Source organism: Vibrio hepatarius (assembly GCF_018860525.1).
Classification (GTDB): Bacteria; Pseudomonadota; Gammaproteobacteria; order Enterobacterales; family Vibrionaceae; genus Vibrio; species Vibrio hepatarius_B.
Genome location: NZ_JAHKPM010000040.1, coordinates 1 through 48,026, shown reverse-complemented (window position 1 = coordinate 48,026; position 48,026 = coordinate 1). Strand labels below are relative to the sequence as shown.

Below are 48,026 nucleotides of genomic sequence, written 5' to 3'. Positions count from 1 at the left end.
CAGTCGAGGCTGATACAAAAGCTGGCAGTAATAGAATGAATATTATTATCAGGCGACTCAAGCGCAAAATCTCCATAAAGTCCTTTTGATCCTTATTTAGGTGCCAATACAATTAGTGACTATAAGCAATAGAATATTGATAATATCAGCAAAAAAACATTACTACACATTGTTAATCGTATTAATTGTCATTTGGGAAAGTACTCAATACCAACACTAAGAAATACCAAATTTTAGTCCATTAATGTTTAAGCTACGAGGAACAGGTTCAATAAAGAAGAACGGCTATATAGTCTCCTGGTTGTATGTTTGTCAGGAGAGCACCAGAGCGTTTGAATAATAGCTCATACTTTGGCTCTCTTTTGGATTAGAATGGCAAGAATTTTACGCAATACTACGCTGAAAAGCGAATATTCATATCGGAGAAAATCATGGCTGAACAAGCCCTTCTTGCACTGCTGTCTTTTAGTAAAAAATACCGTCAGGCGTATTTTGAGCGCTATGGTCACCAACCGACAAACGACCAGTTAGTTGATATGGCCTCTCCTTGTGTGCAAACCAAGAGAGGTGAGGTTGTAGAATGGCAAGCCTGTTCACGAGAACAAGAAGCAAACTTTGCAAACCTTGAACAAGGGATAGAGCTGACTCTACATCAGGATATTAAGGCGTTTTATGGGTCTCAATATAGCGCCGATATGAACGCCATATGGCAGGGTAATGATTTAACTCTTTTGCAAGTCTGGAGCGATGAAGATTTCGTACGTTTGCAGGAAAATATATTAGGTCACTTAGTGACTCAGCGGCGTTTAAAGTTGAAGCCAACGGTCTTTATCGCGGCGACGGATGCTGAACTTGATGTCATCTCAATTTGTAACCTCTCAGGTAATGTTATTCTTGAGCGCCTAGGTACCGATCAGCGTGATGTCTTGGCACAAAATATCTCGGAATTTCTTGAACAGTTGGTGCCAGCGGTATAACTATGTATGTAATTGAACTCCATTTTGAATGTTTTGATAACACCACCATAACGGCTGTTGATAAAGCCATTAACGGTTTAATGGATGCCCTACGCTACAATGGCCAAGTCCTTGGGCGGGAATTCCCTATCATTATGGGGGAGGGTGAGTTTTTTGTTCGTGTTGTGTGTCCTGAACAAGATAGTTTACACCCAAATTATCATTCTGACTTTGTGAAAGTATGTTTAGAGCGATTGTATGAAGCGAGTTTACTCGCACCTAAATTGAGTCTTCTCGGTCGAGATCTTAACTCTGAGCAAGCAGCTGAAAATGATCAGCCTAGTTGGCAAGTATTGTATACGACATATGTTCATACTTGTTCCCCACTAAGAAGTGGATCTACATTATTGCCAATTCCTCTTTATCGCCATTCTCCAACATTAAATGGCGATCATAAAGCGGTGATCAAGTGGCAGACTGAGTGGCAAGCATGCGATGAACTTCAAATGGCTGGAGCCTGTAGAGCTGAGCACGCTGCACTGCATGAAATATGTGATATAGATAGTGTGCTGTTTAAGCGCGGTTGGGATTTACGAGGACGTATAGAATGTATCACCAAGACTCCCACATACTATTACCAATATCGCGTAGGTGGGGACAGCTTAGCTAATGAAAAATTACGCAAATGTCCCAAATGTAGTGGGGATTGGTTACTAGATGAGCCAGAACACGATATTTTCCATTTTAAATGCGATGAATGTCGTATTGTATCGAATATCTCATGGGATCATATCAAGTAAAGCTATCAGCCCGCAGTTAGTGCGGGCCTGATTCATCTTTTTCTAAAGACTCTTGGCTACTATCTTCTTTTGATTTTTTATCTGGCTGACCAAATTTCATTTTGGCCGTATATTTAAGCGCTGCAATGTTTCCAATTACGACACTTAAAACGATAGCAATGATTACCCAAGGGTTAGTCAGAAATTCCATTAACCTGCCTTCGTACTAATATTAGTGATAAATTGACTGTAGATGGTATCTAACTCCGATAATACCAGTTGCTCGCAGCTTACATCGCAACTTGAAAGTTGCATGCGCAGGACTTGCTGATTAAACAATGATAAACATTCTGTGGCCGTTGCAAAGTGGCTAATATGCCAAGGCTCTGCTGCTATTCCACCTTTATCTTGTGCGTAAGGAAAGAAAAAACCAAATTTAGCCAGATTGCTTTTTAACCATTGATAAAAATGAACTTGGTGCCCTTCGAGATATTCCCAAGGTTCTAATTGCAATTGTGAATCCTTTGGTAAGCTTGCTCTATCAAAGACATCGAAGTCAGTTCCCCAATGGTGTCTACTCGCTCCTGGTAGCGCAGACCAGCGGAGAATAGCATAGATTTTTTCGCGTTCGGAAAGCTTTTCCACATCAATGGGCTGACTATTGTGGTCTAGGATAGTGAGTTGACCAGACATTTTTCGGTTCCAGATGGATTTCTGTTTTTCAAATTCGCGAAATCCACTTGCTATATGGAAATCAAACCCTGACTGAACAGCTGCGTCCCTCAATGACTTTAGATCAGCTTCAACCATCGAGTGTACAAGCAATAGTTGATCTCCGATAGCTGTATTGACGAGGTGTGTCGGTGTTTTGCCAACCAGCTGTTCAGGTGTCATTATCATACCAATAGGTTCTCAAGCGTCATTTGGTACATCTTAGTCAGTTTTTCAAGATCGTCGACTTTCACACACTCGTTAACTTTATGGATGGTAGCGTTGACTGGACCAAGTTCAACAACTTGCCCTCTCATACGTGCAATAAAACGACCATCTGAGGTTCCACCAGTAGTGAGCAGCGCAGGCTTAGTTTGATTTACGGCTCCTACAGCGCTAACTACTGCATCAAGTAATTTACCCGTATCGGTTAGGAACGGGTCACCATTAAAAGTCCAATCTAGGTGATACTCTAAGTTGTGTTTATCTAGAATCTCAGCCACACGTTTCACTATGATCTCATTATTGAGTTCTGTACTAAAACGCAGGTTAAACTGAACGTTAAACTCACCCGGAATGACATTAGATGCGCCAGTGCCCGCTTGAACATTTGGGATTTGAAAGCTAGTTGGCGGGAAATAGTTATTTCCTTGGTCCCACTCTGTTGATGCCAGTTCATTAAGTGCAAGCAAAGATTGATGAACAGGATTTTTTGCTAAGTGGGGATAAGCAACGTGCCCTTGGATGCCTTTGACCGTTAAATCGCCAGTGATAGAACCTCTGCGACCATTTTTTACAACGTCGCCGACGACTTCTGTACTTGATGGTTCGCCAACAATACACATGTCAATATTTTCACCACGTTTCATCAAGGCTTCTACGACGCGTACGGTTCCATTGATAAAGGGGCCTTCTTCATCGGAAGTGATCAGAAAACCAATTGATCCCTTGTGATTAGGATATAGGGTGATGAACTGTTCAACCGCAACGACCATTGAGGCTAATGAACCCTTCATATCTGCCGCTCCTCGGCCATGGAGGAAGCCATTTTTTATACGAGGTTCAAATGGTGGCGTGTCCCATAACTCTATATTACCTGCTGGGACGACATCGGTATGTCCTGCAAAAGCAAATAGAGGAGCCTCAGTTCCTCGACGTGCCCAGAAGTTAGTCGTATCTTCAAAGACCATCACTTCTATTTCAAAACCTAGAGCTTTTAGACGCTCTATCATTACATTTTGACAGCCTGCATCTATAGGGGTTACCGACTGGCGACTAATAAGATCTTTTGCTAGAGCCAAAGTAGGTGTATCAGTCATGCTCTCATTCCTTACACAGCAGAGAAAATGGCGGAGTATTGTTCGGCTTTAAAGCCAAGATGGTAATGGTTATTTGTGACTAGAATAGGGCGTTTAATCATAGCTGGATGCTCATTTAACAGCTCAATTGCCAACTCTTCATTAAGGCCATTTTTTTGCTCCTGGCCTAATTGACGGTAGGTTGTGCCACGCTTATTAACGACATTCTCCCAGCCGAGGTGCTGACAAAATTTTGCAATCATATTTTTATCAACGCCTTGTTTTCGGTAATCATGGAATTGAAATGCTATCCCTTCTACTTCTAGCCATTTTTTGGCTTTTTTTATCGTGTCACAATTAGGGATTCCATACATGATGATTGTCATAACTCAACCTTTAAAGAGACTTTAGTAAACTTTATTGACGCTTTGGGCATCCTAGCAGGAAGTCAACGTATAGACAAAAGTGTGTGGGAACTATTTTGCCTGCACAAAACATGCGTTCAATCTTTGATGAAGGATGAGTTATTGATCCAACGCAACGTATAGGTTTGCAAAACAGAAATAATGACTTTGTGCATAAGTAAAGTTTAACAGACTCAAGGAGAAACCAATGGAACTCAACCCTGTTTTTGCTAGGCGTTTATATCTAGCACTATTGGTGCAAAGTATTGATAGACCTAATATGCCTAAACTTGTAGAGAATACAGGCTGGCCACGTCGCACTATTCAAGACGTTCTTAAAGCATTACCTGGAATTGGTATCGAGTTGAGATTTATTCAAGACGGACGCCGCCATAATGATGGTTACTATCAACTCTCAAACTGGGGCCCTTTTGATTACAAGTGGGTGGTAGATAGGCAGGTGGATATTGAAACTAGTCTAGGCTTTAATGTTTGATAATTTATAGGGTGATGAACACATCGTCCCTTGTTGGATCACAATTGTGCAATGTAGCTAATAAAACCAATCCAACTTAAGATAAGTAGTGCCCAAGAAATAATAAGGGGGGATTTAGTCTGTAGAACCGATATTTGGATATTTTCATTGTTTGGTTGAATCTTTGTATCAAGCTCAACTAGTTTGACTTTTTTTGCTTTTTTCTTGGCTTTACCTGCTTGGCGTGTCTTTTCTTTGTGCTGCTTTTTATACTGGACAATGCCTTTTTCTATTCCTTGAGCAATGAGTTTAGTTTGTTCTTTTGTCTGGCCCGGTTTTTGTGTTGCTTTAGCGATTTTTAAGGCTTCTTGTTGAGTTTCAATAGAAGGGGAAAAGTTACTTTTCATTGGTTTTAATTACTTATAAATTTGAGTACTTACATCTTAACATGAGTTAAGTTTTTTCAGAGATAGCAATATAAAATGAATAGTATAAAGTAGAGTTATTATTAATAGTTATGATGTTATTGTGCGATACAGTCTAGAACAATATGATAAACATGGTTTTCTTAAGGCTTCATTTTGGCTTTGGCTTGGTTGGTTGCTTCTCGCGAAAGCCTGGGTGATTTTTACTCTAGCGGGAGCAAGCCGAGAAAATGGGGCTCAAATACTCGATATTATTTACCCAGATCATAATCTTTTTTATTTAGATTTGGTTATGGGGTTTCCTAGCCTTGTTTTGATGTGGTCTATCGGATTACGAAGTCCAGATAGGACTTGGATTAATAAAGTAGTTGGTATGGCTAGGCCGACAACATTGATAGTGATTATCGGCCAGTTTATTCAAACCATTTATTATGTGTATCTTGAGCATGGCATGTTCAAATGGTCTAACGCTGTCGCTCTAGTTATTCTATTATGGTTTATGCTTTATACCTACAAGAGTCGTCATGTGAGAGATTGTTTGAGTTACACTCCCTCAGTGGCAGATTGATATAATCTGTTGAGAGTCTTATTAATACAATTACAATAAACATAATACACTGGTTAAATTTTTAGATGTGAGGAAATAACCATGCCGACCCCTCAAAGTGCTATTCTCCCTGAAGCGAGCCCTTTCGCTCAGTATACTTTGTTGAAAGTGAAGCAAAATCAAGTGGCAGTTTTAAAACAGCTTCAATCGTTACCTTTTCTAGTTGAAGAACTTAATACACAGCAACTTGGAGCTGAGTTAACCGCTTCGATTGCTTTTACCAGATCATTTTGGAGTCAACTTGAAGGGCCTATCCCTGAAGAGTTAATTGATTTCCCTCAGCTAGGTGAAGGAGATATGCTGGCACCAAGTACAGATGTTGATGTGTTAATACATTGCCACTCAAAGCGTCATGACCTACATGTTCACCTTCTTTGTAAGTTATTTGAGAATCTTGCTGAAGATGTTTCGATTGTCGATGAAACCTATGGGTATCGTTATTTAGATGCACGCGATATGACTGGATTTATCGATGGCACAGAAAATCCGCACGGTAGCCAGCGTCATGAAGTGGCGGTTATCCCTCAAGGAATATTTTCTGGTGGAAGTTATGTGATGTTGCAACGTTTTGTACATAATCTACCTGCATGGAATCGACTTAATGTCTCAGCCCAGGAAAAAGTCATTGGACGTACCAAGTCTGATTCAATTGAATTAGACAATGTACCTGCTGCTTCTCACGTCGGTCGTGTTGATATCAAAGAGGAAGGAAAAGGACTTAAACTCGTTCGACATAGTTTACCTTACGGCAGTATATCAGGGGACCATGGTTTATTATTTATTGCCTATTGTCATACTTTGCACAATTTTAAAGTGATGCTAGAGAGTATGTATGGAGTAACGGACGGGAAATACGATCAATTGCTGCGATTTTCAAAGGCAGTTACAGGGGCTTACTTTTTTGCACCATCTGCCCAAATGCTGCAAGCGCTGCAGATAAAGTAATGTAATTCAAACCTTGTCCCAACGGAGCCGAACCATTGTGTTCGGCTTTTTTATGGTTCCTACATGATATAGACTTAAATTTTTTGTTATATATGCTTTTATCTAAAAAAGGTGGAGTTATGAGCCATTCAAAAGTAGCCATAATTACTGGTGGTGGACGTGGTATCGGAGCTGCAACTGCGAAGCTTTTTTCTCATCATGGTTATGCAGTGTGCATTAATTATAAATCTAACTCTGATGCAGCCAATACACTTGCAAAAGAGATAAATGCCAATGGTGGGCATTGTATTGCTGTGCAGGCAGATGTCTCTCAAGAATTTGAGGTTAGCCGTTTATTTGAAGTGGTAGATAAAGAGCTCGGTTCATTAGCTGTTCTTGTCAATAATGCCGGCATGTTACACAGGCAGATGCGTTTAGATGAAATGAACGCAGAACGAATAAATACCATTTTGGTTAATAATGTCACGAGCTATTTTTTATGTTGTCGTGAGGCTGTGAAGAGGATGTCAACTTATCATGGTGGCTCTGGTGGAGTGATTGTTAATGTATCGTCGACGGCTGCCAGAACAGGCTCTCCAAATGAGTATATTGATTATGCAGCGTCGAAAGGTGCCATTGACACCTTAACCAAAGGTTTGTCTCTTGAGGTAGCAAAAGAGAAAATAAGGGTTAATTGTGTTCGACCTGGGTTGATTCATACCCAAATGCACGCAGACGGTGGAGAGCCCCAGCGTATCGATAGACTAAAAGGTAACATTCCAATGCAACGTGGCGGATTGCCCGAGGAAGTGGCAGAAGCAATTTATTGGCTTGCCTGTGAAAAGTCATCGTTTTCTACGGGTAACTATTTGGACTTAGCGGGCGGCTTATAGGTGATAAAAACTAAAGAAAATCGCTTTAGGCCGATATAAGTAGTTATCCTCTTGAGTTATATGACCCAGTATTATGTCCATCACTGTAAATACTAATGTTTCAGCAATGACGGCGCAGAGGTATCTAACCAATGCGACGGATATGCTGAACCAATCTCTGGAGAGATTATCTTCAGGGTATCGAATTAATAGTGCAAAGGATGATGCTGCCGGTTTACAGATCTCTAACCGCCTAGAAGCACAAATGAGAGGCTTAAGTGTTGCAATGCGTAATGCTAATGATGGCATTTCTATAATGCAAACAGCCGAAGGCGCAATGAATGAGACTACCACCATTTTACAACGTATGCGTGATCTTTCTCTGCAATCAGCAAATGGTTCGAATAGCCGCTCGGAGAGGATTGCCTTACAGGAAGAAATGACGGCTTTGAATGATGAATTAAATAGAATTGCTGAAACTACTTCTTTTGGTGGGCGTAAGCTACTCAATGGATCCTTTTCTAGCTCATCTTTTCAAATTGGCGCAAGCTCCGGTGAAGCGGTTCAAATCTCGATGAAAAACATGCGTTCCGACAGTTTAGATATGGGTGGCTTTAGCTATGTTGCTGCGGTAAAAGCGGATCGGGATTGGCAGGTTACGCAGGGCTCTGAAGTATTGGTTATGGATTTTACAGATGCTTTTGGTCAGCAGGAATCGATTCAGGTTCAAGCCAAAATTGGTGACGATATTGAAGAGCTCGCTACATATATTAACGGTCAAACAAGCAAAGTGTCTGCATCAGTTAATGAAGATGGCCAGCTGCAAATTTTTATGGCAGGAGAGGTAACGTCTGGCACGATTTCTTTTTCTGGCAGCTTATCCAATGAATTACAAATTGGTTTATCAGGTTATGAAACAGTTGATAACCTGAATATTTCTGATGCGGGAGGTGCCCAGCGAGCGGTGTCAGTGATTGATACTGCTTTGCAGTTTGTCGATAGTCATAGAGCTGAGCTAGGGGCCATGCAAAATCGGTTTGGTCATGCTATCAGCAATCTAGGTAATATTAACGAAAATTTAGCGGCCTCAAATAGCCGTATTAAAGATACCGATTACGCAAAAGAAACAACCCAGATGGTTAAACAGCAAATCTTACAACAAGTCAGTGCCTCTATTCTTGCTCAGGCAAAACAGCAGCCGAACCTGGCACTCACTCTACTTGGTTAAGCCTCCGCTTCCCTCGACAATACTCTTTAAAGCTTTAGTAAAAAATTCGTTTTTCTGAAATTTTTTCGGCCTTGGTCAAATTTCATCTTCTGAGAGTATTTTTTTCAAAAATAGCTTAGAAAAAAGCTCAAGGTTTTAAAAATTGAGCCGTTAATAAAAGTAACTTTGAGAGAACTACTTTGATTTTCCGAGACGTCGGGAATCGCAATACAGGAAAATCAAATGGAGAAATCATCATGGCAGTGAATGTAAACACTAACGTAGCAGCAATGACAGCACAGCGTTACCTAAATAGCGCTAACAATGCGCAGCAAACGTCAATGGAACGTCTATCTTCAGGTTTTAAGATTAATAGTGCAAAAGACGATGCTGCGGGCCTCCAAATCTCAAATAGATTAACATCTCAGAGTAGAGGTCTTCATGTGGCAGTACGTAATGCTAATGACGGTATTTCAATTGCACAAACTGCGGAAGGTGCGATGAATGAAAGCACCAACATCCTACAGCGTATTCGTGACCTATCTCTTCAATCAGCAAACGGTTCTAACTCAAGATCAGAGCGAATTGCATTACAAGAAGAGGTAACGGCTCTTAACGACGAACTCAATCGTATTGCTGAAACTACATCATTCGGTGGTAACAGATTACTAAATGGCACATATTCAACCAGAGCTTTCCAAATTGGATCGAATGGTGGTGAAGCGGTGATGCTAACTCTCAACAACATCCGCTCTGATAATGTTGGTATGGGCGGTGGCATGTATCACGCAGCAAACGGTAAAGATAAAGATTGGGTAGTTGAAGTTGGCGCTAACGACATAGTTATGGATCTTACTGATATAGAAGGTAATGCGCAAACAATCACTATTAACACAAAAGTTGGTGATGATATCGAAGAGGTTGCTACTTATATCAATGGTCAAACTGAGCTAGTGGGTGCATCCGTTGATGAAGAAGGTAAACTACAGATTTTCGCTGGGACAGATAAGGTAGTAGGTGATGTTGCTTTCAGTGGTGGATTAGCCGGTGAATTAAACATGGGACCACGAGAAGCAGTAACCGTTGATACTATTGATGTGACTACAGCCGGCGGCGCTCAGCAATCAGTCGCTATTGTTGACTCAGCTTTGAAATATATAGATAGCCATAGGGCTGAACTTGGTGCTTTCCAAAACCGATTCACACATGCAGTTACTAACTTAGATAATATTAATGAGAATGTGAATGCATCTAAGAGCCGAATCAAGGATACAGATTTTGCCAAAGAAACTACTTCATTGACCAAATCACAGATTCTATCTCAGGCTTCAAGTTCCATCCTAGCTCAGGCAAAAGAAACGCCAAATACAGCTTTAAACCTTCTTGGTTAAATACCAAAGACAAAAAAAATCCAGCATTAGCTGGATTTTTTTTGTTTATTAATCATCTGATTTTAAATAATTTTTTTTATTTTAATCCATATCTGATTTTTTTTTCAAAAAAATTCTCTAAAGGATATATTCACTCAGCCGTTACAAAGACTGAGAGAAATGAGATGTGCCAAAGCGAGGTGAGAGACGCGAAGGTGCATCACCCTTAATGCCTAAGGAGATCAGTATGGCAATTAACGTAAACACTAATGTGTCTGCGATGACTGCTCAGCGATACCTTAATGGGTCAGCTGACGGCATGCAGAGATCGATGGAGCGTCTATCATCGGGTTACAAAATTAATAGTTCCCGGGATGATGCAGCAGGACTTCAAATATCTAATCGTTTAACATCGCAAAGTCGTGGTTTAGACATGGCGGTGAAAAACGCCAACGATGGGATCTCGATTGCACAAACCGCAGAAGGTGCAATGAACGAGACGACCAACATCCTTCAACGTATGCGAGATCTATCACTTCAATCGTCTAATGGTTCGAACTCTCGTTCCGAACGTATTGCGATTCAAGAAGAGGTAACAGCACTCAACAACGAGCTCAACCGTATTGCCGAGACAACTTCTTTCGGTGGCAACAAACTTTTGAACGGTACTTATGGTAGCCAATCTTTTCAGATAGGTGCAGGCTCCGGTGAGGCTGTTATGCTCACTATGGGAAATATGCGTTCCGACAACGAAGGGATGGGGGGTAAAGCCTACACTGCACAAACTGGGCAAGACACTGACTGGACTGTCTCTCAAGGATCAACCGATCTGACTCTGGACTATACTGATGTATATGGTGAAGCAAAGCAGTTAACCATTAATGCCAAAGAAGGTGATGATCTTGAGCAGCTTGCGACCTATATCAACGGTCAAAGCCAAGACGTTAAGGCATCTGTTGGTGAAGAAGGTAAAATGCAATTGTTTGCTGGCAATAATCGAGTCGCATCTGATGTCACCATCGGTGGTGCTTTAGGAGGTGAAATAGGTTTTGGAGCCGCAGAAGACAAGACAGTTTCTGACGTTGATGTCTCTACGGTTGCTGGTTCGCAAATGGCTGTATCCATCATAGATGGTGCTTTGAATACCGTTGATAGCCAGAGAGCGGAATTAGGGGCATTCCAGAACCGTTTTGGTCATGCAATCAGTAATTTGGATAATATTAACGAGAATGTGAATTCTTCTCGTAGTCGTATCCGAGATACTGATTATGCAAAAGAAACGACTCAGATGACTAAGTCGCAGATTTTGCAGCAGGCAAGTACTTCTGTACTGGCTCAGGCCAAGCAATCACCGTCAACAGCTCTTAGCTTATTAGGTTAATCGATAGGTTCGAACGAGCTTATTGGTAGGTAACAGAGTTACCAACCTATAAGGTGGAAGGGAGATTGTTATGGAAATACCATCCAACACATCGAACGTCCAGCCTTACGGCTCAGAAAGTGGCATTAAATTTGCTTCAAAGTATGATGGTGCACAGCAAATTTCCTCGCGGAAAGAACAGGTTGCTACAGTCGAGGTAAGAGAACAAGCTGATCAAGCTGTTGAACAAGCAATAGAAGCGTCTCAGCAACGTGAAAAGCTCAACAGGGAAGATCGGCAACGTATGGTACAGCAAATGAATGATTTCATTTCGTCCATTAATACCGGCTTATCTTTTCGAGTCGATGAAGAATCGGGAAGAGATGTAGTAACTATTTATGAAGCGGATACTGGTGCTATTATTCGCCAGATACCCGATGAGGAAATGTTAGAAATACTGCGACGCCTGAGGAATCAGACAGCTCGATATTCGTCGGGTCTTCTGAACCATAAGGTTTGATCGTGTTTTGAGGTGATTGAATGAGCTTTGGCCCCGTAGGGATGAATTCTGGCATGGATATCAATGCCATGGTCAGCAAAGTTGTTGATTCGGAGCGTGTTCCTAAACAGCAACGAATTGATAATGAGCGTGACAAAATTGATTCCAGTATCAGTGCCTACGGTCGGCTCAGAGAGTCGTTGGATACAATGAAAAACTTGATGGCGAGCTTTCGTCAAGAGAAAGCTTTTGCTGCGAGAAAGGTTGAATCGACAGATGAGGCCGTCGTATCTGCGACAGCAACCACTGAAGCTATCGCTGGTAGATATGCTATTGATGTGTTGCAGCTTGCCCAGAGTCATAAAATTGCGTCGGATGTATTACCGCAAGATGCAAAATTTGGCCCGGGTAAGCTGCAGATTTCTTTGGGTAATAAAGAATTTACATTACAAGTAAAAGAGAATTCCAGATTGATTGATATTGTTCGCAGTATCAATGAAAGTAAAACTAACCCCGGTGTGAGAGCCTCTGTTATCAATGATGTCCAAGGGCCTCGTCTTATTGTTGCATCGAGCAACTCGGGTGAAACTAATGCACTTAAGCTGAGTGCTGAAGCTGCGACAAGTAATTTACTAAAAAGACTCGAATACAAAACGCTTGAACAACGTGTCAAAGATCTTGAAGAAGCTCGATCGGTTGCTCAAGAGTTGATCAGCCCATTAACTGTTGAAGAGCAGGCTGTTGCTGATCGGATTGCAGAAAATAATCTTAAAGCGGCAAAGATTGTCGACCAAGAAATTGCCGATACGTCAAAGCAGGCGGCAATTGATGCCGATCCCAAGGCTGCCAAAGATGCAAGTGCAGATAATGAGTTATCAGATGTTGCGGCAACAGCCGCCGCCGCCGCAGGGACACAAGCCAATCAGTATATTAAACCACAAGATAGGATTCCAGGTTGGACAGACACTGCTTCTGGCACCCTATTAGATTCATATTGGGAGCCAGAATCTCAGCTTGATGAAAGGGCACTAGAGAAAGCTCCTGATGTCCCTGGTTGGAGCATGTCAGCTTCAGGTACTTTGACAGATTCCTATGTCACGCCAAAAGAAGCGCAAGTTGCATTAGAGGCTAAGCAGGCTGCTATTGAAGAGAAACTTGCTCAAGAAAAAGCAGTACTTGATGCACAAGTATTATCTGGTGAGCTGACACCTGAAGAAGCACAAGAAATTGAACGTTCTAAATTACCTTCAGAAGAAAGAGATTATCTCGAGCGTGTGGATCAAGCTCAAGCAGACCTAAAGTCAGCCCAAGAATCTTTTGATACCTATAGAGGTATGACACAAGTCCAAGCTGCTCAGGATTCTAAAGTGTTACTTGACGGAGTCGCACAGCTTTCTAGCGATAACAATATTATCGAAGATGCAATTGAAGGCGTAGATCTGACTTTAAAAGGTCGCTCAGATACAAGTAAAGCTCCTTCTGAAATTGATATTGAGTATGATCGCCAAAGAGTACGGGAAGATATTGAGCAATTCGTACTGGCTTATAACCAGTTCTATCAAGTATCCAAAGACTTAGCTGGTGTCGATCCAAATACAGGGCAAGCAGGACCCCTCGCGGGTGACAGTGTAGTTCGTAATGCAGATTCAAGGCTTAAATCAGTTTTTTCTACTCAAATAGAGCCCGCATCTAATGATCTTAAAACACTAACCGAATTTGGCATCGCAACAACTCGGCAAGGTACCCTAGAAATCAACTATGATATGTTAGATCGCCAGCTCAATAAAAACTTCAACAAGCTTGAAGACTTTTTTGGCGGTAATCAAGGTTTTGCTAAGAAAGTAGAAGAAGCGATACAAGGTCTTACCGGTGTGACAGGATCGCTAAGGACTCGTGAGCGTTCTATGACTGACAGAAACTATCGCCTTGATGATGACCAGACTGTGTTAGATAGGCGAATGGAGAGCCTTGAAAAACGAACGCATGCCAAATTTTCGGCAATGCAAGATGCAACAACCAATATGCAATCACAATTGTCAGGTATGATGAATGCACTCGGTTGATGATTTTTTGAAAAAACTCTCACTACTTGGTGATTTGGATCACAATATCACCTTTAAGCTTGCAGAAATTGAGATTAATCCTGAAGAAATTCTCGATCTGGTCGATAGAAGGGAACAGATATTGCTAACCTTGATCAGTACAATAAATGAGCATGAAGAGTTAGCGCAATTATCTGAATGGCAAGACGCCATTACGCGCACTCAGTTGACTGTCGAGTCGATGCAAAAGAAAACTGTGGAACTTGGCAGTAATTTGAAAAAGTACCGCTATGGCAATAAGTCACTTCAGCAGTACAAAAAATTTTTATAAAGAGGGTTGTTATGCGTGGTTCATTACAGGCTTACAAGAAGGTATCGGTAGATAGCCAGCTCAGTGCTGCCTCCCCGCATAAAATTGTTCAAATGCTAATGGCAGGAGCGATTGAGCGTTTGATTCAGGGTAAAGCGGCAATGGAGCAGGGCAATATTCCAATAAAGGGAGAAAAGCTAGGTAAAGCACTTGATATTATCATCAGTTTACGTAGTTGTTTATCTATGGATGATGGTGGTGATATTGCTCAAAATCTTGATCAACTCTATGAATTTATGATTACGCAAATAACAGAAGCTAATCATAAGAATGATCCTCAGCCAATTGATGATGTTATAGATATAGTTCGTGAAATTAAATCTGCATGGGAACAAATACCTGCTGAATATCACAACTTAACCGCAAATGATGCGGAAAAATAAAGAATAAGTTTGATTTATTCGACTTTATCGAATTATTTTACGCCAAAGCTTTTGGTATAAACATCACATCACCTAATCGCTTGGTTGCCTTTATTTTTTTATCAAATAGAATGTAAGCCACTGACTTTTTTAGTGGCTTAATTTGTTGCTAAATATTATAAATTGTCTATCACTAATCCTGTTCTATAGTTAGATTAGTCGCCAGAACAAAATATCAGTCACAACGTTTGAAAATAAAGGCAATAATTCTCACCTATGCAAGGTTTAGCTAAGCTACTCGTAATTGAAGATGATGCTCAAGCACGCATCGATCTGAGTAATATATTAGAGTTCGTTGGAGAACAGTGTGAACCGATTAGTTCTACACAGTTAAACGACGTAGATTGGTCCAATGTTTGGACTGGTTGTATTATTGGATCGTTGAAAAACAAGGATTTTTCATCTCAATTGACCAGTCAAATCTTAAAAGCAAATCATATTCCTTTACTTATTCTAGGAACCCATACTTATCCAGTTGAAGAAATGACCAATTATGTTGGTGAACTAGAGTACCCCTTAAATTACCCACAGTTAAGTGAAGCTCTGCGTCATTGTAAAGAGTTTCTTGGTCGTCAAGGAGTTAGCCTTGCGTCAGCCTCTCGTGATAATACCCTGTTTCGCAGTTTGGTTGGACAAAGCATTGGTATTCAGGAAGTAAGACATCTTATTGAGCAGGTTTCTGCTACTGAAGCAAGTGTTCTTATTCTGGGTGAGTCTGGTACGGGCAAAGAAGTTGTGGCACGTAATATCCATTACCATTCAACACGTAGAACAGGACCATTCGTGCCAATTAATTGTGGTGCTATTCCACCCGACTTACTTGAAAGTGAGCTGTTTGGTCATGAAAAAGGAGCTTTTACAGGGGCTATTACTTCTCGTAAAGGACGTTTTGAATTAGCTGAAGGTGGTACTCTATTTTTGGATGAAATTGGTGATATGCCAATGCCAATGCAGGTTAAACTGCTCAGAGTTTTGCAAGAACGCTGTTTTGAGCGGGTTGGTGGAAACGCGACAATAAAAGTTAATGTACGTGTTATTGCTGCCACTCATCGTAACCTAGAAAATATGATAAAAGATGAATCTTTTCGAGAAGATTTATACTATCGCCTCAATGTTTTCCCTATTGAAATGCCCCCTTTGCGCGATCGTATTAATGACGTGCCTCTATTACTTCAGGAATTGATGGTACGTATGGCATCTGAAGGGAGCCAACCTATTTGTTTTACCCCTCGTTCAGTGAATTCATTAATGGAACATAATTGGCCAGGTAATGTCAGGGAACTGGCTAATTTAGTCGAAAGAATGGTGATTCTTTATCCTAATAGCTTAGTTGATGTGAACCACTTGCCAACGAAATACCGTTATAGTGATATTCCTGAATTTCATCCTGAATATCATGCGTTTGCTTCGGTAGAGGAGCAGGAACGTGATGTATTACAAGACATTTTCTCGGAAGGTTTCAGCCTTAAGAAGGCTGACGGAATACATGATCATATCCATGCTCCTCAGGAGTTGCCTCCAGAAGGAGTAAACTTGAAAGAGATGTTGGCAGAGTTAGAAGTGAATATGATTAACCAAGCTTTAGAGGCTCAAGATGGAGTCGTCGCGCGTGCGGCAGATATGTTGAGTATGCGAAGAACAACGCTAGTTGAGAAGATGCGCAAGTACAATGTTGAACGCTAGTGCGTCAATTCTTAGTGTCGTCAAAATCCTGACTATCACTTAACCTTCTGAATTTAAATGAAAATAGTCTGGCTTGCTTCTTGCATTCCAGACTATTGTTGTTTTTAAAGGCAGAAATACGACATGCAAGCAACTCAAGCTATGATAACTCAAAAGCCACTTGGCACTATTGAAGAGCAAGTTGAAAGATACAAGCAAGTATTAGATGTTATGCCAGCTGGCGTTATCTTACTAGATACCCAAGGTGTGGTGCATGAAGCTAATCCGGAAGCTCAGAGACTGTTAGAAATGTCTCTTATTGGGCAAAAGTGGTTTGAAGTTATTCAAGATGCCTTTTCTCCTCGAGAGGATGATGGGCATGAAGTCTCATTACGTAATGGCCGCAAAGTGAGGCTTGCTATTTCTGCCTCGGCCACGGGGCAATTAATTCTTATTACTGATTTAACTGAAACACGACTTTTACAATCGCGTATTAGCGACCTTCAGCGTTTGTCTTCATTAGGAAAAATGGTGGCTTCATTAGCTCATCAGGTTCGTACTCCTTTATCCAGTGCGATGCTTTATGCGTCAAATCTAGGAGCTCCCAGCATAACAGCAGAGACTAAACAACGTTTTCAAACTAAGTTGATGGATCGTCTGCACGATCTTGAAAAGCAAGTTAACGATATGCTTCTGTTTGCCAAAGGTGGTGACAATAAAGTGGTGAAGCCTTTTACTATATCGGAGTTAGTCTCTGAATTTTCACCTATGGTTGAAACGTCCTTAAAGAACAATCAGATTGATTATCATCTTGAAATCGAGAAAAACCAAGTTCAGTTATTAGGTAACGTTAATGCGATAGCATCAGCATTAAGTAATCTGGTCATGAATGCTATTCAAATTGCAGGGAAACAGTCGCAAGTGGATGTGTTTTTTAGAGCCGTACGTAATGAGCTTAAGATTTCTGTCCAGGATAATGGCCCTGGGGTGCCGGAAGAATTACAGAATCAAATTATGGAGCCATTCTTTACGACTCGAACTCAAGGAACTGGACTTGGGCTTGCTGTGGTTCAGATGGTATGTCGTGCTCATGATGGAAGGTTAGAGCTGATTTCAGAGCAAGGGGAGGGGGCTTGTTTTACGGTCAGTATCCCTCTTGATAACAATTCACAATCTGAGCCTAAGACAATCACAGGAGAAGGATAATGACGCAAAGCAAAGTACTAATCGTAGAAGACGATGAAGGTTTGCGCGAAGCCCTAGTTGATACACTCGCCTTAGCAGGATATGAGTGGCTAGAAGCGGATAGCGCTGAAGATGCCTTACTTAAACTCAAGTCACACTCTGTTGATGTGGTTGTATCTGATGTACAAATGGCAGGCATGGGAGGATTGGCCTTACTGCGGAATATAAAGCAACATTGGCCTAACATACCTGTTTTACTGATGACCGCTTACGCGAATATTGAAGATGCAGTCTCGGCGATGAAAGATGGTGCTATAGATTATATGGCGAAACCATTCGCACCAGAAGTGTTGCTCAACATGGTCAGTCGTTATGCTCCCAATAAATCAGACGACAATGGTTATGCTGTTGTTGCTGATGGGAAAAGTCTCAAACTGTTGGCAATGGCGGAAAAAGTGGCAAAAACTGATGCTAACGTTATGGTTCTTGGGCCAAGTGGTTCGGGTAAAGAAGTTATGTCACGTTACATTCACAATGCTTCCAATCGTAAAGAAGGTCCTTTTGTTGCGATAAATTGCGCGGCTATTCCAGATAATATGTTGGAAGCCACCCTATTTGGCTATGAAAAAGGCGCTTTTACAGGAGCTGTGCAGGCTTGCCCTGGTAAATTTGAGCAAGCTCAAGGTGGAACTATCTTACTTGATGAAATTAGTGAGATGGATTTGAATTTGCAAGCTAAGTTATTACGCGTTCTACAAGAGCGTGAAGTAGAGCGCCTGGGAAGCCGCAAGAGCATTAAGCTCGATGTGCGTGTTTTGGCTACGAGTAACCGAGATCTCAAACTTTATGTGCAAGAGGGTAATTTCCGAGAAGACTTATATTACCGTTTAAACGTTTTCCCTATAGCGTGGCCAGCATTGTGTGAACGTAAAGGTGATATTGAGCCCCTTGCTAACCACCTCATTGAGCGCCACTGTAAAAAGCTGGGATTGCCCGTTCCTAAATTGTCAGTAACTGCTATGAATAAACTCCTTACTTATCATTGGCCTGGAAATGTTCGAGAGTTAGATAATGTTGTACAACGAGCTCTTATTTTAAGTGACAATGATGAAATTAATAATGAACATATACTTCTTGAGGGACTTGATTGGCAAGATGCGTGTAGTTTGCAGCATATAGTTGAAACTGGGCAGATTAGTGCTCCAAATTTAAAACCTTTAGTTGAAGTTGAAAATGAGCTCATTATAACGTCTGGATTAGGTGGAGAATTACGTGAACAGGAATATGCCATTATTTTGGATACTCTCGCTGAGTGTAATGGACGGCGTAAGGATATGGCAGATAAGCTTGGTATTAGTCCTCGAACATTACGCTATAAGCTCGCGAAAATGAGGGATGCGGGCATAGATATTCCAAACTAGTGTGCGGTTTTTTAGCTAAAATTTTATGGCATGTAGATTGCAGATTATTTTAACAACAGGGATTATGGTCAAAGTGTTGACGGTTGAGGTGTTGCAATGAAAGTGGATGGTTTTCAAGGTGAACTGCAAGCTATGATGTTTGAGGCGGCGAATACAAAGCCGACTGCAACAGGTCAGTCGGTAGGCAGTGATTTTAAAGATTTGCTCAATAACGCTATCAACAATGTGAATGGGTTGTCTAAAACCTCGAGCAATTTACAAATGAGATTCGATCGTGGTGATGAGGATATATCTTTGTCTGACGTAATGATTGCGCGAAACAAATCGAGCGTTGCATTCGAAGCTACTATTCAGGTACGTAACAAGCTTGTTGAAGCGTACAAAGAATTAATGAATATGCCAGTTTAATGGATAGGTATTGTCTGTGTCAGAAGAAGAAAATCAATCAACAGACCTAGCCGTAGCTGAAGGAGCTTCGGACACTGCCATGGTCGCATCATCAGACTTGGATGGTGACATTCAGAATCCAGATCTAGATGAGCAAAGTTCGAAAAAATTCGATATGGCTGTCGGAGACCTAGATCTTCTTCGCCAAGTTGTACTCGTTTTTTCTATCTCTATCTGTGTTGCTTTAATTGTGATGCTATTTTTCTGGGTTCGAGAGCCTGAAATGCGCCCTCTAGGTGCTTTTGAAACCGAAGAGCTTATCCCCGTATTGGATTACTTCGATCAAGAAAAAATAGACTATAACCTTGATGGCAACACGGTCTCCGTACCTGCCAGTGACTACAACTCAATCAAATTAGACATGGTCCGAGCTGGGTTGAACACTGAAAAGCAAGCGGGTAATGATATCCTGATGCAGGACATGGGGTTCGGTGTTTCTCAGCGTTTGGAACAAGAACGCCTTAAACTAAGTCGTGAGCTTCAACTCTCTACAGCCATAGAAGAAATGAAGCAAGTACGTAAAGCGCGTGTACTACTTGCATTACCTAAGCGAAGTGTTTTTGTGCGACATAATCAGGAAGCATCAGCTTCCGTTTTCTTAACACTAAGAATGGGGACTTCTCTTAAGCAGGAAGAGGTAGATTCTGTAGTAGATATGGTCGCAAGTGCGGTTCCAGGCATGAAGCCGAATCGAATTACAGTAACTGATCAGCATGGCCGTTTATTGAGCTCTGGCTCTCAGGACCCTGCGTCGGCAGCTCGCCGAAAAGAGCATGAATTGGAGCGCAAGCAAGAAGATGCCTTGCGTGAAAAAATAGATTCTGTACTTATCCCTATTCTTGGTTTTGGTAATTATACGGCGCAGGTGGATATTCAGCTTGATTTCAGCGCGGTAGAGCAAACTCGTAAACGTTTTGATCCCAATACGCCTTCTACTCGAAGCGAATACACTTTAGAAGACTACAATAATGGTAATGTGGTTGCAGGAGTCCCTGGTGCACTCAGTAATCAGCCTCCTGCTGATGCGTCTATTCCACAGGATGTTGCTCAAATGAAAGACGGTTCTTTATTTGGTCAAGGATCGGTACATAAAGAGGCAACACGAAATTTTGAACTGGATACAACAATTAGTCATGAAAGGCGTCAGACAGGTATTGTTAATCGTCAAACGGTAGCAGTGGCAATAAAAAATCGCTCAACAGTGAACCCTGATACAGGTGAAAAATCATATCAGCCTATTTCTGACACTGAATTGAAGTCAATTCGCGAAGTATTGATTGGCACTGTAGGTTTTAATGAAAGTCGTGGTGACTTATTGAACGTACTCAGTATGCAGTTTGCTGAACCAGAATCTGAAATCAAAGTGGACGTACCTATCTGGGAGCACCCGAATTTCAATGACTGGATGAGATGGTTAGCCAGTGCACTTGTTATCATTGTCATTGTTCTTGTGTTGGTTCGCCCTGCGATGAAGAAGCTACTCAATCCAGCTTCGGAAGACGACGACGATATGTATGGGCCTGATGGATTACCAATCGGTGCTGATGGTGAAACAAGCCTAATTGGCGGCGATATGGACGGTGGAGAGTTGTTTGAGTTTGGATCTACTATTGACTTACCCAACCTCCATAAAGATGAAGATGTGCTTAAGGCTGTTCGAGCTCTAGTAGCAAATGAGCCTGAACTCGCTGCACAAGTAGTTAAGAACTGGATGGAAGATGGCTAATGACGTAGCCCCTCAAGGTGAGGGTGGTGAAGAGAACACCATAGATATTGAGAGTGTACCCGGTGAAGAACGTGCCGCGATACTTTTGCTGAGTCTTAACGAAGAAGATGCAGCTGGAATTATTCGCCACCTAGAACCCAAGCAAGTACAGCGAGTGGGTAGTTCGATGGCTCAGGCAGCGAGCTTTAATCAGGAAAAAGTCAGTGTTGTTCACCGCGCATTCTTAGAGGATATTCAGAAATACACCAATATAGGTATGGGCAGTGAAGACTTCATGCGTAACGCATTAGTAGCTGCTCTTGGTGAAGATAAGGCTAACAACCTTGTTGATCAAATCTTACTAGGGACAGGGTCAAAGGGACTGGATTCACTGAAGTGGATGGACCCTCGCCAGGTTGCAACCATCATAATAAACGAGCACCCGCAAATTCAAACCATAGTGCTTTCCTATTTAGAACCCGATCAATCTGCTGAAATCTTGACGCAATTTGCCGAACGAGATGCCCTCGATTTGATTATGAGAATTGCAACACTAGAAGAAGTTCAGCCTTCAGCTCTAGCAGAATTAAACGAAATTATGGAGAAACAGTTTGCGGGTCAAGCTGGTGCTCAAGCAGCCAAAATTGGTGGTACTAAAGCTGCTGCAGAAATCATGAACTTTATGGATAACCAGATGGAAGGCATCATGATGGAACAAATCCGCGAGCAGGATGAAGATATGGCAACACAGATCCAAGATCTTATGTTTGTGTTCGAGAACCTTATCGAAGTGGACGACTCAGGCATTCAAAAATTGCTGCGTGATGTTCCGCAAGATGCCTTGCAACGAGCACTTAAAGGTGCAGATGATGCACTACGAGAAAAAATATTTAAAAATATGTCTAAACGAGCAGCAGAACTTATGCGTGATGATCTTGAAGCCATGGCACCAATTAAGGTATCGGATGTTGAAGCTGCTCAGAAAGAAGTATTGGCTGTCGCTCGTAAAATGGCTGACTCAGGTGACATTGTACTTGGTGGTGGCTCAGATGAATTCTTATAGTTTTGAACGTCAGGTGATATAGCAATGTCAGAGGAAAGAAAGCGTGGGTATCTACGTATAGAGGAGGGAGACCTAGCTCATAAGACTGAGTTGTGGGGTATGCCGGATTATTCATCGGATACTCGCACTCAAGCTAAAGATACAGCAATGAATTATGATCCTAGTTGGATGCCTGTTCTTCCTGAACCTCAGCAAGAAGCACCAAAAGAGCTAACAGCAGAAGAAATTGAGCAAATAAAGCAACAGGCCTACGAGAATGGTTTACTACAAGGCCAAGAAGCCGGCTTTACTCAAGGACATGAAAAAGGAAAAGAGCAGGGACATACCGAAGGCCATCAGCAAGGTTTTGACGTGGGTAAAGCAGAAGGAGTAGAGGCTGGACAAGAGCTGATTCAACAGCAAATTAGTACCTTTGTTAGCTTGGCCAACCAGTTTGCTCAACCACTGGAATTACTTAATGTTCAGGTTGAGAAACAGATTGTCGATATGGTGTTGATGTTAGTTAAAGAAGTGGTTCACGTAGAAGTTCAGACTAATCCTCAAGTGATACTAGATACCGTTAAACAATCGGTTGAATCACTCCCAATTTCAGGCCATTCCATTACACTAAAACTTCATCCTGACGATGTTGATATAGTCCGTTCTTCCTACGGAGAAGGGGAGCTAGAGTTCCGTAACTGGCTTATTGTTCCAGAGCCTGCTTTAAATCGTGGAGATCTACAAATTGAAGCTGGGGAGTCTAGTGTTAACTACCGATTAGAAGACCGAATTCGTAGCGTGCTTAAAAGCTTTTGTGGTGCAAACCATCATCAAGGTGGTGAATAATGTTAGCTCTGGAGCAGCGTTTATCAGATTATCAGACTGATGGCCTTACATGTCGCCCTGTAGCATCAGGAAAGCTGGTTAGAGTGATAGGCCTCACTTTGGAAGCTACTGGGTGTCGTGCTCCTATTGGTAGTCTATGCCAAGTTGAAACTATTCATGGCCATATGGACGCTGAAGTAGTGGGCTTTTCTGGGGATAATCTTTTTCTCATGCCAAGTGAGCAAATTACTGGGGTTTTGCCCGGAGCCAAAGTGACTCCGCTGACAACAGACTCAGGCTTACCAGTTGGTATGGAACTATTGGGTCGAGTAATAGATGGCGTAGGAAATCCACTTGATGGACTCGGCCCTTTGTACACAGAAAAACGGGCAACCTTTAGTTCGGAACCTATTAATCCTTTATCTCGTAAACCTATTTCGGAGCCTTTGGATGTTGGTATTAAAGCGATTAATGGGTTACTAACGGTGGGTAAAGGTCAACGTATTGGTCTGTTTGCGGGTTCCGGTGTTGGTAAATCTGTGACCTTAGGTATGATGACTCGCGGTACGACGGCTCAGGTAGTAGTGGTTGGTCTGATTGGTGAGCGGGGCCGTGAGGTTAAAGAATTTATCGAGGAAATATTGGGTGTGGACGGTCGTCAGCGTTCTGTTGTCGTTGCTGCGCCAGCCGATTCTTCTCCGCTAATGCGTCTTAAGGGTTGCCAAACAGCCTTGACTATAGCTGAATATTTTCGCGATCAAGGGCTAGATGTATTGCTACTGATGGATTCATTGACTCGTTTTGCTCAAGCTCAGCGAGAAATTGCTTTGTCTGTTGGTGAACCACCTGCGACTAAAGGTTATCCACCCTCTGTATTTGCTAAATTACCTGCACTAGTTGAACGGGCGGGAAATGGTAACCAAGAGTATGGGTCTATAACGGCTTTCTTCACCGTTCTTACTGAAGGTGACGATTTACAAGATCCTATTGCAGATGCATCACGTGCAATTCTCGATGGGCATATTGTCTTATCGAGAGAAATGGCAGATGCTGGACATTATCCAGCTATAGATGTTGAAAAATCGGTTAGCCGAGTAATGCCACAGGTAACAAACGAAGAACAAATGCTTATGTCGAAAGCAGTACGGCAGGTGCTATCCATATGCAGAAAAAACCAAGACCTCGTTTCTATCGGTGCATATAAAATAGGGTCCGATCCAGCTATCGATAGTGCATTTACACTCAAGCCGAGATTAGATAGTTATTTACAACAAGGTATGAAAGAAACAGTCCCCTTCGACATGAGTATTAGTATGCTGCGTAACCTGCTACAAGGGGAGGAGTAAGTTATGGATAATGCTGTCGTTTTTTTACTCGAACAATCTATCGCACGTGAGAATCAAGCGGTTCTTGCTTTAAGTCAAGCTAGGTCTGAATTACAAGACTATTATCAGCAATTGGAACAGATAGAACATTATCGTTTAGATTATTGTGAACAACTTGTAGAGAAAGGTAAACAGGGTTTGACGGCAAGTCAGTACATGCACCTGAATCGGTTTCTAACAACTCTCGATGAGACGCTATCTAAACAGAAGCAGGCTGAGCAACATTTTTTATCACAAGTAGAAAATTGTGAACAAAATTGGACTGAATGTCGAAAACAGCGTCGATCCTATGAATGGCTCATCGAGAAGAAGCGGCAAGAGAAAGAGCGAATACAGTATATACGAGAGCAAAAACAGATGGATGAGTTTACAGCTCTACAATTTGCTCGACGTCCGGCAAACTAGGATAAATAGCACACTGTTATTGCTATATATTTATGACTAATCGTCATTCTCTTTGTGTTTGGCGCACTTCTTGCTGGTAAAACATCATTAAATAATGCTGCGCCGCTGTTCATTGTTTTAATAATTAGCTGTGGCTGTTCTCTCAATTATATGTGAGTGCTCTGTTTATGAATGTAAATCTTAACCCAGTTTCAGATTCTTCTAAAGCGACGACGACTACTTCTCAGCCTAAAAATACTGAACAATCAGAAGGCTTTTTTTCTAAGTTGGCTGCATTTATTAAAGGTGAAGCTAGTGAGAAAACGTCCACAGACAAGGTAGCCACTGAATCATCTACAGAAGGTGAAGAAAGCACTAAAGTCATATTAGAACAACAGGTTAAACCCGAAGGAGAGCTTGGTGATGAGGAGCTTACTACTTTGGATAATAGTAGTAAGGCTGCGACTGAGTTAAAGGGTGAAGACATTAAAATTGATGCTGCAGTTTCTCCGGTAGCTAGTGGTAAAGTGTTGGCTGAAGACGTTATTATGGATGTACCTGATGAGGCTGAAAAGATAGTGTCTGAGAACGGTGAGCTCCTTGGACGGCTTAATGAAGCTAACAAAACATTGCTGCCAAAAGACGGCAATGGGTTGCCACCAATGATTGACAAAATCCAACCCCTTTCTAATGATATGGTGGAAACCACTCATTCAAGACTTAATGCAGACGCCGTACACCAGTCGATTGCGGAAAGTGATCTCGTTACTGCAGGAGGGAGTGATTTAGCCAATATCAAACGGGTTTTGCCTCAACAGGGAGTTTCAGAGCGACAGAGTATAGTTATCCCAGAAACGGCTCAACAATTTATTGAGTCTGAAGATCTGGTAAGCGACTTGCCATTAAAGCCAGGGATTAACCATCATATTCCTCCAGCCACTAATAGATCAATTAACGACAATATAGTCGGACCAAACAAAGTGGAACTCGCCATTAATACCGATATTGAGAGCCTCAAAATTCAGCTCAAGGCGCAGGGAATAACAGATGAAGAATTGGAGCAGATGGTTGAAGCTGTTAAATATAAGGCCATGTTAGAAAATGCTCCAATGCCTATTACTCCCGTTGCAAAAGCAGTCAATACTGAGTTACGGAAATTGTCTCCAACTCAACAGAAAAATACCATTAATGAAATGACGGTTAATTCTCAGGTTAATTCAAGTGACTCTATTGATTCACTGGCCGTAACTTCAGCCTCTGTCATTCCATGGTCTACACCGATTGATGAAATGACCGCCGATGAAATACCACTAAAAGTCGAATCGAAACATAAGGCGCAACAACATCATTTGGCCCAGACTGTTCCTCAAGCTTTGAATCAGTCAGCCATCAGCCATCAGCAAACGGTACAGAGCGTGGCTAATATCCCTTTTATAAATGACTTTCCTGTAAATTCATTACAACATGTTGCACCCGCTCCCGTTGTTAGTGAACAAGCCATGTTGAAAGCCGCTATTGGAGCCAAAGCAGCGGGTTCAATTGGTAAGTTAGCAAATACTGCTTCAAAGCAGGGAACCAGTCAAAATCAAGAAATTGGTTTAGCTCAACAATTATCCCAAGCTGCTGGGCAACAGAGCGTTAACACACAAACTCAAGCTCGTGTTGACCAAGCTTCAGCCCAGGCACCTATGCCATTAAATAGAGAAGCGGCAGGAGAGCAGGTTGCAGAGCGTGTCCAGATGATGATGTCGAAAAACCTCAAGAGTGTTGATATTCGCCTCGATCCCCCTGAACTAGGTCGACTCCAAATTCGTTTAAATATGGGAGGTGATGGTGCGGCGGTACATTTTACAGTAGCAAATCAACAAGCTCGAGATGTAATAGAACAATCCATGCCTCGTTTACGTGAAATGTTGTCTCAACAAGGAGTGCAGTTGGGAGATTCTTCTGTTCAGCAACAATCTTCCGGCCAACAACAAAACCGTTATGCTGGAAATGGGCCTGATAATGGTCAGGGTAACGGTAATCAACCTTTTTCTGGTGACGAAAACCTTGAACCAGACGTCAATCTTGATTTGAATGTCATAACAAAGCGTGATGGAATCAGTTATTACGCTTAAACTATAGAAAAGTAAGAAAAATAGAGAATCACAAATATGGCCGACGAAGAAATTGAAACAGAAGCACCCAAAGGTAAAGGCAAGCTGTTAGTTATCATCATCGCTGTTGTTGTATTGCTAGTCGGGGGAGGGGGAGCTGCATTTTTTTTGATGGGTTCAGATGAATCAGAAGATGCAGAGCAAGTAGTCCAGCAAGAGGTTGAGGTCTCCTCAGAGCCTGTCTCTTATGTCAATATTGCCCAGCCATTTCTTTTTAATGTTACGGGAGATACCAAAGAACGATTGGTACAAATAAAAGTCCAGTTGATGGTGCGAGGTTTTGAAAATGAAAATTTGGCACGTTATCACTCTCCGTTAATAGAAAGTTCACTACTGGGTACATTTGCTTCCGCTACTGTTGAGCAGCTTAGAAATGTTAATGGACGAGTAGATTTGCGAGAAAAAGCAACAAACGATATCAAAGCAAGTTTAAACCGTGCAGTAGGTGAGCCGGTAATTGAGCGTGTGTTATTTACTGATTTTGTAATACAGTAGGTGAATAGTGACTGATCTATTAAGTCAAGATGAGATTGATGCACTTCTCCATGGTGTTGATGACGTCGATGATGGTGGTGATGGTGGTGGTGGTGAAAAAGGCGGATCGTCAGTAGATTTCGATTTTTCATCACAAGACCGTATTGTTCGTGGTCGAATGCCAACATTGGAGCTGATTAATGAGCGTTTTGCCCGTCATATGCGGATTAGCTTGTTTAATATGCTTCGAAAAGCAGCCGAGGTATCAATAAACGGTGTGCAAATGATGAAGTTTGGTGAGTATCAGAACACACTTTACGTACCAACGAGTTTAAATATGGTACGTTTTAGACCACTAAAAGGTACTGCACTTGTTACCATGGAAGCTCGGTTGGTGTTCATATTGGTGGAAAACTTTTTTGGTGGTGACGGTCGTTATCATGCTCGAATTGAAGGTCGTGAGTTTACTCCTACAGAACGCCGAATTGTCCAGTTGTTGCTCAAAATCGTTTTTGAAGATTATAAAGAAGCTTGGTCTCCTGTTATGGGAGTAGAGTTTGAGTACCTCGACTCGGAAGTTAACCCGAGTATGGCCAATATAGTAAGCCCGACAGAGGTGATTGTTGTCAGCTCATTTCATATCGAAGTTGATGGAGGTGGAGGTGATTTTCATGTGGTAATGCCATATTCAATGGTCGAGCCGATTCGAGAACTTCTCGATGCGGGTGTTCAATCTGACAAGATGGAAACAGATGTTCGTTGGAGCAGTGCTTTACGTGATGAAATTATGGATGTTCCGGTTAACTTTAGAGTCAATTTGCTTGAGCAAGATATTTCACTTAGGGATCTGATGGAGATTCAGCCAGGTGATGTTATTCCGGTAACAATGCCTGAGAATGCAACTATGTTTGTCGAAGAGCTACCTACGTATAGAGTTAAAATGGGGCGCTCAGGTGAAATGCTTGCAGTACAAGTGTACGAAAAAATCAAACGCCCTGATGTCGTGAAAACCGATATTGCATTTTTGGGCAAGGACGTCATCTCCGAACTAGAAGAAGATGATGGTGAAATAGAAGATTAGTAAATAGGTAATTAGGTATGGAACCGACTGAAGATCAAAAATTGGCTGATGAATGGGCTGCAGCTTTGGGCGAAGATCCAGATGCACCTGAGGTGGATGTAGATGAGGTTATGTCTGCACAGCTTGATGAGCTTCAAGACACTGCATCACCTATCTCAGATGATGAGCGCCGCAAGCTAGATTCGATTCTAGACATACCCGTTACCATTTCTATGGAAGTCGGGCGATCAAAGATCAGTATTCGAAATCTACTGCAACTTAACCAAGGCTCAGTTGTTGAGCTTGAGCGCCTAGCTGGTGAATCTCTAGATGTTTTGGTTAATGGGACTTTGATCGCGCATGGTGAGGTCGTGGTTGTTAATGACAAGTTTGGTATTCGTTTGACTGATGTCATTAGCCAAACTGAACGAATCAAGAAATTAAGGTAAGGTATGATAAGTCTTTTGAACAGATTCAGTTGTTTGACTCTGTTAGTTATCTCACCTGCTGCTTTGGCTGAAGGGGCAGCTAGTGAGCAATTAGACTGGGTCACAACCTTTGGCTCTTTGTTATTTGTTGTGGCGTTTATCTTGTTTCTTGCATGGCTATTAAAGCGTATGCGAGTACCCTCTATGATCAACCAAGGTGGATTAAGTATTGTCCGTCAGCTTCCTGTTGGGACTCGTGAGAGAGTGGTGATTGTTCAAGCTGGTGAAGAACAGTTTTTAGTTGGAGTGACTTCACAGTCAGTGCAGCTCATTTCTAAGTTAGACACTCCCTTGAATCAAGATGAGCTTAATAAATCTGCGCTGGCCAGTTCCCCTTTTGCGACTCAACTAACCCAGATATTGAAGAAAAAATGATAAACACTAGCAGGTTGCTATCACTCGTACTGGCCTTTTTTTTGACAATGTTTTCAACGTTGTCTTTATCTGAAGAATCGCTCTCAACACCTATACCCAACAACGCAGCTCCGTCACAGGGTGTAACGGTATCTGCCATGGAGAAAGAGCAAGGAGCTGCGAGAACAATTGCATCGGGTAGTTTTTCTGGAGGAGGTGGAGGTATTCCCGCTTTTACCATGACAACTAACCCAGACGGTAGTGAAGATTATACGATTAACCTGCAGATTTTGGCGTTAATGACCATGCTAGGTTTTCTACCTGCTATGGTTATTTTGATGACTTCATTCACTCGGATTGTTGTTGTCATGTCGATTCTTCGTCAAGCTATGGGCTTACAGCAAACCCCCTCTAACCAAGTGATTATAGGCATAGCTATCTTCCTAACTTTTTTTATCATGTCACCTGTTCTTGACAAGATCAACAAAGATGCCATTCAGCCATACATCAATGAGAAGATAACAGCACGCAAAGCGTTTGACCTAGCTCAAATCCCGATGAAAGACTTTATGCTCAAGCAAACTCGCGTCAAAGACTTAGAAACCTTTGTCAATATAGCTGGGTCAAATGTTAGAAGACCGGAAGATGTGTCTATGGCTGTTTTAATTCCTGCTTTTATTACCTCAGAGCTTAAAACTGCTTTCCAGATAGGCTTTATGTTATTTCTACCTTTTTTAGTCATAGATTTAGTTGTGGCTTCAGTACTAATGGCTATGGGTATGATGATGCTATCTCCTATGATTGTTTCTTTACCCTTCAAATTAATGCTATTTGTACTCGTTGATGGGTGGAATCTGATTTTATCTACACTGGCTGGCAGCTTTGCCTTGTAGAAGGAGAAAAGCATGACACCTGAAGTATTTGTTGAGCTATTTAGAGATGCTTTATGGATGGTGCTGATTATGGTATGCGCCATTATTATCCCCAGCTTACTGATTGGATTAATCGTCGCTATTTTTCAGGCGGCGACATCAATCAATGAACAGACATTAAGTTTTTTGCCTCGTTTAGTGGTGACATTATTGGCTATGATGGTATTTGCTCATTGGATGACTCAGATGTTAATGGAATACTTTTTCTCAATAGTTGAACGACTGCCACAGGTTCTTTACTAAGGTGGGTGAGAGTGGAGTATCCAACTAACTTAGTATTGGATTGGATTGCGAATTATTTTTGGCCTTATACCAGAATCGCAGCCATGTTGATGGTGATGTCTGTCACTGGTGCTCGTTTTGTCTCAAATCGTGTTCGTCTTTATTTAGGCTTAGCAATAACGTTTGCTGTAATGCCTGCTGTCCCTACTGTACCTGATAATATTGAGCTGCTTTCCTTACAAGGGTTTATGACCGTACTTGAGCAGATCATTATTGGAGTTGCTATGGGCACGATTACGCAGTTTATGATCCAAACCTTTGTTATTCTCGGCCAAATTCTCGGTATGCAGTCGAGTTTAGGTTTTGCTTCTATGGTGGATCCTGCGAATGGCCAAAACACGCCATTACTTGGTCAATTATTTATGTTTTTAGCGACGATGTTTTTCCTTGCCACGGATGGACATCTTAAAATGATCATGTTGGTGGTGATGAGCTTTAAGTCATTACCTATTGGAAGTGGTTCGCTCAATACTGTCGACTTCAGAGAGCTTGCACTCTGGCTTGGCACTATGTTTCAAGTTGCATTGAGTATGTCTCTATCGGGCATTATTGCTTTGTTGACGATTAACCTTTCTTTTGGTGTGATGACCAGGGCTGCTCCCCAGTTGAATATCTTCTCGCTTGGTTTTGCATTCGCTCTTATTGTTGGTTTGCTACTGTGTTGGTATATCATATCAGGTCTGTATAGCCACTATGAGCTATTCTGGTTACAAGGTGAACAGCAAGTCTGTCGTTTTATTCGCTTGGATTGCTAGGAGGTTAAGATGGCAGAATCAGACGGTCAGGAACGTACCGAAGAGGCTACGCCCAAGCGATTGCAGCAAGCGCGTGAAAAAGGCCAAGTAGCCCGCTCAAAAGAATTAGCATCGGTTTCTGTGTTGGTTATTGGTGCAGTTGCTTTGATGTGGTTTGGGGAGTGGCTTTCACGCTCTCTTTTTACTTTGATGGAAAGATTATTCAATCTTTCTCGTGAAGAGATTTTCGATCTCGCAAAACTTTTCGATATTGCTTTTGGTGCTATGGGTGAACTGCTCTGGCCGTTGATCATCATTCTTTTAGTCCTGTTTATCGCGGCTTTAGCTGGTGCCGCTGGGATCGGGGGAATTAGTTTCTCAGTTGAAGCAGCTATGCCTAAGTGGTCAAAAATGAACCCTTTAAGTGGTTTTAAACGTATGTTAGGGCTGCAAAGTTGGGTCGAACTAATTAAATCTATTTTGAAAGTTATCTTGGTCTCTGGTGCGGCTTTTTATTTGATTAATGCGGCTCAAGAAGATTTGTTCCAGCTCAGTTTAGATGTTTACCCACAGAATATTTTCCATGCTTTGGATATCTTACTCAACTTTGTACTTTTGATTAGTTGTTCATTGCTAATAGTTGTGGCAATCGATATTCCATTTCAAATCTGGCAGCATGCGAATCAACTTAAAATGACTAAACAGGAAATCAAGGACGAATATAAAGAAACTGAAGGTAAGCCAGAAGTCAAAGGTCGTATTCGAATGTTGCAAAGGGAAGCAGCGCAGCGTCGTATGATGGCAGAAGTACCACAAGCTGATGTTATTGTAACAAACCCTGAGCATTTTTCTGTTGCATTGAGATATAAACAAGATTTAGATAAAGCCCCAGTTGTTGTGGCCAAAGGCAGCGATCATATGGCTTTAAAAATCCGTGAGATTGCCCGAGAACATGATATTTATGTGATACCAGCGCCTCCGTTAGCTCGAGCTCTATATTATTCTACTGAATTAGAGCAAGCGATTCCTGATGGCTTATTTACTGCTGTTGCTCAAGTACTAGCTTACGTATTTCAGTTAAAACAATTTCGCAAACGTGGTGGTCAGCGGCCAAACTTTAAAGCCTCCGATTTACCTATTCCACCACAATATAGAAAATAGCATTCACTGGTAGACTTATTTGTCTGGAACAGATAACAATACTAGCAAGGCTCCATTACCACCAAACTCCAATGGCGCTTGATGGAATGCCATAACGTCTGGGTGTTGAGCTAGCCATAAAGGCGTTTTTTGTTTGAGAATATGCTTGCCTATACCATGTTGAATACAGGCGCAACTGACTTCATTCTTAATACAAAAAGCGATCATTGCCCCCAATTCACGCTTTGCTTCGCTTTGAGTCATGCCGTGCATATCTAGAAAAACATCTGGAACATAAACACCACGCCGAAGTCGTTTAACTTCATACTGAGAAACATCATCACGAGCGTAACGAGTAGGGCCTTCTTCATTGAGCAATGGAACAAACTCGTCAGAAAAATAAAACTCAGTATCACTTGCTTCACGGGCTTGGCGAGTTATTTCTTTTTGCTTAGTGTTTTTTTTTGTTTGCTGGACTATGGTATCCTGACGTAACTTTTTAACGCCTTGTACTGCATCCTTAAAAAGGGCGAAATCGTCATTAATTTCGGTGTCTTTTTTACTCATTTGGTTATAGATACTTAAATAAAATGCTATTGGCAGTATTGTAGCGCTTTTCGGAGGCAATTTTGGATAAGATTTTTGTAGAAGAGGCGGTGTCTGAGTTACACACGCTTCAGGATATGATTCGCTGGACAGTGAGCCGCTTCAACGCTGCTAACCTTTTTTATGGACATGGCACCGATAACGCATGGGATGAAGCCTTGCAGCTTATTCTCCCTACATTGTATTTACCTATCGATGTTCCTCCGCATGCTTTGAATTCTCGACTCACTAGCAGTGAACGTTTACGTGTTGTTGAAAGAGTCGTAAAACGTATTAATGAACGGACTCCAACTGCTTATTTAACCAATCGAGCTTGGTTTTGTGGTTTAGACTTTTTTGTCGATGAAAGGGTTCTTATTCCTCGCTCACCAATTGGCGAGTTGATTCAAGCTGAGTTTCAGCCTTGGCTAATTGAAGAGCCCACTCGGATAATGGATCTTTGTACAGGTAGTGGATGTATTGCTATCGCTTGTGCCTATGCTTTTCCTGAAGCTGAAGTGGATGCTATCGATATTTCTTCAGATGCTTTGCAAGTCGCGGAACGAAATGTACAGGACCACGGCATGGAGCAACAGGTATTCCCAATCCGCTCGGACTTATTTAGAGATCTTACCAAAGAAAACTATGATTTAATCGTCTCTAACCCTCCTTATGTGGATGAGGAGGATATGAATTGTTTGCCTGACGAATTTACTCATGAGCCTGAACTTGGTTTAGCTGCTGGTACAGATGGTTTGAAGTTAGTGCGCCGCATTATTGCTAATGCACCGGATTACCTTACTGAAAAAGGAATTCTGATATGTGAAGTTGGTAATTCAATGGTGCATATGACGGATCAATACTCTCATATTCCATTTACCTGGATTGAATTTGAGAATGGTGGCCATGGTGTGTTTATGTTAACTCGGGAGCAACTACTTGAACATGCTGCCGAATTTTCCATTTACAAAGACTAACAATAGTCAGTCGTATCAATGAAAAGCGCCAAGCTAAATACAGCTTGGCGCTTTTGTATTGTTAAAAGCAAAATAGATCTGTTTAGGGGTTTACATCAATCTCTAATAAAGCGACTATGAAATCATTAACACTTATAGCGTAAGTTATTATTTACAGTTTGAGGTAGATGAAGCAATGGCAGGAAACAGTATCGGACAACATTTCCGTGTAACCACATTTGGAGAAAGTCACGGTATCGCGTTAGGTTGTATTATTGATGGATGCCCACCGGGACTAGATATTACGGAAGCAGATATTCAGATCGATCTTGACCGTCGTCGCCCTGGCACCTCCCGCTATACCACTCAACGCCGAGAGGCTGATGAGGTGAAAATTTTGTCTGGTGTATTTGAAGGTAAAACGACAGGTACATCAATCGGTTTACTGATTGAAAATACCGATCAACGCTCGAAAGATTACTCTGAGATTAAAGATAAGTTTCGTCCTGGACACGCAGACTATACTTATTACCAGAAGTACGGTATCAGAGATTATCGTGGAGGCGGTCGTTCCTCTGCACGAGAGACTGCAATGAGAGTTGCCGCTGGCGCTGTAGCAAAAAAATACCTTAAACAAGAATTTGGTATCGAAATACGAGCCTACCTTGCTCAGATGGGTGATGTTTCGATTGATTCGATTGATTGGGATGAAATTGAAAATAACGCTTTTTTCTGTCCAGACGCCAATAAAGTTGAAGCATTTGATCAATTAATTCGAGATCTCAAAAAACAAGGAGATTCTATTGGTGCGAAACTGCAAGTTGTCGCTACGAATGTACCTGTTGGATTAGGTGAACCTGTTTTTGACCGTTTAGATGCAGATATAGCACATGCCTTAATGAGTATTAATGCGGTTAAAGGTGTTGAAATTGGCGATGGCTTCGATGTTGTAAGCCAAAAAGGTAGTCAGCACCGAGATACTCTATCTCCTGATGGTTTTGGTAGTAATCATTCTGGGGGTGTCTTGGGTGGTATTTCTACAGGACAAGATATTGTCGCGAATATTGCCCTTAAGCCGACATCAAGCATTACAGTGCCAGGTGATACGATTACTAAGCAAGGAGAACCCACTCAGCTTATAACTAAAGGCCGACACGATCCATGTGTGGGGATACGTGCTGTGCCTATTGCTGAAGCTATGCTGGCAATCGTTGTTATGGATCATTTGCTTCGTCATCGTGGACAGAATCATGGGGTCAATACTGATACCCCAGAAATTTAACTAAAAACGGCTCCTTGAAGGGGCCGTTTTTAGTTTCTAAATACATTTAGTGAAGAGAGTTTTCACCTTCAAGGTGAAATGAAGGTAAGCGCCATTTGAAACGAACTGCGGCCATTCGTATCAGGTAACCGATCACTAATGTAGATATAGTTGCGGTGACATCATGCACTCCAAATTCAAGGAGGCTCAGATAAAGACCGGAGGATATAATCGCAACTGATGCATACAGTTCTCCGTGCAATACTAAGGGAGTCTGACGACAGATCAAATCACGTAATAGCCCCCCAAATACACCAGTGACCAGCGCGGATACTAGACATATTAATGCGTGGAGACCCATGCCCATAGCAACTTTAGTCCCTATAATACTGAATACTATTAATCCCAAGGCATCCAAACGTATGAATAATCCTTTGAATTTGATAATCCATCTGGCTAAGCCAGTTGTGACGATGCCAGCCACGCAAGTAATCGCGAGAAAATGAGGGTTTTCGACCCAGCCAAGTGGGTAATGTCCCAATAAAATGTCACGTACTGTCCCGCCACCAATAGCTGTTGCGCTGGCAACTAGCATAACGCCAAACCAGTCCATTTTTCGGCGACCAGCGCTTAATGCGCCAGTCATGGCCTCAGCCGTGATGCCAATGATATACAAAATACTTAATAACATTGTTTCACCTTATGTGACGAGTGAGAGGTAAATTGACTACTCTGAAAATAATCAATAGGATTTTAGTTTGAAATGTGATCTATGACGAATGATATTTTCTCACGATAAAATAGCATTTAGCATAAGTATTTCTAATGCAAATGAGGTAGATGTTGCAACTGAAAGCTAAAATGAGACAATATCTAGAATAGTATTTATAACAACGTCTGCTCTAATGAACCATCAATACCAAGATTTAATCAATATATTTAATGATACATTTCTACTTAAATACAACACTCGGTTAGAGTTGGGACTCGATGAGCCCGTTTACCTTCCTGCTGATGAGAGTAACCCTAACCATCGAATTCTTTTTTCTCGAGGATTTTATGCGTCAGCTCTGCATGAAATTTCTCATTGGTGTGTTGCTGGGCCCAAACGACGCCTTTTGGAAGATTTTGGCTATTGGTATGAGCCTGATGGCCGCACTGAAGCCTCTCAGACGGAATTTGAAAAAGTGGAAATACGTCCACAAGCGTATGAATGGATATTGTCTGTGAGTGCTGGTTTTCCATTTATAGTGAGCTGTGACAACCTTAACGGTGATTTTGAACCCGATAGATTGGCCTTTATGCGGAAAGTACACGAAGAGGTTGGTGGTATACTCGCTAATGGTTTGCCTTTGCGTATTCGTATGCTCTCCCATGCTCTCAGATGTTTTTATCATCAACCAGATATAGTTTATTCAATGTTTGAAGTAAAATAAAACCGAGCCATATATTATGGCTCGATTGTGTAGTTGTACCTAGTGTTCTTGAGATAATTACTGAATCAGCCAGGTAGTTTCGGCTTGGTTATTGTGGTTTAGTGTATAAACTAAAGGGTTTGTGTTGGGCTCCATTATGCTCACGACAGCGATCAATGATTCACAATGGTTAGGAACACGAAGTTGGTAGCTCCCAGTTCCAGACTGCAATGAAGCTTTAAGTAAACAGTTATCATAATTGATCGACTCGATGCCTCCGCCCGCATTATCGCAAACCGATATAAATACTTGAGAAGCTGCTAGATGTGGAAGAGAAACATCAATGTCAACATCATAAACAGACTCTAAATTATTGCCATAAGCAACTTGGACATCTTCTAATCTGGTTGAATTGGCTACTACCGCCGATGGAGAGCTAGCTGCACCACTACCGCCTTCACCACCACCGCCTCCTCCACAGCCAGAGATGGATATTAACATTGCAAACCCAAGCAAAAATTTTGTGTATAAGTTATGCATCATCCTTTCTCCTCTAATCTATGAAAATTTTGTCATTTTGGAAGCTTTCATACCAAGTTGGTTCTGTACGCCCACTGGCATCTTGAGCGTAATCGTCAAACTTATTATATGCTTCGAGAATGTTGACCTGTTCGTAAGGGTGCTGCCAAGAGGTTGGGATTTCAATTGCCCAAGGAAGCCCATTTTCATTATGATAGTGGGTATCACCACTTGATGCATCTACGCCGTATGACTTGTACCGAGTATCGAATTTACTAGTGGGTGATTGATTTTTGAGGTGTATCTCTAGACCTCTTCCAGGGTAGCCACCAGATACTTCATAACCAATTTGACTATAATAGTGTTCAGATGCGGCAAAGATGAACGGGTCATAGGGGAAGTTTGGCATAAGCGACGTATTAACTGCGTTGCTGAAAGAGAAAGTAAGGATCCAGCTCGGTCGGTATGATGTACCGCAGTTTTCTTGAGTTCTAAACATGGTACACGTTTCTGCTTCCCCCGCTTCCACAATATCTTTAAGGTCATCTTGAATTATAAAAACTGCATCAATCGTATCTGTTTCGAGAACTGTACTTGATTGCAGTTGATTGTTGACATAGAGCTGTACTGAGTCAGATTTTATGTCTTCTTTGACAACGTCAGGTAGGCGTATCGCAAAACCTGAATGGCTATCTCCACCAAGAGCGGCAAGTTTACCTTCGATTTTCATTCTAATTACCTGACCGTTAAGCTGGTATTCAGTGTATTTGACGTTCATCAGAACATCATTCATATCATAGTCACCACTCTTAGGGTATTGGTCTTCATATGCGAATGATGTGTATCCCCCTCCGCTTGGATAAAGCTCAGTGACGACACCGCTTTCAGTAATATCTACTTGGTAATCTTCTACTTCACCAGCGGGGACACCGCCTGTTGGGCCAATGCCTGAAGTGTCTGATATACGGAATCGAGCCCAAGTATCCCCTGCGACAGCCCAGGTTGGAACCGAGAAGAAGATGTCACTGGTTATATCAGCCATTGATTGATCAGCGATGATTTTCTCGCTTGATTCAAATACACCATCACGGTCAAAGTCAATCCAAGCATTCAGCACTGAGTTATCACTGGTCCCAGATGCTGAGGCTATGACTTTACTGGTTTGACCAACTTGAATAGGAACTGGGAACTGGATGCCATCATCATCATCTACACCATCTGAAGAGTCATCACTAAGTGGGTATGGGCTTCCATCTGTTTCGCCATCGATGACAGAGCCTAATTTCAGATCTGACATACCGTGGCGAGCACCTGATTCAGCGAAAGTTGTTTGATAGGTGTCAGGAGCATCGCCAAAGTCTGTAAATTGAGTCGGCTCAACGGGTGCTAGGGCACAGCGAGCGCCGTCATTGGAGCTACTTGAAGGGCCATAAGCGAAGAATTCAGCAGAAGAATTGGTGCCATTAATATCCACTTTAAATACGTAACCATTACTGTTGTTACTCGCATAAAAATTTCCATCAACGTCAAAGTAGACTGCGCCGAACGTTAGTTTATATCCGAGCGCGTTTTTATCGAGTAATTGATTTAACATTGTTGTTGTACCAGCATTGACATTGATTTCCCAAAGGTAACCGTTGGCGTCAATAGAATAAGCTAGCGCATTGTCTGGATGGAAGGCTAAATCAAAAATCGCGGGGTTGCCGAATCTGTTTGGAGGTGAGGAAAGTTCCATAACTAAGGTGTCTAAGTCAATTCGATATAAGCCATAATTTGGTCTGTATCCATACCAAGAATTTTCATCCAATGATACGTCACCAACATAGATAGAACTTGGGGTTCCAGAAGGTTTAGTAACGTCCAATAGTGTTTTAGTAAAGGTTGAATCAATGCGAGATAAAGAAGCCGTGCCATAATCCCAGCCGTAAATGAAATCATCATGTTTGCTGTATCCGACCCCATTTAATTTTGATGCCCCAAGGTTAGAATCTAATGTGATGTAGCTACCCACATCAATACTTACACCATAAGACACTGGAGTTCCCGATGGATTTTGAAATAAAAAGGCTTGTGTTGGGCATGAGGTAAAAGGTGTTTCTGCAGCTAAATCCATACTGTGACTAGCTGCAATGACAAGTAGGGGAATGTGCAGCATCAAAGGCTTTATTCTCATTGGGAACTCCTCGCTAAACTGACTCAATATCCTCTAATAAGCACACTGCGTGCCAAAATGTGAGACCTTGAAATTGCAAGGGTTTGCGTTGAAATTCTCAATGTGAGAAGCTTGTCATTCTTTTTGAGAAGCAAACTGATTAGGCATTAGTGCAATATGATTATTGAATTTGAAGAGCAGCTACTAGAACTGATTGACGTACGCATTTCTACGGCGTCTGATGACGAGTTATTTGCTGGGGGCTATTTACGTGGTCATATATCCTTGTCAGCGGCTACATGTGAAGAAGAGGGTATTAATGATGTGGAGGAGCTGAAACGGCGTGTACAAGCAAGTTTGGATGAAGCTCGCTCTGAATTAACACCCGCAGATCGGACAATTGTCAGCGATCTTTGGGTCGAGTTGGTTAATCATTCTTAAGACATCGCCATTTAAATAGTCGTTTGTCATTTGTTCGAAATTTTTGAATGTTCTGTTGTGCTTTTTATACTTGTTGGATCTGAAGGCTGTCGATATTCTTTATCTCACATAGTGAAATACAACGAGGTACTTGGTTATGAAAATTGTCGCTTTTGGAGCATCGACCAGCTCGACATCAATTAATGAGACACTAGCGATCTACGCTGCAAATATGATCGAAGGTGCGCATGTTACTGTACTAAACCTTAATGATTATGATGTTCCGTTGTTTAGTGAAGATAAGGAAAAAGAAATCGGTCAGGCGGATAGGGCGAAGGCATTTCTTTTAGATATTGCTCAAGCTGATGCACTGGTTATTTCTTTTGCGGAGCATAATGGTTCTTATACCGCGGCCTATAAAAACCTATTTGATTGGGCGACACGTATTGAGCGCAATGTTTTTGCTAATAAACCAGCTGTATACCTTTCTACTTCTCCAGGTCCAGGTGGTGCTGCGAGCGTATTGGCGGCAGCTACTGGGTCAGCCCCTTATTTTGGCGCGCAAGTAAAAGCATCTCTATCTATTCCCAGCTTCTACGATAATTTTGACCTAGGGCTGAAAAAGCTGACTAATCCTTCATTGAATGAAGAATTAAAATCTGCGGTTTTGAAACTCAGTTGAAATTAGAAATACTCTTATATTCATTTATTGATATTGACTTTAGTTGGGACTCATAAAGAGTAGAGTCCCACACATAATGTACATATATTAGTAAAATGCTCACCCATCGTTGATTGGTTTGCCTTTTCTGAGTTTTCTTACCCACATTCGACTTGGGTGCAATTCTTCTAACACATCAATTGGCAAAGGAAGAGGATCGCCACAAATCTGCGATGCGAGTGTTTCCGCTAATAGAGGAGAAGAGGTCAACCCACGAGAGCCTAGCCCAAGCATGCAAAAGAGGTTGGTATGATGCGGAACATCCTCAACGTTTATTGCTTTAGTCTTTACTAAATCGCGATAAACAAGTTTTGTTTTCTCTAGATCGCCGACGTTTCCTATGAAGGGTAGATGGTCTCTGCTGACACAACGAATACCCTGGCGCGATAGGTTTTCTGAGGTATCAACTTGTTGAGGCCAACTTTGGTTCACAACACATTTTCGTAACTTGTTAGCATTATCCTGCTGTGCAATAGGGTCAAAGATATTGTCGAGATTTTCTCTATCATAGCTAGCACCAATGCAGTGATGGCCGTTGTTTAGATTGACTGGAGTTAAATAGCCATCATAACAAAGAACGTTTTTTAATCGACTTAAATCATTTGTTGTGGGTACATGGCTGATTTGGCCTTTAACTTGGCCGAGAGGAATGGACTGAGTTTGCTTGAGTTCACCGAATAGGTGCCCATTAGCAACTACAACAGTTTCATGAACGAATGTTTGCTCATTACTTTTTATAGTCCAGCTAAATTTATCCTCATTTATGGCAATATCATTTATTTTTGTATTGAAGTGAGCTGTAAACATTGGATGCTGTAATAATTCTTCAATCAGCCCTTGTGTAAGCTGTGCAGGGCATAACCAGCCACCTTGTGGGTAGTGAACGCTATCAACTTCGACAGGTAATCCAACGTTTTCATCTGTTTGTTTGGAATTGCGATATTGTACGAGATCAGGAGTGAAATTGGCACTGAGCATTCGCTCTAGCTTAGCTCGTGATTTTTCGTTCCACATTAATTGAGTGACACCGCACCAGCTATGATCAAAAGATACAGATTGTGCAACTTGTTCTATGAATTGACGAGCAAATAGAAAGGCTGGTGCGAATACTCTTGAAACACCTGTGTGTGAGCCATTAAGTAAAGGGTATAAAGCACCTTGGCGATTACCAGATGCGCCTTGAGCTGGTTTTGAATCCTGGCAATATAAAGTGACCTTTTGTCCTCTACGAACGAGTGTCTTTGCCAGTGTTGCACTGGCAATTCCTCCGCCAATAATTGCAATGGATTGGGAAGAGTGACTTTGGCTACGATGAAACCAAGGCTTATAGTTCGTGTATGGTTTTTTATGTACCATATAACCAGCTATCATATCTCGCTTAGTGCCAAAGCCTTTAACTTTTTTCATTGTAAATCCAGCTTCTATTAGCCCTCGCCTAACAAAGCCGGCAGCGGTGAAAGTGGCACATGTGCAGTCTCGTTTGGCGAGTTTCGCCATGTTATCAAATAGTGTCTGACTCCACATATCGGGGTTTTTGCTTGGTGCAAAACCGTCTAAGAACCACGCATCAATCATTCCGTTTTTATTGACGGGGACTTTAGGCATGCAATCTTTTATATCGCCAAACCATAGGTCAAGCGTAATCGCACCATCTGCAAGAATAATACGGTGGCATTCTGGAACAGCTATGGGATAATGCTGGTGTAGTTGTCGAGCATATTGCTCTAGTTCTGGCCAAGCTGTATGCGCTTTGATCAAGTCTTCTTGGCTAAGAGGGTATTTCTCAAAACTCACAAAATGCAGCTCTTTTAGTGGCGCATTTGGGTTTTGACTTCTAAATTGTTCAAACCATTGCCAAACGGCAAGGAAGTTCAAACCTGTACCAAAGCCTGTTTCTCCTATGACAAAACGGCGCTGGTCATAATCTTGCCATCTTTGGAGTAGATTATTTTGTTGGAGGAAAACGTAGCGTGTCTCTTCAAGACCATTAACGTTGGAGAAATATACATCATCGAACTGGTCTGACACTGGAGTACCTACAGCGTTCCAGCCCAATTGAGCATTGGTAATTGAGGTCATAATGTGTGAATTTTTGTGATGATTACAATAAACTTATATCGATTGTACGGTTTTCAGGGAAAGCTGACCACTTTTCATGAACAACTTAGTTATTATCTAGCTGATTTTTGAATTATAGGAATGTCATAATGAAACGAGTCGTAATCACCGGTATGGGTATTGTTTCAAGTATCGGTAACAACGTCGAAGAAGTTTTAGTGTCTCTTAAAGCGGGTAAATCTGGTATTACTGCCTCTGAGCAGTTCAAAGAACAAGGTCTACGCTCACAAGTCTGGGGTGATTTAAAAATTAACCCAGCAGAGTCTATCGACCGTAAACAGATGCGCTTTATGGGTGATGCGGCTGCATATGCATACCTATCGATGCAGCAAGCAATTCAAGATGCAGGCTTAACTGATGAGCAGGTGTCTAATGACCGAACGGGGATCGTTGCAGGTTCTGGAGGTGCTTCTGCCTTGAATCAAGCTTTGGCCGTTGACACTATGAGAGCAAAAGGTGTTAAACGAGTCGGTCCATACATGGTACCACGGACCATGTCATCTACTGTTTCGGCTTGTCTTGCAACACCATTTAAGATTCGTGGCGTTAACTATTCTATGAGCTCTGCGTGTGCAACTTCTGCGCATTGTATCGGGCATGCGATGGAACTTATCCAACTTGGTAAACAAGATATTGTATTTGCGGGTGGTGGTGAAGAGCTAGATTGGTCACAAACTATGATGTTTGATGCTATGGGTGCACTATCAACTAAATATAACGAAACTCCAGAAAAAGCATCACGCACTTATGATGCTGATCGAGATGGTTTTATTATTTCTGGCGGTGGCGGTATGCTTGTTGTTGAAGAGTTGGAACATGCTTTGGCTCGAGGTGCGAAAATCTATGGCGAGATCGTGGGCTATGGTGCGACTTCTGATGGCTATGACATGGTTGCTCCTTCAGGTGAAGGTGCTGTTCGTTGTATGAAAATGGCTATGCAAGATGTAGATGGCGTGGATTATGTCAATACCCATGGTACTTCTACGCCTGTGGGCGATGTTAAGGAACTTGGAGCTATCCAAGAGCTATTTGGCAATGATAGCCCTGCTATATCCGCAACTAAAGCGATGACAGGTCATGCTTTGGGTGCTGCTGGTGTCCATGAAGCTATCTACTCAACTTTAATGCTGGATAACAACTTTATCGCACCGAGTATTAATATTGAAAGTTTAGATGACGCTGCGCAAGGCCTAGATATAGTAACAGATATGCGCGAAGCCGAGTTGACAACCGTAATGTCAAACAGCTTTGGTTTCGGCGGAACAAACGCGACTCTAGTGATTAAAAAATATCAAGCGTAATACTGAGGTTGTGAAAGACCTTTAGATATACTGATTTTTGCTACTGTGCCCAGCTTATGTTGGGCATTTTCTTTGTTACCTTGGTTAGTTTTTCTTTTTGAAATTTAGCTAATACTCGACAGGCACAATGCTTTTTTGCACAATCGTGTCATTTTTAAAAATAATTTTGTTAACCTATGAAAATACTAATAGATGAAAATATGCCTTATGCTGAGCAGCTGTTCAGTCAAATAGGGGAAGTTATTTTAAAGCCGGGTCGCACATTAATAGCAGATGACCTAGTTGATATTGATGCACTAATGATTCGCTCCGTGACGAGAGTCAATGAAACTCTATTAGCTAAAGCGAATAAACTTCGATTTGTTGGTACCGCAACAGCCGGTATGGATCATATTGATAAGGTTCTACTAAAAGAAAAAGGTATTTTCTTTACCGCTGCACCGGGGTGTAACAAGGTGGGTGTTGCTGAATATGTTGTTAGCGTAATTATGGTGCTAGCGCAGCAGTATGGTTTCTCTATTTTTGACAAAACGGTTGGCATTATTGGAGCTGGTCAAGTTGGTAGTTATTTGCAGCAGTGTCTAGAAGGCATTGGGATTAAAGTGATTATAAATGATCCTCCTAAAGAAGGTGCTGGTGATTCTCGTACATTTACTTCTTTTAACCTGCTACTTGAACAAGCTGATATCATTAGTATCCATACTCCAATTGTTCATGATGGTGAATATCCTACTCACCACCTCTTCGATCAAGATGTTTTGGACAAGTTACGAGGAGATCAAATTTTAATCAATGCTGCTAGGGGACCTGTGATCGACAATACTGCTCTGAAAACTCGCTTATACAAGCAAGATGGCTTTATTGCGGCCCTTGATGTGTTTGAATTTGAGCCGGAGGTTGATATGGACCTTCTGCCTCTGCTAGCATTTGCGACTCCTCATATTGCAGGGTATGGCCTTGAAGGTAAGGCCCGTGGTACAACAATGATTTTTAATCGTTATTGTGAGTACTTGAATAATAATTTATGTGCGCATGAAAATGAGTTGTTACCTAAAGCGCCTGTATCAGAATTAATACTGGAGAGGGCGTGGGATGAAACAACGTTGCATAACTTGACGCAGCTTATCTACGATGTACGCAAAGATGACTCCTTGTTTCGGCGTGAGATTGGCAATAATGGCGCTTTTGATAGGATGCGTAAAAACTATTGGGATCGTAGAGAATATAGTGCACTGACGCTACGAGGCAATAAAGAAACAAATCTTCGGCCACTAGCAAAATTAGGTTTTCAAATTGAGGTAAGTTAATGAGTCAACAATATAATGTTGCCGTTTTAGGCGCTACTGGTGCGGTAGGTGAAACTATTTTGGAAGTTCTTCAGGAACGAAAGTTTCCTGTTGGTGATATTTTCCTTTTGGCAAGTGAGCGTAGCGAAGGGAAAACGTACCGCTTTAATGGAAAGACGGTAAAAGTGGAAAATGTTGATAGTTTTGACTGGTCTCAGGTTCATATCGGTTTGTTTTCCGCTGGTGGTGAGCTTTCTGCTAAGTGGGCTCCAATTGCAGCGGATGAGGGGGTCATTGTTATTGATAATACCTCTAACTTTCGATATGACTATGATATTCCACTAGTTATACCTGAAGTTAACCCTGAAGCTATTGCTGAGTTCCGTAATCGTAATATTATCGCGAATCCCAATTGTTCGACAATTCAAATGCTCGTAGCCTTAAAGCCAATTCATGATGCGGTTGGTATAGATCGTATCAACGTTGCGACGTATCAGTCAGTTTCAGGAGCGGGCAAGCCGGGTGTTGATGAGCTTGCAGGTCAAACGGCAACATTGCTTAACGGGCTACCTGCAGAAAATGAGCAATTTTCGCAGCAAATTGCTTTTAACTGCCTTCCTCAAATAGATTCATTTATGGACAATGGTTATTCCAAAGAGGAAATGAAAATGGTGTGGGAGACGCAGAAGATTTTTAATGATTCGTCTATCATGATTAATCCGACTTGTGTACGTGTACCAGTGTTTTACGGTCATGCTGAAGCTGTCCACATTGAAACTCGCGCTCCAATAGATGCTCAGGATGTCATAAATCTACTTGAACACACTGAAGGGGTGGAAGTTTTTCATGGTGAGGACTTTCCCACACAGGTTCGCGATGCTGGCGGTAAAGACCACGTGATGGTTGGACGTATTCGTAATGATATTAGTCACCACAGCGGTATCAATTTATGGGTGGTAGCAGACAATGTTCGTAAAGGGGCAGCCACTAACGCTGTGCAGATCGCCGAAGTGCTGGTTCGTGATTACTATTAATAGAGTAGATTTCATTTCGCTCGGTTAATCAGATTAATTTCACTAGCAAAGCCTGACGTTTACGTGAGGCTTTTTTAATCGAATTTACAAAATTAGCTAGATATTGATGCGAATATGGCGCTAGCAACACATTTTTTATCTATGCGCCTATAGTTTTAGCGTGTTTATCCGATATATTTAACAGATCATTACAGTAAAATTTATAGAGCACATAGCTGAGCCTTCTATGCTTCGAATTTTTAAGTGTCTATTGCTACCAGTTGCATTGGTGGCCGTGACTCAGACATCGATTGTTGGTGCAGAGAGTATTCGTTTAACGGGACCGACTGGTGAGTTGCAAGCTTCACCTCGTTATTCTGACTCTGCGCCTCAACAAAGGCGTAATATTAATGAGCCTTCGCGTTTTTACGGGCCTACCTCCTCGCAGGAAACTCTTTGGTCTATTGCGAGTCGTTTACGTCCTTCAGCTAGTGTTACTGTCCAGCAAACGTTGCTAGCCGTTTATCAATTGAATCCACAAGCTTTTGCTAATCAAAACATCCATGAATTGATACCAGGCAGCACGCTTCGAATACCGTCACTTGCTCAGGCTCAAAGCGTCTCTACTCAAGGAGCGGTCAACATAATGGCCGCACACCAAGCGCGTTTATCTGGCAATAGTGCTCCAGTTGCTAGTCGCTCACAGCCTCAAGAGGCCCGAGTAGTTCCAAGTGAGATGATTCCAAATGAACAGATTCAAGAGACAAGTCAAAAGCCAATGGCTGCTGAAGACTCTGTAAAACCTAATAGTAGTTTGGAAAAAATTGTCCAAAAAGAACATAAACATCAAGTGAGTTCACTAGAAAAACAACTTGAAAATTCTGAAGGTGATTTACTTGCTCTAGAAGAAAAAAATCATAAGTTAAGACTCATGTTGGCTGACGTTCAGTCTGAAGTTGATGTACTCAAGGATGAACTTGGTGATGAGTCTCGTATTCGTAGTGAAGTTGAAAAGCTTATAGAAGCTGAACGTGAGAGGTTAGCAGAGGAACAAAGGCTAAAACCTTCTGCATTGGATGATTTACTTTCAAGTACAGCCTTCGTTGCTGTAATGGCTATAATACCCGGCTTGTTGATTGGCCTGGTGGTCATGATGTTACTTGGCCGCCGTAAGAATGAAACGACAGAGCAACAGCCAGTCACTACTGAACAGGCCCCTGAGTCAGTGACCCAAGCTACACCAGTAGCTCCCCCACCTATAGATGAAAATGTTGAGGATGAACTCTTATTAGATGACGATTTATTTGGTGAATCTTCTGATGATGACCAGCTTTTTTCGGATGAGATCGAAGATGAAAGCTCAGATGAAGAAGATGTATTTGCTGATCTTGAAGAAAATGATCTCGATTTTAATCTCGACGGTGAAGACGGTGAAGATCCATTTGCCGGTATTGGTGATGACGGTGAGTTAGACGAATCTCTAGCAGACTTGGATGAAAAACCTGATGACGAAGCTCTAGATGAGGTTGTTGGAGACGGCAATGAATTTAATTTATCTGATGATACCGATGATATATCTCAGAATGAATTGGATTCATTGTTAGCTGATGATGGTGAATCAGAAGACTTAGGGACCGATGAATTAGATCAATCTTTGTTAGATGATTTATTTAATGAGAGTGATTCTGGAGATGACTTAGATTTTGATTCTCTACTCGATGAATCTGATGATGAGGAAAGCAGTGATGTCGAATTACCCGGTGAAATAGACCTGCTAGATGAAGCTTTGGTTGAAGATTCTGTAGATGTCTCGGACGAGAGTACAGATTTACTGGATGAACTGATTGATGAAAGCAGTGATGTCGAATTGCCCGGTGAG

Annotated in this window: 50 protein-coding genes; 40 read left to right on the top strand and 10 right to left on the bottom strand. The window is 41.8% G+C overall.

Translation table 11 applies throughout. From position 1 onward, the window contains the following. Positions 1 to 431: 431 nt before the first annotated feature. Both syd and KO511_RS11710 read left to right on the top strand, forming a co-directional pair. Complete coding sequence (gene syd, locus KO511_RS11715) at positions 432 to 977, top strand: SecY-interacting protein (protein ID WP_215987606.1); 546 nt, start codon at positions 432 to 434, stop codon at positions 975 to 977. 2 nt (positions 978 to 979) lie between these two features. Beyond that, positions 980 to 1,756 (top strand): Zn-ribbon-containing protein, encoded by a 777-nt coding sequence (locus KO511_RS11710; RefSeq protein ID WP_215987605.1) that lies wholly within the window; start codon positions 980 to 982, stop codon positions 1,754 to 1,756. 16 nt (positions 1,757 to 1,772) lie between these two features. Here the strand turns inward: KO511_RS11710 and KO511_RS11705 are convergent, their stop codons facing one another. The 4 genes from KO511_RS11705 to KO511_RS11690 are packed head-to-tail and all read right to left on the bottom strand — an operon-like array spanning position 1,773 to position 4,130. Continuing rightward, positions 1,773 to 1,946, bottom strand: a complete 174-nt coding sequence (locus KO511_RS11705) for a DUF2897 family protein (RefSeq protein WP_215987604.1) — start codon at positions 1,944 to 1,946, stop codon at positions 1,773 to 1,775. Beyond that, entirely contained in the window at positions 1,946 to 2,629 is a 684-nt protein-coding gene (locus KO511_RS11700) for a M15 family metallopeptidase (RefSeq protein WP_215987603.1), read from the bottom strand. The genes KO511_RS11705 and KO511_RS11700 overlap by 1 nt, the downstream gene beginning before the upstream one ends. 2 nt (positions 2,630 to 2,631) lie before the next feature. Further along, positions 2,632 to 3,765: a succinyl-diaminopimelate desuccinylase gene (dapE, locus tag KO511_RS11695; RefSeq protein ID WP_215987602.1), complete on the bottom strand. Its 1,134-nt coding sequence runs from the start codon at positions 3,763 to 3,765 to the stop codon at positions 2,632 to 2,634. An 11-nt stretch (positions 3,766 to 3,776) separates the two neighbouring features. After that, on the bottom strand, positions 3,777 to 4,130 hold the full coding sequence (locus KO511_RS11690; protein WP_215987601.1) for an ArsC family reductase: 354 nt from the start codon (positions 4,128 to 4,130) through the stop codon (positions 3,777 to 3,779). A 226-nt stretch (positions 4,131 to 4,356) separates the two neighbouring features. Here KO511_RS11690 and KO511_RS11685 point away from each other — a divergent pair, with 226 nt between their 5' ends. Then, positions 4,357 to 4,644, top strand: coding sequence for a winged helix-turn-helix domain-containing protein (locus KO511_RS11685; protein ID WP_215987600.1), 288 nt, complete (start codon positions 4,357 to 4,359; stop codon positions 4,642 to 4,644). 38 nt (positions 4,645 to 4,682) lie between these two features. Here KO511_RS11685 and KO511_RS11680 read toward each other — a convergent pair whose 3' ends face one another. Next, a complete protein-coding gene (locus KO511_RS11680) occupies positions 4,683 to 5,030 on the bottom strand; it encodes a DUF2956 domain-containing protein (RefSeq protein ID WP_215987599.1) in 348 nt (115 codons plus the stop codon). A 118-nt stretch (positions 5,031 to 5,148) separates the two neighbouring features. On the opposite strand from KO511_RS11680, the gene KO511_RS11675 reads away from it, so the two are divergent. From KO511_RS11675 to flhB, 28 genes are all read left to right on the top strand, one after another. Beyond that, a complete protein-coding gene (locus KO511_RS11675) occupies positions 5,149 to 5,616 on the top strand; it encodes a DUF2919 domain-containing protein (RefSeq protein ID WP_215987609.1) in 468 nt (155 codons plus the stop codon). An 81-nt stretch (positions 5,617 to 5,697) separates the two neighbouring features. Continuing rightward, positions 5,698 to 6,600, top strand: a complete 903-nt coding sequence (locus KO511_RS11670) for a Dyp-type peroxidase (RefSeq protein ID WP_215987598.1) — start codon at positions 5,698 to 5,700, stop codon at positions 6,598 to 6,600. 119 nt (positions 6,601 to 6,719) lie between these two features. After that, on the top strand, positions 6,720 to 7,472 hold the full coding sequence (locus tag KO511_RS11665) for an SDR family oxidoreductase (RefSeq protein ID WP_215987597.1): 753 nt from the start codon (positions 6,720 to 6,722) through the stop codon (positions 7,470 to 7,472). Between the two features lie 73 nt (positions 7,473 to 7,545). After that, a complete protein-coding gene (locus KO511_RS11660; protein ID WP_215987596.1) occupies positions 7,546 to 8,679 on the top strand; it encodes a flagellin in 1,134 nt (377 codons plus the stop codon). 236 nt (positions 8,680 to 8,915) lie between these two features. Then, positions 8,916 to 10,049 carry a flagellin gene (locus KO511_RS11655; RefSeq protein WP_215987595.1) on the top strand — a complete coding sequence of 378 codons (1,134 nt, stop codon included), beginning with the start codon at positions 8,916 to 8,918 and terminating at the stop codon, positions 10,047 to 10,049. A gap of 226 nt (positions 10,050 to 10,275) precedes the next feature. After that, a complete protein-coding gene (locus KO511_RS11650; protein ID WP_125321024.1) occupies positions 10,276 to 11,409 on the top strand; it encodes a flagellin in 1,134 nt (377 codons plus the stop codon). Positions 11,410 to 11,479: 70 nt separating this feature from the next. Then, positions 11,480 to 11,908 (top strand): flagellar protein FlaG, encoded by a 429-nt coding sequence (gene flaG, locus KO511_RS11645; RefSeq protein ID WP_215987594.1) that lies wholly within the window; start codon positions 11,480 to 11,482, stop codon positions 11,906 to 11,908. Positions 11,909 to 11,928: 20 nt separating this feature from the next. Further along, the gene (gene fliD / locus KO511_RS11640; protein ID WP_215987593.1) at positions 11,929 to 13,950 is read left to right on the top strand and encodes a flagellar filament capping protein FliD; all 2,022 of its coding nucleotides are present in this window, start codon (positions 11,929 to 11,931) and stop codon (positions 13,948 to 13,950) included. Beyond that, positions 13,937 to 14,260, top strand: coding sequence for a flagellar protein FliT (locus tag KO511_RS11635; RefSeq protein WP_215987592.1), 324 nt, complete (start codon positions 13,937 to 13,939; stop codon positions 14,258 to 14,260). The genes fliD and KO511_RS11635 overlap by 14 nt, the downstream gene beginning before the upstream one ends. An 11-nt stretch (positions 14,261 to 14,271) precedes the next feature. Next, positions 14,272 to 14,682 (top strand): flagellar export chaperone FliS, encoded by a 411-nt coding sequence (gene fliS / locus KO511_RS11630; protein WP_125321028.1) that lies wholly within the window; start codon positions 14,272 to 14,274, stop codon positions 14,680 to 14,682. Between the two features lie 255 nt (positions 14,683 to 14,937). Further along, on the top strand, positions 14,938 to 16,404 hold the full coding sequence (locus KO511_RS11625) for a sigma-54 dependent transcriptional regulator (RefSeq protein ID WP_215987591.1): 1,467 nt from the start codon (positions 14,938 to 14,940) through the stop codon (positions 16,402 to 16,404). A gap of 123 nt (positions 16,405 to 16,527) precedes the next feature. After that, complete coding sequence (locus KO511_RS11620; protein WP_215987590.1) at positions 16,528 to 17,589, top strand: sensor histidine kinase; 1,062 nt, start codon at positions 16,528 to 16,530, stop codon at positions 17,587 to 17,589. Next, on the top strand, positions 17,589 to 18,989 hold the full coding sequence (locus KO511_RS11615; RefSeq protein ID WP_215987589.1) for a sigma-54-dependent transcriptional regulator: 1,401 nt from the start codon (positions 17,589 to 17,591) through the stop codon (positions 18,987 to 18,989). Before KO511_RS11620 ends, KO511_RS11615 begins: the two co-directional genes overlap by 1 nt. A 96-nt stretch (positions 18,990 to 19,085) precedes the next feature. Beyond that, positions 19,086 to 19,397, top strand: coding sequence for a flagellar hook-basal body complex protein FliE (fliE, locus tag KO511_RS11610; protein WP_125321032.1), 312 nt, complete (start codon positions 19,086 to 19,088; stop codon positions 19,395 to 19,397). Between the two features lie 79 nt (positions 19,398 to 19,476). Next, on the top strand, positions 19,477 to 21,162 hold the full coding sequence (gene fliF, locus KO511_RS11605; RefSeq protein ID WP_215987608.1) for a flagellar basal-body MS-ring/collar protein FliF: 1,686 nt from the start codon (positions 19,477 to 19,479) through the stop codon (positions 21,160 to 21,162). Next, the gene (gene fliG / locus KO511_RS11600) at positions 21,155 to 22,204 is read left to right on the top strand and encodes a flagellar motor switch protein FliG (RefSeq protein ID WP_215987588.1); all 1,050 of its coding nucleotides are present in this window, start codon (positions 21,155 to 21,157) and stop codon (positions 22,202 to 22,204) included. Before fliF ends, fliG begins: the two co-directional genes overlap by 8 nt. A 24-nt stretch (positions 22,205 to 22,228) precedes the next feature. Then, a complete protein-coding gene (gene fliH / locus KO511_RS11595) occupies positions 22,229 to 23,029 on the top strand; it encodes a flagellar assembly protein FliH (protein ID WP_215987587.1) in 801 nt (266 codons plus the stop codon). Then, the gene (gene fliI, locus KO511_RS11590; RefSeq protein WP_215987586.1) at positions 23,029 to 24,354 is read left to right on the top strand and encodes a flagellar protein export ATPase FliI; all 1,326 of its coding nucleotides are present in this window, start codon (positions 23,029 to 23,031) and stop codon (positions 24,352 to 24,354) included. The genes fliH and fliI overlap by 1 nt, the downstream gene beginning before the upstream one ends. A 3-nt stretch (positions 24,355 to 24,357) precedes the next feature. Continuing rightward, positions 24,358 to 24,798: a flagellar export protein FliJ gene (gene fliJ, locus KO511_RS11585; protein ID WP_215987585.1), complete on the top strand. Its 441-nt coding sequence runs from the start codon at positions 24,358 to 24,360 to the stop codon at positions 24,796 to 24,798. A 167-nt stretch (positions 24,799 to 24,965) separates the two neighbouring features. Further along, on the top strand, positions 24,966 to 26,897 hold the full coding sequence (locus KO511_RS11580; protein WP_215987584.1) for a flagellar hook-length control protein FliK: 1,932 nt from the start codon (positions 24,966 to 24,968) through the stop codon (positions 26,895 to 26,897). A gap of 36 nt (positions 26,898 to 26,933) precedes the next feature. Further along, positions 26,934 to 27,431 carry a flagellar basal body-associated protein FliL gene (gene fliL / locus KO511_RS11575; protein WP_215987583.1) on the top strand — a complete coding sequence of 166 codons (498 nt, stop codon included), beginning with the start codon at positions 26,934 to 26,936 and terminating at the stop codon, positions 27,429 to 27,431. A gap of 7 nt (positions 27,432 to 27,438) precedes the next feature. Beyond that, entirely contained in the window at positions 27,439 to 28,491 is a 1,053-nt protein-coding gene (fliM, locus tag KO511_RS11570; protein WP_215987582.1) for a flagellar motor switch protein FliM, read from the top strand. 17 nt (positions 28,492 to 28,508) lie between these two features. Beyond that, positions 28,509 to 28,919, top strand: a complete 411-nt coding sequence (gene fliN / locus KO511_RS11565) for a flagellar motor switch protein FliN (protein WP_215987581.1) — start codon at positions 28,509 to 28,511, stop codon at positions 28,917 to 28,919. A gap of 3 nt (positions 28,920 to 28,922) precedes the next feature. Continuing rightward, the gene (fliO, locus tag KO511_RS11560; RefSeq protein WP_215987580.1) at positions 28,923 to 29,333 is read left to right on the top strand and encodes a flagellar biosynthetic protein FliO; all 411 of its coding nucleotides are present in this window, start codon (positions 28,923 to 28,925) and stop codon (positions 29,331 to 29,333) included. Then, complete coding sequence (fliP, locus tag KO511_RS11555) at positions 29,330 to 30,205, top strand: flagellar type III secretion system pore protein FliP (RefSeq protein ID WP_215987579.1); 876 nt, start codon at positions 29,330 to 29,332, stop codon at positions 30,203 to 30,205. Before fliO ends, fliP begins: the two co-directional genes overlap by 4 nt. Positions 30,206 to 30,217: 12 nt before the next feature. After that, complete coding sequence (gene fliQ, locus KO511_RS11550; protein ID WP_215987578.1) at positions 30,218 to 30,487, top strand: flagellar biosynthesis protein FliQ; 270 nt, start codon at positions 30,218 to 30,220, stop codon at positions 30,485 to 30,487. An 11-nt stretch (positions 30,488 to 30,498) separates the two neighbouring features. Beyond that, the gene (gene fliR, locus KO511_RS11545) at positions 30,499 to 31,281 is read left to right on the top strand and encodes a flagellar biosynthetic protein FliR (protein ID WP_125321045.1); all 783 of its coding nucleotides are present in this window, start codon (positions 30,499 to 30,501) and stop codon (positions 31,279 to 31,281) included. A gap of 9 nt (positions 31,282 to 31,290) precedes the next feature. Then, positions 31,291 to 32,421 carry a flagellar biosynthesis protein FlhB gene (flhB, locus tag KO511_RS11540; protein WP_215987577.1) on the top strand — a complete coding sequence of 377 codons (1,131 nt, stop codon included), beginning with the start codon at positions 31,291 to 31,293 and terminating at the stop codon, positions 32,419 to 32,421. Between the two features lie 15 nt (positions 32,422 to 32,436). On the opposite strand, the gene smrB is transcribed toward flhB, so the two are convergent. Beyond that, positions 32,437 to 32,967 carry an endonuclease SmrB gene (smrB, locus tag KO511_RS11535; protein ID WP_215987576.1) on the bottom strand — a complete coding sequence of 177 codons (531 nt, stop codon included), beginning with the start codon at positions 32,965 to 32,967 and terminating at the stop codon, positions 32,437 to 32,439. A 62-nt stretch (positions 32,968 to 33,029) separates the two neighbouring features. Here smrB and prmB point away from each other — a divergent pair, with 62 nt between their 5' ends. Next, complete coding sequence (gene prmB, locus KO511_RS11530) at positions 33,030 to 33,962, top strand: 50S ribosomal protein L3 N(5)-glutamine methyltransferase (RefSeq protein WP_215987575.1); 933 nt, start codon at positions 33,030 to 33,032, stop codon at positions 33,960 to 33,962. A gap of 175 nt (positions 33,963 to 34,137) precedes the next feature. After that, a complete protein-coding gene (aroC, locus tag KO511_RS11525) occupies positions 34,138 to 35,223 on the top strand; it encodes a chorismate synthase (protein ID WP_215987574.1) in 1,086 nt (361 codons plus the stop codon). Positions 35,224 to 35,269: 46 nt separating this feature from the next. On the opposite strand, the gene KO511_RS11520 is transcribed toward aroC, so the two are convergent. After that, on the bottom strand, positions 35,270 to 35,893 hold the full coding sequence (locus KO511_RS11520; protein ID WP_215987573.1) for a trimeric intracellular cation channel family protein: 624 nt from the start codon (positions 35,891 to 35,893) through the stop codon (positions 35,270 to 35,272). Between the two features lie 214 nt (positions 35,894 to 36,107). On the opposite strand from KO511_RS11520, the gene KO511_RS11515 reads away from it, so the two are divergent. Continuing rightward, positions 36,108 to 36,638: an elongation factor P hydroxylase gene (locus KO511_RS11515; RefSeq protein ID WP_215987572.1), complete on the top strand. Its 531-nt coding sequence runs from the start codon at positions 36,108 to 36,110 to the stop codon at positions 36,636 to 36,638. Between the two features lie 57 nt (positions 36,639 to 36,695). Here the strand turns inward: KO511_RS11515 and KO511_RS11510 are convergent, their stop codons facing one another. Further along, positions 36,696 to 37,160 carry a hypothetical protein gene (locus KO511_RS11510; RefSeq protein ID WP_252724338.1) on the bottom strand — a complete coding sequence of 155 codons (465 nt, stop codon included), beginning with the start codon at positions 37,158 to 37,160 and terminating at the stop codon, positions 36,696 to 36,698. Between the two features lie 10 nt (positions 37,161 to 37,170). After that, complete coding sequence (locus KO511_RS11505) at positions 37,171 to 39,291, bottom strand: LruC domain-containing protein (RefSeq protein ID WP_436840223.1); 2,121 nt, start codon at positions 39,289 to 39,291, stop codon at positions 37,171 to 37,173. Between the two features lie 174 nt (positions 39,292 to 39,465). On the opposite strand from KO511_RS11505, the gene KO511_RS11500 reads away from it, so the two are divergent. Together KO511_RS11500 and KO511_RS11495 are read left to right on the top strand one after the other, a co-directional pair. Continuing rightward, positions 39,466 to 39,729 carry a YfcL family protein gene (locus tag KO511_RS11500; protein WP_215987570.1) on the top strand — a complete coding sequence of 88 codons (264 nt, stop codon included), beginning with the start codon at positions 39,466 to 39,468 and terminating at the stop codon, positions 39,727 to 39,729. Between the two features lie 136 nt (positions 39,730 to 39,865). Further along, positions 39,866 to 40,390, top strand: coding sequence for an NADPH-dependent FMN reductase (locus KO511_RS11495; RefSeq protein ID WP_215987569.1), 525 nt, complete (start codon positions 39,866 to 39,868; stop codon positions 40,388 to 40,390). A gap of 99 nt (positions 40,391 to 40,489) precedes the next feature. On the opposite strand, the gene mnmC is transcribed toward KO511_RS11495, so the two are convergent. After that, complete coding sequence (gene mnmC, locus KO511_RS11490; protein ID WP_215987568.1) at positions 40,490 to 42,508, bottom strand: bifunctional tRNA (5-methylaminomethyl-2-thiouridine)(34)-methyltransferase MnmD/FAD-dependent 5-carboxymethylaminomethyl-2-thiouridine(34) oxidoreductase MnmC; 2,019 nt, start codon at positions 42,506 to 42,508, stop codon at positions 40,490 to 40,492. A 128-nt stretch (positions 42,509 to 42,636) separates the two neighbouring features. Between mnmC and fabB the strand changes: the two genes are divergently transcribed. The 4 genes from fabB to KO511_RS11470 all read left to right on the top strand — a co-directional run. Next, positions 42,637 to 43,848: a beta-ketoacyl-ACP synthase I gene (gene fabB, locus KO511_RS11485; protein ID WP_215987567.1), complete on the top strand. Its 1,212-nt coding sequence runs from the start codon at positions 42,637 to 42,639 to the stop codon at positions 43,846 to 43,848. Between the two features lie 176 nt (positions 43,849 to 44,024). Further along, positions 44,025 to 45,155, top strand: a complete 1,131-nt coding sequence (locus tag KO511_RS11480) for a 4-phosphoerythronate dehydrogenase (protein ID WP_215987566.1) — start codon at positions 44,025 to 44,027, stop codon at positions 45,153 to 45,155. Beyond that, positions 45,155 to 46,168, top strand: a complete 1,014-nt coding sequence (locus KO511_RS11475; protein WP_215987565.1) for an aspartate-semialdehyde dehydrogenase — start codon at positions 45,155 to 45,157, stop codon at positions 46,166 to 46,168. The genes KO511_RS11480 and KO511_RS11475 overlap by 1 nt, the downstream gene beginning before the upstream one ends. A 226-nt stretch (positions 46,169 to 46,394) precedes the next feature. Continuing rightward, positions 46,395 to 48,026 (top strand): FimV/HubP family polar landmark protein (locus tag KO511_RS11470; protein ID WP_289847785.1); only part of this gene is annotated, 1,632 nt, incomplete at its 3' end.

What these genes read in the sequence shown, in the direction of transcription:
- KO511_RS11580 (WP_215987584.1), top strand. Translation starts at nt 24,966, where the DNA reads ATGAATGTAAATCTTAACCCAGTTTCAGATTCTTCTAAAGCGACGACG.
- KO511_RS11500 (WP_215987570.1), top strand. Translation starts at nt 39,466, where the DNA reads ATGATTATTGAATTTGAAGAGCAGCTACTAGAACTGATTGACGTACGC.
- KO511_RS11705 (WP_215987604.1), bottom strand. Translation starts at nt 1,946, where the DNA reads ATGGAATTTCTGACTAACCCTTGGGTAATCATTGCTATCGTTTTAAGT.
- KO511_RS11475 (WP_215987565.1), top strand. Translation starts at nt 45,155, where the DNA reads ATGAGTCAACAATATAATGTTGCCGTTTTAGGCGCTACTGGTGCGGTA.
- aroC (WP_215987574.1), top strand. Translation starts at nt 34,138, where the DNA reads ATGGCAGGAAACAGTATCGGACAACATTTCCGTGTAACCACATTTGGA.
- fliD (WP_215987593.1), top strand. Translation starts at nt 11,929, where the DNA reads ATGAGCTTTGGCCCCGTAGGGATGAATTCTGGCATGGATATCAATGCC.
- KO511_RS11700 (WP_215987603.1), bottom strand. Translation starts at nt 2,629, where the DNA reads ATGACACCTGAACAGCTGGTTGGCAAAACACCGACACACCTCGTCAAT.
- fliH (WP_215987587.1), top strand. Translation starts at nt 22,229, where the DNA reads ATGTCAGAGGAAAGAAAGCGTGGGTATCTACGTATAGAGGAGGGAGAC.
- fliF (WP_215987608.1), top strand. Translation starts at nt 19,477, where the DNA reads ATGGTCGCATCATCAGACTTGGATGGTGACATTCAGAATCCAGATCTA.
- fabB (WP_215987567.1), top strand. Translation starts at nt 42,637, where the DNA reads ATGAAACGAGTCGTAATCACCGGTATGGGTATTGTTTCAAGTATCGGT.
- KO511_RS11660 (WP_215987596.1), top strand. Translation starts at nt 7,546, where the DNA reads ATGTCCATCACTGTAAATACTAATGTTTCAGCAATGACGGCGCAGAGG.
- KO511_RS11510 (WP_252724338.1), bottom strand. Translation starts at nt 37,160, where the DNA reads ATGATGCATAACTTATACACAAAATTTTTGCTTGGGTTTGCAATGTTA.
- KO511_RS11670 (WP_215987598.1), top strand. Translation starts at nt 5,698, where the DNA reads ATGCCGACCCCTCAAAGTGCTATTCTCCCTGAAGCGAGCCCTTTCGCT.
- KO511_RS11625 (WP_215987591.1), top strand. Translation starts at nt 14,938, where the DNA reads ATGCAAGGTTTAGCTAAGCTACTCGTAATTGAAGATGATGCTCAAGCA.
- fliS (WP_125321028.1), top strand. Translation starts at nt 14,272, where the DNA reads ATGCGTGGTTCATTACAGGCTTACAAGAAGGTATCGGTAGATAGCCAG.
- flhB (WP_215987577.1), top strand. Translation starts at nt 31,291, where the DNA reads ATGGCAGAATCAGACGGTCAGGAACGTACCGAAGAGGCTACGCCCAAG.
- KO511_RS11615 (WP_215987589.1), top strand. Translation starts at nt 17,589, where the DNA reads ATGACGCAAAGCAAAGTACTAATCGTAGAAGACGATGAAGGTTTGCGC.
- fliG (WP_215987588.1), top strand. Translation starts at nt 21,155, where the DNA reads ATGGCTAATGACGTAGCCCCTCAAGGTGAGGGTGGTGAAGAGAACACC.
- mnmC (WP_215987568.1), bottom strand. Translation starts at nt 42,508, where the DNA reads ATGACCTCAATTACCAATGCTCAATTGGGCTGGAACGCTGTAGGTACT.
- smrB (WP_215987576.1), bottom strand. Translation starts at nt 32,967, where the DNA reads ATGAGTAAAAAAGACACCGAAATTAATGACGATTTCGCCCTTTTTAAG.
- fliL (WP_215987583.1), top strand. Translation starts at nt 26,934, where the DNA reads ATGGCCGACGAAGAAATTGAAACAGAAGCACCCAAAGGTAAAGGCAAG.
- KO511_RS11620 (WP_215987590.1), top strand. Translation starts at nt 16,528, where the DNA reads ATGCAAGCAACTCAAGCTATGATAACTCAAAAGCCACTTGGCACTATT.
- KO511_RS11655 (WP_215987595.1), top strand. Translation starts at nt 8,916, where the DNA reads ATGGCAGTGAATGTAAACACTAACGTAGCAGCAATGACAGCACAGCGT.
- KO511_RS11690 (WP_215987601.1), bottom strand. Translation starts at nt 4,130, where the DNA reads ATGACAATCATCATGTATGGAATCCCTAATTGTGACACGATAAAAAAA.
- KO511_RS11665 (WP_215987597.1), top strand. Translation starts at nt 6,720, where the DNA reads ATGAGCCATTCAAAAGTAGCCATAATTACTGGTGGTGGACGTGGTATC.
- fliO (WP_215987580.1), top strand. Translation starts at nt 28,923, where the DNA reads ATGATAAGTCTTTTGAACAGATTCAGTTGTTTGACTCTGTTAGTTATC.
- KO511_RS11515 (WP_215987572.1), top strand. Translation starts at nt 36,108, where the DNA reads ATGAACCATCAATACCAAGATTTAATCAATATATTTAATGATACATTT.
- fliP (WP_215987579.1), top strand. Translation starts at nt 29,330, where the DNA reads ATGATAAACACTAGCAGGTTGCTATCACTCGTACTGGCCTTTTTTTTG.
- KO511_RS11710 (WP_215987605.1), top strand. Translation starts at nt 980, where the DNA reads ATGTATGTAATTGAACTCCATTTTGAATGTTTTGATAACACCACCATA.
- KO511_RS11680 (WP_215987599.1), bottom strand. Translation starts at nt 5,030, where the DNA reads ATGAAAAGTAACTTTTCCCCTTCTATTGAAACTCAACAAGAAGCCTTA.
- fliE (WP_125321032.1), top strand. Translation starts at nt 19,086, where the DNA reads ATGAAAGTGGATGGTTTTCAAGGTGAACTGCAAGCTATGATGTTTGAG.
- KO511_RS11505 (WP_436840223.1), bottom strand. Translation starts at nt 39,291, where the DNA reads ATGCTGCACATTCCCCTACTTGTCATTGCAGCTAGTCACAGTATGGAT.
- dapE (WP_215987602.1), bottom strand. Translation starts at nt 3,765, where the DNA reads ATGACTGATACACCTACTTTGGCTCTAGCAAAAGATCTTATTAGTCGC.
- KO511_RS11480 (WP_215987566.1), top strand. Translation starts at nt 44,025, where the DNA reads ATGAAAATACTAATAGATGAAAATATGCCTTATGCTGAGCAGCTGTTC.
- syd (WP_215987606.1), top strand. Translation starts at nt 432, where the DNA reads ATGGCTGAACAAGCCCTTCTTGCACTGCTGTCTTTTAGTAAAAAATAC.
- KO511_RS11495 (WP_215987569.1), top strand. Translation starts at nt 39,866, where the DNA reads ATGAAAATTGTCGCTTTTGGAGCATCGACCAGCTCGACATCAATTAAT.
- KO511_RS11685 (WP_215987600.1), top strand. Translation starts at nt 4,357, where the DNA reads ATGGAACTCAACCCTGTTTTTGCTAGGCGTTTATATCTAGCACTATTG.
- fliJ (WP_215987585.1), top strand. Translation starts at nt 24,358, where the DNA reads ATGGATAATGCTGTCGTTTTTTTACTCGAACAATCTATCGCACGTGAG.
- fliQ (WP_215987578.1), top strand. Translation starts at nt 30,218, where the DNA reads ATGACACCTGAAGTATTTGTTGAGCTATTTAGAGATGCTTTATGGATG.
- KO511_RS11650 (WP_125321024.1), top strand. Translation starts at nt 10,276, where the DNA reads ATGGCAATTAACGTAAACACTAATGTGTCTGCGATGACTGCTCAGCGA.
- KO511_RS11635 (WP_215987592.1), top strand. Translation starts at nt 13,937, where the DNA reads ATGCACTCGGTTGATGATTTTTTGAAAAAACTCTCACTACTTGGTGAT.
- fliN (WP_215987581.1), top strand. Translation starts at nt 28,509, where the DNA reads ATGGAACCGACTGAAGATCAAAAATTGGCTGATGAATGGGCTGCAGCT.
- flaG (WP_215987594.1), top strand. Translation starts at nt 11,480, where the DNA reads ATGGAAATACCATCCAACACATCGAACGTCCAGCCTTACGGCTCAGAA.
- fliI (WP_215987586.1), top strand. Translation starts at nt 23,029, where the DNA reads ATGTTAGCTCTGGAGCAGCGTTTATCAGATTATCAGACTGATGGCCTT.
- KO511_RS11520 (WP_215987573.1), bottom strand. Translation starts at nt 35,893, where the DNA reads ATGTTATTAAGTATTTTGTATATCATTGGCATCACGGCTGAGGCCATG.